This is a genomic window from Lacrimispora xylanisolvens (assembly GCF_002934545.1).
In the GTDB taxonomy this organism is placed as follows: Bacteria; Bacillota; Clostridia; order Lachnospirales; family Lachnospiraceae; genus Lacrimispora; species Lacrimispora xylanisolvens.
The window spans coordinates 173,015-228,643 of record NZ_PTJA01000010.1; the positions used below are offsets into that span (position 1 = coordinate 173,015).

Annotated in this window: 50 protein-coding genes; 9 read left to right on the top strand and 41 right to left on the bottom strand. The window is 42.6% G+C overall.

Annotation, left to right across the window (positions count from 1 at the left end):
• Positions 1-498: 498 nt before the first annotated feature.
• From BXY41_RS18275 to BXY41_RS18325, 11 genes are all read right to left on the bottom strand, one after another.
• On the bottom strand, positions 499-993 hold the full coding sequence (locus BXY41_RS18275) for a YfcE family phosphodiesterase (protein ID WP_104438300.1): 495 nt from the start codon (positions 991-993) through the stop codon (positions 499-501).
• A complete protein-coding gene (rdgB, locus tag BXY41_RS18280) occupies positions 971-1,603 on the bottom strand; it encodes an RdgB/HAM1 family non-canonical purine NTP pyrophosphatase (protein ID WP_104438301.1) in 633 nt (210 codons plus the stop codon). The genes BXY41_RS18275 and rdgB overlap by 23 nt, the downstream gene beginning before the upstream one ends.
• Positions 1,604-1,627: 24 nt before the next feature.
• Complete coding sequence (locus tag BXY41_RS18285; protein ID WP_242980243.1) at positions 1,628-2,884, bottom strand: lectin like domain-containing protein; 1,257 nt, start codon at positions 2,882-2,884, stop codon at positions 1,628-1,630.
• 46 nt (positions 2,885-2,930) lie between these two features.
• The gene (locus BXY41_RS18290) at positions 2,931-4,100 is read right to left on the bottom strand and encodes a THUMP domain-containing class I SAM-dependent RNA methyltransferase (protein ID WP_432765523.1); all 1,170 of its coding nucleotides are present in this window, start codon (positions 4,098-4,100) and stop codon (positions 2,931-2,933) included.
• Position 4,101: 1 nt separating this feature from the next.
• A complete protein-coding gene (gene yfcE, locus BXY41_RS18295) occupies positions 4,102-4,650 on the bottom strand; it encodes a phosphodiesterase (RefSeq protein WP_104438303.1) in 549 nt (182 codons plus the stop codon).
• A 69-nt stretch (positions 4,651-4,719) separates the two neighbouring features.
• The gene (locus tag BXY41_RS18300; protein WP_104438304.1) at positions 4,720-5,028 is read right to left on the bottom strand and encodes a rhodanese-like domain-containing protein; all 309 of its coding nucleotides are present in this window, start codon (positions 5,026-5,028) and stop codon (positions 4,720-4,722) included.
• Positions 5,029-5,149: 121 nt separating this feature from the next.
• Entirely contained in the window at positions 5,150-5,383 is a 234-nt protein-coding gene (locus BXY41_RS18305; RefSeq protein WP_104438305.1) for a hypothetical protein, read from the bottom strand.
• 444 nt (positions 5,384-5,827) lie between these two features.
• Positions 5,828-6,559, bottom strand: a complete 732-nt coding sequence (locus BXY41_RS18310; RefSeq protein WP_104438306.1) for a C40 family peptidase — start codon at positions 6,557-6,559, stop codon at positions 5,828-5,830.
• Between the two features lie 132 nt (positions 6,560-6,691).
• A complete protein-coding gene (locus tag BXY41_RS18315; RefSeq protein WP_104438307.1) occupies positions 6,692-7,384 on the bottom strand; it encodes a C40 family peptidase in 693 nt (230 codons plus the stop codon).
• 195 nt (positions 7,385-7,579) lie between these two features.
• Positions 7,580-8,053, bottom strand: a complete 474-nt coding sequence (locus tag BXY41_RS18320) for a DUF1700 domain-containing protein (protein ID WP_104438308.1) — start codon at positions 8,051-8,053, stop codon at positions 7,580-7,582.
• Positions 8,054-8,163: 110 nt separating this feature from the next.
• Positions 8,164-10,101, bottom strand: coding sequence for a fructose-1,6-bisphosphatase (locus BXY41_RS18325; protein WP_104438309.1), 1,938 nt, complete (start codon positions 10,099-10,101; stop codon positions 8,164-8,166).
• A gap of 149 nt (positions 10,102-10,250) precedes the next feature.
• Between BXY41_RS18325 and BXY41_RS18330 the strand changes: the two genes are divergently transcribed.
• Both BXY41_RS18330 and BXY41_RS18335 read left to right on the top strand, forming a co-directional pair.
• A complete protein-coding gene (locus BXY41_RS18330; RefSeq protein WP_185140373.1) occupies positions 10,251-11,063 on the top strand; it encodes an MBL fold metallo-hydrolase in 813 nt (270 codons plus the stop codon).
• A 69-nt stretch (positions 11,064-11,132) separates the two neighbouring features.
• A complete protein-coding gene (locus BXY41_RS18335; protein ID WP_104438311.1) occupies positions 11,133-11,426 on the top strand; it encodes a hypothetical protein in 294 nt (97 codons plus the stop codon).
• 55 nt (positions 11,427-11,481) lie between these two features.
• Here the strand turns inward: BXY41_RS18335 and BXY41_RS18340 are convergent, their stop codons facing one another.
• Positions 11,482-12,669, bottom strand: a complete 1,188-nt coding sequence (locus BXY41_RS18340; RefSeq protein WP_104438312.1) for an iron-containing alcohol dehydrogenase — start codon at positions 12,667-12,669, stop codon at positions 11,482-11,484.
• A gap of 198 nt (positions 12,670-12,867) precedes the next feature.
• Here BXY41_RS18340 and BXY41_RS18345 point away from each other — a divergent pair, with 198 nt between their 5' ends.
• Both BXY41_RS18345 and BXY41_RS18355 read left to right on the top strand, forming a co-directional pair.
• Entirely contained in the window at positions 12,868-14,037 is a 1,170-nt protein-coding gene (locus BXY41_RS18345; protein ID WP_104438313.1) for a M23 family metallopeptidase, read from the top strand.
• 130 nt (positions 14,038-14,167) lie between these two features.
• On the top strand, positions 14,168-15,700 hold the full coding sequence (locus BXY41_RS18355) for a GH39 family glycosyl hydrolase (RefSeq protein ID WP_104438315.1): 1,533 nt from the start codon (positions 14,168-14,170) through the stop codon (positions 15,698-15,700).
• A gap of 3 nt (positions 15,701-15,703) precedes the next feature.
• Here BXY41_RS18355 and BXY41_RS18360 read toward each other — a convergent pair whose 3' ends face one another.
• From BXY41_RS18360 to arcC, 9 genes are all read right to left on the bottom strand, one after another.
• Complete coding sequence (locus BXY41_RS18360; protein WP_242980244.1) at positions 15,704-16,594, bottom strand: carbohydrate ABC transporter permease; 891 nt, start codon at positions 16,592-16,594, stop codon at positions 15,704-15,706.
• A gap of 27 nt (positions 16,595-16,621) precedes the next feature.
• Entirely contained in the window at positions 16,622-17,557 is a 936-nt protein-coding gene (locus tag BXY41_RS18365; protein WP_104438317.1) for an ABC transporter permease, read from the bottom strand.
• Positions 17,558-17,626: 69 nt separating this feature from the next.
• The gene (locus tag BXY41_RS18370) at positions 17,627-19,318 is read right to left on the bottom strand and encodes a type 2 periplasmic-binding domain-containing protein (protein WP_104438318.1); all 1,692 of its coding nucleotides are present in this window, start codon (positions 19,316-19,318) and stop codon (positions 17,627-17,629) included.
• A 119-nt stretch (positions 19,319-19,437) separates the two neighbouring features.
• The gene (locus BXY41_RS18375; protein ID WP_104438319.1) at positions 19,438-21,036 is read right to left on the bottom strand and encodes a response regulator transcription factor; all 1,599 of its coding nucleotides are present in this window, start codon (positions 21,034-21,036) and stop codon (positions 19,438-19,440) included.
• Entirely contained in the window at positions 21,033-22,817 is a 1,785-nt protein-coding gene (locus BXY41_RS18380; protein ID WP_104438320.1) for a sensor histidine kinase, read from the bottom strand. The genes BXY41_RS18375 and BXY41_RS18380 overlap by 4 nt, the downstream gene beginning before the upstream one ends.
• A 192-nt stretch (positions 22,818-23,009) precedes the next feature.
• Positions 23,010-24,110, bottom strand: coding sequence for an agmatine deiminase (gene aguA / locus BXY41_RS18385; protein ID WP_104438321.1), 1,101 nt, complete (start codon positions 24,108-24,110; stop codon positions 23,010-23,012).
• Positions 24,111-24,127: 17 nt separating this feature from the next.
• Positions 24,128-25,489, bottom strand: a complete 1,362-nt coding sequence (locus tag BXY41_RS18390) for an APC family permease (protein WP_104438322.1) — start codon at positions 25,487-25,489, stop codon at positions 24,128-24,130.
• Positions 25,490-25,501: 12 nt separating this feature from the next.
• Entirely contained in the window at positions 25,502-26,530 is a 1,029-nt protein-coding gene (gene ptcA, locus BXY41_RS18395) for a putrescine carbamoyltransferase (protein ID WP_104438323.1), read from the bottom strand.
• A 22-nt stretch (positions 26,531-26,552) separates the two neighbouring features.
• Entirely contained in the window at positions 26,553-27,497 is a 945-nt protein-coding gene (arcC, locus tag BXY41_RS18400; RefSeq protein ID WP_104438324.1) for a carbamate kinase, read from the bottom strand.
• A gap of 272 nt (positions 27,498-27,769) precedes the next feature.
• Between arcC and BXY41_RS18405 the strand changes: the two genes are divergently transcribed.
• Complete coding sequence (locus tag BXY41_RS18405; RefSeq protein WP_104438325.1) at positions 27,770-28,786, top strand: LuxR C-terminal-related transcriptional regulator; 1,017 nt, start codon at positions 27,770-27,772, stop codon at positions 28,784-28,786.
• A 26-nt stretch (positions 28,787-28,812) separates the two neighbouring features.
• Here BXY41_RS18405 and BXY41_RS18410 read toward each other — a convergent pair whose 3' ends face one another.
• The 14 genes from BXY41_RS18410 to BXY41_RS18475 form a co-directional block, all read right to left on the bottom strand.
• Positions 28,813-30,051: a DUF1015 domain-containing protein gene (locus BXY41_RS18410; RefSeq protein WP_104438326.1), complete on the bottom strand. Its 1,239-nt coding sequence runs from the start codon at positions 30,049-30,051 to the stop codon at positions 28,813-28,815.
• A gap of 10 nt (positions 30,052-30,061) precedes the next feature.
• On the bottom strand, positions 30,062-31,225 hold the full coding sequence (locus BXY41_RS18415; RefSeq protein ID WP_104438327.1) for a phosphoglycerate dehydrogenase: 1,164 nt from the start codon (positions 31,223-31,225) through the stop codon (positions 30,062-30,064).
• A 15-nt stretch (positions 31,226-31,240) separates the two neighbouring features.
• On the bottom strand, positions 31,241-32,335 hold the full coding sequence (serC, locus tag BXY41_RS18420; protein WP_104438328.1) for a 3-phosphoserine/phosphohydroxythreonine transaminase: 1,095 nt from the start codon (positions 32,333-32,335) through the stop codon (positions 31,241-31,243).
• Between the two features lie 48 nt (positions 32,336-32,383).
• Positions 32,384-34,063, bottom strand: a complete 1,680-nt coding sequence (ilvB, locus tag BXY41_RS18425) for a biosynthetic-type acetolactate synthase large subunit (RefSeq protein ID WP_104438329.1) — start codon at positions 34,061-34,063, stop codon at positions 32,384-32,386.
• Positions 34,064-34,079: 16 nt separating this feature from the next.
• Positions 34,080-35,741: a dihydroxy-acid dehydratase gene (ilvD, locus tag BXY41_RS18430; protein WP_104438330.1), complete on the bottom strand. Its 1,662-nt coding sequence runs from the start codon at positions 35,739-35,741 to the stop codon at positions 34,080-34,082.
• Positions 35,742-35,867: 126 nt separating this feature from the next.
• Positions 35,868-36,953, bottom strand: coding sequence for a 3-isopropylmalate dehydrogenase (gene leuB / locus BXY41_RS18435; protein WP_104438331.1), 1,086 nt, complete (start codon positions 36,951-36,953; stop codon positions 35,868-35,870).
• A 213-nt stretch (positions 36,954-37,166) separates the two neighbouring features.
• Positions 37,167-38,501 carry a CapA family protein gene (locus BXY41_RS18440; RefSeq protein WP_104438332.1) on the bottom strand — a complete coding sequence of 445 codons (1,335 nt, stop codon included), beginning with the start codon at positions 38,499-38,501 and terminating at the stop codon, positions 37,167-37,169.
• Positions 38,502-38,516: 15 nt separating this feature from the next.
• Positions 38,517-39,362 (bottom strand): transporter substrate-binding domain-containing protein, encoded by an 846-nt coding sequence (locus BXY41_RS18445; protein ID WP_104438333.1) that lies wholly within the window; start codon positions 39,360-39,362, stop codon positions 38,517-38,519.
• 188 nt (positions 39,363-39,550) lie between these two features.
• Positions 39,551-40,534: a DUF4340 domain-containing protein gene (locus BXY41_RS18450; protein ID WP_104438334.1), complete on the bottom strand. Its 984-nt coding sequence runs from the start codon at positions 40,532-40,534 to the stop codon at positions 39,551-39,553.
• A gap of 15 nt (positions 40,535-40,549) precedes the next feature.
• Complete coding sequence (locus BXY41_RS18455; RefSeq protein ID WP_104438335.1) at positions 40,550-41,920, bottom strand: Gldg family protein; 1,371 nt, start codon at positions 41,918-41,920, stop codon at positions 40,550-40,552.
• A gap of 10 nt (positions 41,921-41,930) precedes the next feature.
• Entirely contained in the window at positions 41,931-42,797 is an 867-nt protein-coding gene (locus tag BXY41_RS18460) for an ABC transporter permease subunit (RefSeq protein ID WP_104438336.1), read from the bottom strand.
• Positions 42,797-43,864 (bottom strand): ABC transporter ATP-binding protein, encoded by a 1,068-nt coding sequence (locus tag BXY41_RS18465; protein ID WP_104438337.1) that lies wholly within the window; start codon positions 43,862-43,864, stop codon positions 42,797-42,799. Before BXY41_RS18465 ends, BXY41_RS18460 begins: the two co-directional genes overlap by 1 nt.
• Before the next feature lie 181 nt (positions 43,865-44,045).
• Positions 44,046-44,936 (bottom strand): DNA-3-methyladenine glycosylase family protein, encoded by an 891-nt coding sequence (locus tag BXY41_RS18470; RefSeq protein WP_242980239.1) that lies wholly within the window; start codon positions 44,934-44,936, stop codon positions 44,046-44,048.
• Positions 44,893-45,303: a MerR family transcriptional regulator gene (locus tag BXY41_RS18475; protein ID WP_104438339.1), complete on the bottom strand. Its 411-nt coding sequence runs from the start codon at positions 45,301-45,303 to the stop codon at positions 44,893-44,895. The genes BXY41_RS18470 and BXY41_RS18475 overlap by 44 nt, the downstream gene beginning before the upstream one ends.
• 125 nt (positions 45,304-45,428) lie before the next feature.
• Here BXY41_RS18475 and BXY41_RS18480 point away from each other — a divergent pair, with 125 nt between their 5' ends.
• Together BXY41_RS18480 and BXY41_RS18485 are read left to right on the top strand one after the other, a co-directional pair.
• On the top strand, positions 45,429-46,280 hold the full coding sequence (locus BXY41_RS18480) for an aldo/keto reductase (RefSeq protein WP_104438340.1): 852 nt from the start codon (positions 45,429-45,431) through the stop codon (positions 46,278-46,280).
• A 28-nt stretch (positions 46,281-46,308) separates the two neighbouring features.
• On the top strand, positions 46,309-47,493 hold the full coding sequence (locus BXY41_RS18485) for an iron-containing alcohol dehydrogenase (protein WP_104438341.1): 1,185 nt from the start codon (positions 46,309-46,311) through the stop codon (positions 47,491-47,493).
• A gap of 81 nt (positions 47,494-47,574) precedes the next feature.
• Here BXY41_RS18485 and BXY41_RS18490 read toward each other — a convergent pair whose 3' ends face one another.
• The 6 genes from BXY41_RS18490 to BXY41_RS18515 form a co-directional block, all read right to left on the bottom strand.
• A complete protein-coding gene (locus BXY41_RS18490; protein ID WP_104438360.1) occupies positions 47,575-48,297 on the bottom strand; it encodes a hypothetical protein in 723 nt (240 codons plus the stop codon).
• Positions 48,298-48,627: 330 nt separating this feature from the next.
• Complete coding sequence (locus tag BXY41_RS18495; protein WP_104438342.1) at positions 48,628-49,239, bottom strand: HAD family hydrolase; 612 nt, start codon at positions 49,237-49,239, stop codon at positions 48,628-48,630.
• Positions 49,236-50,579, bottom strand: coding sequence for an MATE family efflux transporter (locus tag BXY41_RS18500; protein WP_242980240.1), 1,344 nt, complete (start codon positions 50,577-50,579; stop codon positions 49,236-49,238). The genes BXY41_RS18495 and BXY41_RS18500 overlap by 4 nt, the downstream gene beginning before the upstream one ends.
• Positions 50,580-50,602: 23 nt before the next feature.
• Positions 50,603-51,106, bottom strand: a complete 504-nt coding sequence (greA, locus tag BXY41_RS18505) for a transcription elongation factor GreA (RefSeq protein ID WP_104438343.1) — start codon at positions 51,104-51,106, stop codon at positions 50,603-50,605.
• Between the two features lie 28 nt (positions 51,107-51,134).
• Positions 51,135-52,454 carry a 4Fe-4S dicluster domain-containing protein gene (locus BXY41_RS18510; RefSeq protein WP_104438344.1) on the bottom strand — a complete coding sequence of 440 codons (1,320 nt, stop codon included), beginning with the start codon at positions 52,452-52,454 and terminating at the stop codon, positions 51,135-51,137.
• A 17-nt stretch (positions 52,455-52,471) separates the two neighbouring features.
• Complete coding sequence (locus BXY41_RS18515) at positions 52,472-53,446, bottom strand: hypothetical protein (RefSeq protein ID WP_104438345.1); 975 nt, start codon at positions 53,444-53,446, stop codon at positions 52,472-52,474.
• 168 nt (positions 53,447-53,614) lie between these two features.
• On the opposite strand from BXY41_RS18515, the gene BXY41_RS18520 reads away from it, so the two are divergent.
• A complete protein-coding gene (locus BXY41_RS18520) occupies positions 53,615-54,496 on the top strand; it encodes a LysR family transcriptional regulator (protein ID WP_104438346.1) in 882 nt (293 codons plus the stop codon).
• Positions 54,497-54,590: 94 nt separating this feature from the next.
• On the top strand, positions 54,591-55,532 hold the full coding sequence (locus BXY41_RS18525) for an NAD(P)H-binding protein (protein ID WP_104438347.1): 942 nt from the start codon (positions 54,591-54,593) through the stop codon (positions 55,530-55,532).
• Positions 55,533-55,629 lie beyond the last annotated feature (97 nt).

The following is a 55,629-nucleotide window of genomic DNA, read 5'->3' on the forward strand; positions in this document are numbered from 1 at the left end:
CTTATGTGGCATTCGCAAGAAAAAAATTCGACTTATCCGTCAGAAATACAATATTTAACCATAGCAAAACAAGGCATACAGCAACACTGAATGCCCATAACAAAATAAGTAGTACAATAACCTGTAAATACTCTGTTTTCCATAGTTAAATTCTCCTTTCCTGCGTAATACCTCTTTACATACTAGATTTATATGTATTATATGTATCAATATTCCTCTTGTCAATTCATAATAAAACAGTTTTATTTTTTTCGTGTTTATCGCCAAATAATTAATGAATTACATGGTCTTTTGTTGGTTATTATTACACGTATTTCATATATTCAATATATTTTCTAGAAATAACCACTGTTCTATTAAAAAGTCAGAATAAATCCAGTTCAAGATCAGCTGCATACACGCTCCATTTTAAGTACAAAAATAAGGGCACACTTTATTTAAAAAAGTGTACCCTTATCCATTATAATCTGACTATCTATAAAGGTTCGATGCTCAGGTTTATTCTTTATCCAGGAAATTCAGTGTAAAATGGGCTTCTCCCTGCTCATCCAGTTCCATAATCATATAAGAGGGTCTTCTGCCTTCCTGGCGTGGATAGGACATACTACCGGGATTTAAAATTATGATCCCGTTATGTACCTCATAAAATGGTCTGTGGGTATGCCCGAACATGGCGATCTGAATATTACGCTCCATGGCTTCCGCTTCCAGCCGCTCCACTCCAAGAGATACATTATAATAATGTCCATGAGTCAGAAGTATCCGGTAACTGCCCAGCTTGATTTCTTCCTCCCGTTCCAGATCAGAGAAAAAATCATTGTTACCAAGAACCATATGCAGTTCACAGCCCTCATCCAGCCAGCTCTCAATCTTCTTTTCACTTCCTTCGGAATCTCCCAGATGAATCAGCATGTCAAAAGGTTTATTCTCTTGGATCACCCGTAAGAGATTCTCATCCCTGCGGTGAGTATCACTGACAATCAGTACTTTCATGACGCTCCTCTCCCAACTGCTCTTTCAGCTTATCTTTCATGGCTTCCAGCGCCTTTCCCCTGTGACTGATCCTGTTTTTCTGATCCATGGTAAGCTCTGCTGCAGTCATATGAAATTCCGGTATATAAAGAATGGGATCATAACCAAATCCTTCCCCGCCAGCCGGCTTGTCCGCAACCAGACCTTCCATGGCTGCCTCCGTATGAAGGACCCTGCCGTCAGGAAGAATCGCAGCAATGTTGCAAACAAAGCGTGCACTTCTATCCTCTCCCTCAAAGAGAGCAGCACGGTTTAATATGGTCTGATTTTTAATCTCGTAGGAAGTCTCCTCCCCCATGTAACGGGCAGAGTAAATTCCAGGCTCTCCGCCCAGGCAGTCTACTACCAGTCCGGAATCATCAGCAAGAACGATTCCTCCAGACTTTTTCCACACTGACATGGCTTTTATCTCAGCGTTTTCCCCAAATGTAGTTCCGTTTTCCTCAATATCAAGGCAAATGCCAGCCTCTTTCATGGAGCAGACTTCCATTCCAAGATCCTTTAATATTTCACGGATTTCCCGCATTTTTCCTTCGTTCCCGGTTGCAAAAATTATTCTGTTCTCCCTCATCTGTTCTCTCCTTCAAACCTTTTTCTATTGGGCAGCTGTATATGCCTTCAGACACAAATTGCAGTTCTGCTTTTCTTCCACCCGCTCCCACACTTTGCCGTCAGCACTGATATAACCCTCCCCGTCAGATAAATCTACAAAGGTTCTTCCGTCCCCTGCATCATATTCAATGGCTGCAGGGTGAACTGTATCGGGAGTGGTAATTTTCACAATTACTGCAAACCGCTCTCCCTTTTTTAATTTCAGTTCCTTTTTTGTTTTTTTATCAAATGATACGGTATAATAACCGGCATTTTCAAACGCCCCGTCTGTCAGGAAAATCTTCCGGTCGAACTCATTCCCCTCTGTAATATCAGATTCTTTTCCTGTCTGACGTACTGCGTAAATCTCATAAGAAGTACCAGGAGCTGTAGCATAAAATCCTACCGCCTTTAAATACTGGGATTCTTCTGCTTCATAGACATTGGAAAACCATGCGGTATCATTCCCATAGCCCAGCTGGCCAACCCAGCCCCGTAAATCCGACTGATAGATTCTGTCATATCTGCCCGGATCTTCTACTTCAGAGTATACAATGTTATTCATACCGATATTGGAATCATAATAGGATACATAAAAAAAGCCCTGGTCCCCGAATCCGTCTCCCCAGCTGTTCATGCAGATAAATGCACCATCACCATTTACCGGGACATTAAAATTCTCTCTGGAAAATCCATCATCCCAGCCAATAATTACGGAATCGTGATTGGGCGGTTCCGAGCCTATGTAGCAATAAGCGGACGCAGACTCATTATAACTGGCTGACTTACTCCTGTCTCCATTCATGGCGGTATAGAGGGAGCTCTGGACTCCTCCGTAACGAAGAACCGCCCGCTTAATCTTCTCGTAATCTTTCCCCGGTATCATCTGGATTTCCTGAACATGCTTTACCGCTTTAAGACCTTTGGGAGATGTTCCATCACCATAAGGATCCTCTGACTCCAGTACCGGTCCCTGCCAGGAAAGAAGGTATGCCATGGACATGGTATATTCTCCTCCTTCTTCCTGTGGAATACAAAACCCATTATTTAAGGACATATGGTCCTCGGACAAATCAAGTGATTCCTCTGGTAACAATCTGGCCTCCAATGCCTGTAACGATGCAAACGCCCAGCAGGTACCAAGGGAACCCTGATTTTTCACTGCCGGAGCGCGGCCATTTTTCCTTCCGTCATAGACAGCCGGAAGCTGCCCTGTATCTGGATTATCTGCCTGTAATGGTACAAAATAGTCCGCCGCCAGGACGGCTGCTGTGCACAACACAGCAAGAAAAAGGGCAAACCGGGTTTTATTTTTCAAACTCATCTCCTGCTTTTCTTTTCGGTGGCCTTGGCCCCATAAACTGATAGAAATAGGTCTTCATCATTCCATTATATATCTTACGGTTCTTATCTGCTTTTCTTCCGATATATCGTTCCGCATCCTCATATGCAGTAATCATGTACAACGACCACGCATCAAGAGCAGCATATCGCTCTCCAATCTGGCGGTAAAGCTTTGGAAGATTTTCCTTTTCCTCAAGACGCTCTCCATATGGAGGATTGGTAATAATAAAACCATATTTTTTCGGATGGCTTAACGCCTCCACGGAGCGCTGCTGAAAATGGATGAGGTGGTCCACACCGGCAGATTCAGCATTGGTTCTGGCTGCTTTTACTATCTCAGGATCGATATCATATCCCTGTATATCAACCTTTACGTCATTATCTACCAGATCATTGGCTTCATCCATGGTATCATACCAGCATTTTCTTGGGATAATGTTCTTCCAGTCTTCTGATAGGAAGGACCGGTTCATACCCGGAGCTATATTAGCTGCCATCATGGCTGCTTCTATTACGAATGTACCACTTCCGCAAAACGGATCCACCAGAATCCTGTCTTTGTTCCATGGTGTCAGCATGATCAGTGCTGCAGCCAGGGTCTCCGTAATGGGAGCCTTGCTGGTAAGGGTACGGTAACCTCTTTTATGGAGAGAATCTCCCGTGGTATCGATTCCTACGGTAACCTGATCTTTATACAGAAAAACACGAAGAGGATAGCTTGCACCATTCTCTTCAAACCATTCTACTTTATATGCACCCTTCATTCGCTCCACCATGGCTTTTTTCATAATGGACTGAATATCAGATGGGCTGAACAGCTTACTCTTGATGGAAGATGCTTTTGCCACCCAGAATTTTCCATCCGCAGGAATATACTCTTCCCAGGGTATTTTCTTAGTCGCCTGAAAAAGCTCTTCAAAGGAATCCGCATGAAAACTTCCTGCCTTTAAAAGCACTCGTTCTGCAGTTCTTAAAAATACATTGGCACGGCAGATAGCTTCGTCATCACCAAGAAACGTCACTCTTCCGTCTTCCACTAAGGTTATATCGTATCCAAGATCTGTTATTTCTTTCTTTAATACCGCCTCCATACCAAAATGGCAGGGAGCAATGAGTTCGTAAGTTTTTTTCACATTATTCTCCTAAGTTCATTTCTTTTACAATGTTACCATCAAAGTCCATAATCCTGAAGATCCGGTCTTCCAGCAGTGCATAGGTAGGAGGATTTCCTCCTTTTGGAATGGAAACAGAACCTGGGTTAAGTATGGTAATGTCTCCAAAGGTTTCAGCAGTCAGGATATGGGTATGACCGTGAAGCAGAATATCTCCCTTTTGCATTGGCAGAAGATTTTCTTTGTTGTAGATATGTCCATGAGTGGCATAAATAGTCAGGCCATTAATTGCAAACAACGCATAATCAGAAAGAACCGGGAATTCCAGTACCATCTGATCTACTTCCGCATCACAGTTTCCCCGGACATTATAAATCTGATCTTTATAACTGTTAAGCATGGAGATGACCTCTTTGGGTGCATATTCTTTGGGAAGATCATTTCTTGGTCCATGGTAAAGAATATCCCCAAGGAGGATCAGTCTCTCAGCTCCTGATTTTTTATATACATCTAACAGCTCCCTGCAATAATAAGCAGAGCCGTGAATGTCGGAAGCAATCATATATTTCATACGTATTTTCTCCTTTACTGTTTATCAGGTATATTTTAAGACCTGGAAGGTATATCTGTCAATGAATACCTATCCACGTACCATATATTTTCCCCTGTAATAGGAGATTCCATTAGCCAGATTGATGACATGATAACCCATTGACTCCAAATGTCTGCAAACATTCATGCTTTGTCCGCCCCTGGCACAATAAAAGATCAGTGTTTTATCTCTGGGCAGCTGGTTTCTCCAATAATCATACTCCTCATAAGGAAGATTGACTGCCCCCTTTAAATGTCCTTTTTGATAAGAAGATGAACTCCGAAGATCTATAATCATAATATTACTATTATATTCTATATATTGATCGACTTCCCATACCGGTATTGTCGTGAACATACTATCACCTGTCCTTTCTAGTAATAATATATTCCGAATTTTCCAGGATGCGAAAGGACAAAAAAAACGCGGGAAAGGACACGATGTCTCTTTCCCACGCCTTTTTTAATTTTGTCTGTTATTAAAATTTGTTCTGGCTGCTGTTACGGCTGGAATCACGGCTGGAATCACGGCTGGAGTCACGGCTGCAGTCACGGCTGGAATTACGGCTATCCTGCATCTTGTCCTGCATTTTATCCTGCATCTTATTCTGGCTGTTTGTACTCTTGTTCTTATTGTTGTTCTGGCTTGATGTGTAATTCTTAGAAGAATTATCCATATCGTTGTAGCTGTCATTATAATTATTCTTAGACATTTTCATACCTCCTGTGGGCGTTTTTTGTTACATGGTGTAGTATGGCGAATATCCGACAGAATATACTTGATTTTTTGTATTGGATAATTCTGAATTTTTTAGAATTGTTTTTAAAATAACTTTGCATTTTTACATAGCCTATATTATAATTTACTTGAGGAATATTATTCCTCATCCTTATTAATTATTTATACTCCCCTCAGAAGCAGCCGAATAGCTCCCCTATTCAGGCTGTTTCTCTTTGATGAGAAATCTGTGTATTTTATGCAATGCATTATTGATAAGTTTATTACGATTGTTCCATGCCATTATGGTAACATATCCCATTCAATGTGCAATTACTTTTGCTAACCCATCCATCGCCCGGCAAATACAAAAGACCTCCGGCAATCCCATGCCGAAGGTCCTATATCCCTTTCCAAAATCCGGTAATCCGCTATTCCATTAATCGCCAAGCACGTTGACAATCTTTACAGGTGTCCGATAGTTCCACGGAGATGTCTTAATACCTGTACTATAAGTTGAGGAATGTACTACTTCTCCATTCCCGATATACATGGCAACATGATTGATGGAGCTTCCGCTTCCGTAGAAAATCAGGTCGCCTGGGCGCATCTGATCTGCGCTCACGGATCTTCCCTGTGAAGCCTGTCCACCTGATGAACGGCTGATGGAAAGTCCTGCTGCATGCTGCATTACATATCTTGTAAATCCGGAGCAATCCACTCCTGTATGAGGATCACTGCCACCGTAGGAATAACGACCGCCTACGAACTGCAGTGCATAAGTAACAATGCTTTGTCTGAAATTAACGGTTGACTGAGCCTGAGCCTTCTCTTCCAGTGCTTTTAAAGTTTCTTCATCGGTTGCAGTTACAGTGGCACTTCCTTCTGCCGGTAAATAGCCATATGTATCGTTCACCTTAACTTTTAAAAATCCATCCCCCATATCTTCCACAACTTCAAAGGCGGATCCTTTGGAAGCGTTCATTAAGGGTTCTGTACCTTCTTCATCTTTACTGATTGTAACCTGATCTGTATTAACGGTTACCATGTAATTTCCAAAACTTAATCCTGGGCCGGATACCTCATCTGCTCTTACATCTGAAGGAACTGCAATGATCATTGTTCCACAAAAAGCCATAAGTCCTAACGTTTTCCATACTTTGTTTATCATCGGGAAATTTGCTCCTATTTTTACTTTTTGAGTTTCAAATGTTACGTAATTATTAATTTCATTACGGTTATTATACATTTATTTTATCTTTTCGTCAAGTATTATTTAAAACTGCACGAATTTAAAATTATATTAGTTTAAAACACTGACAAATTTCACAGGTTTGCGATACATGACGTTTGTTACGATAATTCCTGTTTTTTCGGTGGATGCATGGATTACTTTCCCATCTCCCATATACAAAGCGACATGATTAATGGATCCGTTTTTTCCATAAAATACCAGATCACCTGGACGGGCCTGATCATAACTTACGATTTTTCCTTCCCCTGACTGGGACCTTGCGCTGTGATCCAGCTCCACATCTGCGGTCTTTTTAAGGACATATCTGGTAAATCCGGAACAATCCACTCCAGTGCTGGGATTTACACCACCATATACGTAACGTCCACCAACGAACTGAAGAGCATAGTCCACAACTTCTTTCCGCTCCAGTGCAGACTCGTCCACTTTTTCCTGAGTTTTTTCGATCAATGTTGCAGAATCACTCCGTATGTAACCGTCGCCTTCCGGAACTTTCACCTTCAGCCAGCCATCCTTGGCAGGCTCAATCACCTCACAGGTCTGGCCTTCCAAAGCAGAAGTCACAACTGATCCGCCATCCTCCGCAGTGGTTCTGACTGATACAGGCTTGTCCAGTCTTGCATAAAGAGTTGTACTGGTTTCTACTGTGATTTCATCCGCTTTCGCCTCTGTCTGATAGTTTAAACTTAAGGTTGTTAAAAGTCCTAAAAGTCCCATGACCTTCCACATTCTGATTTTCATAACGAATCTCCTGTCTGCGTATGATAGCTGTTACCGCAAATATTTGACTTAAATATTACATAATTGTTACATTTTGAATTATATCCTCTGTTGCAGCTTTTGTCAAGCAAAAACGGCATTTATGACCACTCACAGTCATAAATGCCGTTATACTTTTGTAATATATTCCATTTATATTGTTACATATTAGTGACGTTATCGTTTCAATCCTCTTACAAACCAGTATATCAGGCCAATTAAAAGCAGTGGTCCCATCAAAGGTGCCAAAAGGCTGAAAATACCAGTAACGATGGTTCCCACAAGGAGGAAAAAAAAGACAATGGCGACTACTCCAAGAAGCTTCCAATACCATTTACTTAAATCATAATAATGCATCCCCCGTCTTTCCTGCCTGGGTTCCTCATATACATTCTGATCCTGTCCGGTAAAAGAACTATAAAAACCGCCGGTGCTGCTGCTTTCTTTTGCATTCTCACTGGCCTCTATAATCGTCTTGGCAATCAGTCTCGGGTCTCCAATTGCTTCGGTGACAGCTTCTTCCGAAGAGCCCTTTAAAACTTCTCCACGGATATATTCTTCGTAATATCTGATATTTTCTTCCACCACGCTTCCGGGAACCTCTCCTGTAAGGGTATCCCTTAAACGCTGTAAAAATTCCTGTCTGCTCATCTGAGCCTCCTTCAATAAAGTAAGTAACTTCCGACTATTTTACCATTTGACAGGGGTTCCGTAAAGAAATCTTATCTGAAAAAAATCTTAATTTTTCATAATGTGCCAGACTACTCAATACGTTCTTTTATGATTCCCTCCCGGTATGCTGCCACAAGCTCCTTTAGATCCTCAATTCTTCCTGTCAGTTCCGCCCCTTTATCCGTATCGGCAACCATCACCCGGCGTTTCATATTCTCAACAACCGAAACCTTTGGCGTGCTCTCCTTTTCCGGATCAAAAGGTTTGTGCTCTGCCAGAGCCAGGTGGTTGGAATTATAAATCAGTGTATATCCTGCAATTCCAGTCTTTGACTGATACGCCTTTGACAGCCCTCCGTCTATGAGAAACAGTCTGCCTCCAGCTTTCACCGGTGATTCTCCCTCTTTAATTTTTACCGGGACGTGACCATTTATAATATGGGCACTTTCTCCGGAAAGCCCGAATTCACTTAATATTTTCTCGCAGTATTCTTCCTTTATGCTTAAACGGTAATATGGATTCATGGGTTCCATATGGGTCTGATGATCTTCAATAAAGTAATGTTCAAAGGTGGTCATCTTACCTTTTCCATATACCGGGGACTTGGCTCCGCACCATAAATACCACATGAAATCTCTGGCATCTCTGCTTTCCTGGGTGTGTTCCGGAAGAAAGTAAGCATTCTGAATCTTATTATCAACATAATCCATGAGAGCTTTTCCTGAATAGGACGAGCCTTCCATACAGATTTCTTCAAATGTACCATCTTCCCGCATGGGAATGCACCCATGATAGAGGAGATTGGAATTATAGCATTTGTACATGCTTCCATGGGAATAGAGGAAACGCACGTGACGGTGAAGCAGTTCATTATGGAGAAATGAAAGCTGCAGCGTACGCAAAAGTTCCTCTTCCTCTTCGTTTAGTGTCAGCGGACTTGCCGGATCAATGGTGGGAAACGATGCATCAAGTAGAGGATATTCCTTTCCCTCTATGGTTACAGTTCCCTTATTGTAATCGATGGCATTGAGCAAAATTCTGTCATTCATTTCATATTCCGGGTGACGCTTTATAATCTGCCCTTCCACTTTAAACTGAATTATGGCAATTGCCTTATGCATCTTGGCTGCCAGTCCCGGGTCCACCGCATCGTAAATATTTTCATCAAGAATCTGGGGTGAAAAACGCTCACAGGGGTCGTTGCGGTATACTCTGGCAGCAAACATGGAAAGCGGTCTTAAATTAATTCCATAACCATCCTCCAGAACATCGAAGCTGTTGTAGCTGATGGCAATTCTTAGAACGTTGCAGATACAGGCCAGATTCCCTGTTGCTGCTCCCATCCATGAAATATCATGGTTTCCCCACTGAATGTCCACATCGTGAAATTGTAAAAGCTCATTCATAATCATATCTGCTCTCGGACCGCGGTCAAAAATATCTCCGATGATATGAAGACAGTCAATGGTTAAATTCTGAATCAGTTCACAAAGAGCTATGATAAATTTATCTCCAATCCGAATATCAATAATGGATCTGATGATTTCGCTGTAGTATACCCGTTTGTTGTCATCGTTATAATCAACATGAAGAAGTTCGTCTATGATGTAAGCAAATTCCGGTGGCATCTTTTTTCTGACCTTGGATCTGGTGTATTTTGAAGATACAACCTTGCAGATCTGCACCAGACGGTAAATTGTCACCCTCAGCCAGTCATCATCTGCCTGCCCGCTAAGCTCCAGCTGATTCATAATGCGGTCGGGATAATAAATCAGGTTTGCTAATTCCACTTCCTCTTTTTCGGGTAAGATATGACTGAACGTTTCAGAAATCTTTTCCCGAATCACACCGGAAGCGCTCCTTAACAAATGGATAAAGGCCTCGTGTTCCCCGTGCAAATCACTGAAAAAATACTCAGTCCCCTTGGGAAGTCCCTGAATTGCAGTCAGATTAATAATCTCACTGGAAGCCGCCCGGATGGTGGGATATTCCCTTGCCATAAGCTTTAAATAAGCCAAATCTTTCATAAATACGTTCTCCCTTTTTTGACACAGTTGCATTGCTTTGAATTTTATAGTATCATAAAAAACGTCAATTTTAAACCCCTTTCGCCCGACGGCCGTCCATGGCCGGCCAGGCTATGAACGTAAAACCGGGAACACCCCAGAAAAAGGAGATACAGATGGAACAATTATATGTTTTCGGAACTGGCAATGCCGCTGCCACCAAATGCTATAATACCTGCTTTGCCTTAAAAGATGACGAGGAATATTTTATGATTGACGCCGGAGGCGGCAACGGAATCCTCTCTATATTAGATGACTTGAATGTGGATCTGTCTCACATTCACCATATATTTGCAACTCATGAACACACCGATCATATTCTTGGTATTATCTGGGTGGTGCGTTTTATCGGAGCCAGAATCAAATCGGAGAACTACGATGGGGATCTAAATATTTACAGTCATAAAAATCTGGTATCCGTAATTGATACTCTCTGCCGCCTCACTTTGCAGAAAAAATTTTATGATCTCATTGGAACCAGGATTCATTTAATTCCGGTGGAAGACGGAGAAACCAGATCCATACTTGGATATGACATCACTTTTTTTGATATTCATTCCACAAAAGCAGAGCAGTATGGATTTACCACAACTCTGCATAACGGAAAGCGCCTGTCCTTTTGCGGTGATGAGCCTTATAACCCCAAATGCCATGAATTTGTTAAAGGAACCAGCTGGCTGCTCCATGAAACTTTTTGCCTTTATAAGGACCGGGAAGTATTTAAGCCCTACGAAAAGCATCATAGTACAGTCACCGATGCCTGTAAACTTGCAGAGGAATTAAAGGCAGAGCATTTGATTTTATGGCACACTGAGGATAAGAACTTAAAAAACAGAAAAGAGCTCTATACCAGTGAGGGAAGTCCTTTCTTTTCCGGTGAACTTCTGATTCCGGAAGACAAAGAAATTATTAAACTTTCCTGATAAAAAAATCACGCTCGTCCCCGGCACTGCATATCATATAACAATAGAAAAAGCAAAGGAGTTTCTCATATGTTGTGCCCGGGCGGCTTTACCCCTTACCGTGACGTCGACTGCAGAGACCTGGCTATTTTCTATGAGGCCACCAGGGATTTACGCGGCACTACCTACAAGCCCTATCTGGTGGCAACACAGGAAGCCAGGGGAGTCAACTTCCGATTTATCTGCAACTCCACGATTATGACCAGACCTCCTCAGAATGCAATCACCATGGTTTGCATTTTTAAACCCTTTTGCAAAGAACATGATAAGGCCAGGGCGGTTGTGACGAGTATCTGTAAAATGGGATGCTACAATTGTTATTAAATATAAATCGGAACGGTTTTCGCACCGTCCCGATTTTTTAATTGTACCAATTTTTTTAGTATGCCATACGGTAAATCTCTATCATATCTTCTCTTCCAAGCTCGTGGATTCCTGTCAGGGTTTTTTCTCCCTTTGAAGAGCATTTATCAGCCATAAGTAAGAAATCCTCCTGGGTAATGCCGGAATTTAATTCCCGTAAAGAAACCGGCATATCAAGACTTTTAAAATATTCTTCCAGCCGGTCGATTCCCTTTAATGCTGTATAAACCGGATTTTCAAAATCCATCTCCTGGTTAAATACCCTTACAGCCAGCTGGGCAAATCTCATTGGTGCATCCTTACATACGTATCTGGCCCAGGAACAAAACAGGGCAGATAAACCGGCACCGTGGGCGATATCAGGATATAACCCTGAAAGTTCGTGTTCCAGCTGATGCACCTGCATGAGATAATCTCTTCCAAGACCGGTCAATCCGTCATGAGAAAGGCTTCCGGCCCACATAAGGGTTGCGCGCGCCTCATAGTCTTCCGGATTTTTATCCGCCTTCTCTCCTGCTTCCATTACAGAGGTCAATAGACCTTCGGCAATCCGGTCTGTGAGAGGAGTATCTTTCGTAGGTCCTCCCAGATACCGTTCCAGTGTATGCATCATAATATCCACCGTTCCGCAGCCAGTCTGAAACTTATTCACAGTAAAGGTCAGCTCAGGATTCAGCACAGCAAACAGTGGCCGGTGTGTGGGGCTGTTAAATCCTCTTTTTAAGCCTTCCTCTTCTTTGGTTATGACGCAGGACAAGCTGGTTTCGCTTCCGGAAGCAGACAGTGTCAGAATATTTCCGTGAGGAAGTGCCTTGTCAGGTACGGCTTTTTTCATAAAATAATCCCATGGATCAACATCCGGATTTAATACCCCGTCAGCCATGCATTTCGCAGAATCAATCACACTGCCTCCCCCCACAGCAAGAATAAACTCAATGTTTTCCTTTCTGCACAGGTTAATTCCTTCCAATGCCAGTCCAAGACCAGGATTAGGCCTTACTCCCCCAAGCAGTACATATTCAATTCCATGACTCTTTAAGGAATCTTCAACCTGATCTAAAAGACCGCTTTCCTTTACACTACCTCCGCCAAATTGAACCAGAATCTTTTTAAATCCATATCCGGCAATTAATTCTCCAATATTTTTATGGGTGTCACGGCCAAAAATCACCCTTGTTGGTACGCAATATTCAAAATTATTCATTTAGAAACCTCTCTTTCTCCATCAAATCCATTCTTAGCTGAAATTATAACATGAACCCTCCTTTTTTCCAAGACTGACTCTCTTTCCACCTTTTCCGTCATAAATTCTGTCCTTTTTGCATATCTTATATGGGAAAGCCAAAGAAAGCTGCTTTCCCTTTTCACATGCATCTAACATGGAACGACAAGGAGAATTCTTATGAACCCATTCAAAAAGAGTTTTACATCTTTCCCAGTGGCAAGGCATCATCTGATCATATACATTGAAGTAGTCATTCTTACGTTTCTTTTAGTCTCCCTTTTTTTTATTTCTCCCGGTGGCAGATTCTCTTTTCCAGTTGTAAACCAGGAGGGGAAGGCCAGCTCTTCGGAAGCAAAAAAATACATTAAATGGGTGGATTTTAATGTAACTGCAAGAGCCATGCAGGAAGCCTTCCGTTATGATGTCAATACCTGCCAGTCCCAGGTTCATTTAAACTGGGTGGATTTGCTTGCCTATCTGGGGGCCAGATACGGAGGAGACTTCTCCAGATATTCCAGCAAAGATTTAGATTCACTTGCCGAACAGCTTCTCTCCGGAAAAACCATGGAAGAGCTGACAGGCAAAATGAAATACTATTCGTATTACCGGGAGGCCTATGGAGCCGTGTTAGACGGTCTGGTTGGGCAATATGAAATTCAGATTCCTTCCGCCAATGCACCGCTTTACGCTACGCCGGACTTATTACCGGACGGTTCGGTCAATCCGGATAAAGTCTGGGTGACAAAATACGGTTTGAAAGGATTTTCTCCCATTGCCAAAGGATTTCCCTACAACGATTTTGACGATTTCGGGACTGCAAGATCCTACGGATTCAAACGCCAGCATCTGGGTCATGATATGATGGGTCAGGTTGGAACCCCGGTTATTGCAGTGGAAAGCGGCTATGTGGAGGCGATCGGCTGGAATCAGTACGGTGGCTGGAGACTTGGTATTCGAAGCTTTGATGGAAAACGCTACTATTATTACGCCCATTTAAGAAAAAATTATCCCTATCATAAATCATTAAAACAGGGCGGTATCGTAAACGCCGGAGACGTCATCGGATATATGGGACGGACGGGATACAGCCGGACAGAAAACACCAATAACATTAACCAGCCCCACCTTCATTTCGGACTTCAGCTGATCTTTGATGAGTCCCAGAAAGAAGGAAACAACGAGATCTGGGTAGATTGCTATGAACTGACCAAATTTTTGTCTATGAACCGGTCTGAAACAGTAAAAAATCAGGAAACCAAGGAATACAGCCGGGTTTATAATATGAAAGATCCTGGCATTCCAGAGAATTTCATCGCACCGCCGCCCCCTCTTGAAGAGGAACAGTAAAAATGAAAGCAGCTTATTTACGGGTTCTAGAAATCATTCCCGTAAACAGGCTGCTTTTTATGGCAGATACATTTATTTCCAGGTTAAAAAATGGTATAATTAAGGACAAATTATGGGGAAGGGGATTCATATGGAAAAGCAAATCAGCTATGAAATTCAAAATGAAACAGGGTACACTTTTAAGAATCATGCAGATTTTTGTGTAGGAACCGGAAGAATGGGATTAACTCTGCAGCAGCAGTATCAGGAACAGTTAAAACTGGTGCAGGAGCAGATTGGTTTTCGCCATATCAGAGGACACGGAATCTTTTGTGATGATATGGCAATTTATCAGGAGTATACGGATGAATCAGGTAACATCAGGGCAGAATATAACTTTACCTACTTGGATATGGTCATGGATGCCTATCAGGCTCTTGGGATTAAACCTTTTTTAGAGCTTGGATTTATGCCTCAGAAAATGGCTTCCGGCGATCAGACCGTGTTCTACTGGAAAGGAAATGTCACACCCCCGAAAAGCTATGAGGCGTGGTCAGATCTGGTACAGGCAGTTCTTTTGCACCTTTTTGACCGCTACGGGAAAGAAGAGGTGGTGACCTGGCCGGTAGAGGTATGGAATGAGCCAAATCTTCCAGGATTCTGGAAAGGGGCTGACAAAGAGGAATATTTTACTTTATTTCAGAAGACCTATTATGCTGTTAAAAAAACTGACAGCCGATTTTTAGTTGGAGGCCCGGCAATCTGCGGGGTTGACGACGTTCTCTGGCTGAAGAAGTTCCTGGAATTTTGCAGTGCACAGGGGTTAAAACCGGATTTCATCACACGCCACCATTACATGTGGGATAAACCGGAGCAATGCGGTCATTACAGCTACGGTTCCTTAAGAGATCCCCAAACCGCCATGGAGGAGCTTAAGGTTTCCCGGGAAATTATAGACAGCTTTGAAGGATTTCAGGGGCTTCCCATGCATATAACAGAATTCAACACTTCCTACAGCCCTGACAGCCCGATTCACGACACCACAGTCAATGCAGCTTATGTGGCATGGCTTTTATCAAAGCTGGGTGATCTGTGTGAATCCTATTCTTACTGGACCTTTGGGGATATTTTTGAGGAAAAGGGGGTTCCATTTACTCCATTTCACGGTGGATTTGGACTGGTGGCAAACGGAACAATTCCCAAACCTACATTCTGGACTTTTGCATTCTTTAAAAAGCTTCAGGGCAAATGCATCCACCGTTCTGACGAACTGATTGTAATGGAAAAAGAGGACGGAAGCTACTGCGCAGCCGCCTGGAATCTATGCCTTGGGCAACGGGAATGCCTGCGCCTTTCTTTAACATTACCGGTAAACGAAGACGGAGAATATTGCCTGCTTACAAAGACAGTTGATGAAACTCATGGAAATCCGAGAAAAATCTGGCATGATATGGGAGAACCTTCCTGGCTCTCAAAAGAAGAAACAGAGATACTAAAAGTTAGTGCACAGCCGTTGATTCATACAGAATTAATAAGTGCTTCCGCTTTGGCTATTTCCTTTTCTATTTCACTGCAGCCATGGGCAGTTATGTGGTTTCAGCTAAAGAAAATAAAACGAAACGGGGACCGGGGTTATGATTACTGCCGCGGAGAAACCCCCGCGGCATGTGCAAAAAATCAATAAATTTTATCCCTTAACGCCTCCGATTGTAAGACCCGTGACAAAATACCGTTGTAAGAACGGATAAAGACAGACGATAGGCAGCATGGTAAGTATGGTGGCAGCAGAGCGGACCGAAGTGGGCGTTACAGCTGCCACCGCATTCTTCATGGATTCTACAGAATTACTTTGATTACTTACAGATGACAATAACTTCATCAGTTCATACTGCAATGTGGTCAGATTGGCATTCATCCGATTATAGAGCATGGCATCAAACCAGGAATTCCAATGTCCTACTGCACAGAATAATGCAATGGTTGCATATACCGGTTTGCATAAAGGTGAGATAATTTTTGTAAATATAACCAGATCTCCTGCTCCGTCTAACTGAGCCGATTCTTCCAGGCTATCAGGAAGCCCTGCCATATATGTCCGGATTACCATCATATTAAAGGCTCCCACCATTCCAGGAATTACATAGACCAGAAAGCTGTTGGTAAGGCCTAAGCCCTTATATAAAAGAAAGACAGGAATCATTCCACCGTTTACGTACATGGTAATAACCCAGAATAAGGAGAGCTGTCTCTTAAAAAGAAAGCGTTTCCGGCTTACGATATAAGCAAGAAGGGCATTGGCTGCCAGTGCAGTAAGGGTGCCGATCACCGTCCTTGCAACAGTTACATAAGCTCCCACAAGAAGATTTTTTTTATGAAGTACTGTAATATAATTCTGAAGTGTCCATTTTCTGGGCCATAAATACAGCCCACCTCTCAGAGCATCGGTCCCGTCATTAAAGGCCAGGACCATTGTGTTCCAAACCGGATAAAGGGTAATAATCACAAACAGAACCATGAATATTGTATTAAGGAAAACAAATACCTTATTACCCAGTGAATTTTTCCTTCTATGTAACATTCTATGATTAATCATATCCGCCCCCCCTTAGAATAAGCGTTCTTCGCCGGCCCGCTTTGCCATCTCATTTGCAATTAATATAATGGAAATACTTACCACACTTTTAAATATTCCAGCTGCAGTGCCCAGAGAATAATCTCCCTGACTGATACCCCATTTCAAAACGTATATATCAATGGTCTGTGATACACTCTGAACCAGTCCGTTTCCTAACAGATACTGAACTTCGAAACCGGCATTTAAAACATTTCCTGCATTCATTAAAAGAAGAATAATAATCGTAGGCTTTATTCCAGGCAGCGTGATGTATTTAATTCTGGCCCACCTTCCCGCTCCGTCTATGGCCGCCGCTTCATAGAGAGATGTGTCTATGGCTGTGATGGATGCCAGATAGATAATGGCATTCCAGCCGGTTTCCTTCCAGACATTGGCAAAGGCAACAATCCACCAGAAATATTTCGGATATGCAAAAAAATTCAGAGGTTCCTTTAGCAGATGAAAACGAAGCAGAAGATCATTGACGATCCCCGTCCCAGAAAGAGCATCGTGCAAAATGCCGGTAACAATAATCCAGGATAAAAAATGTGGAAGATATGATATTGTCTGCACAACCTTTTTACCGCCCTGTGATTTTACTTCGTTTAAGAGAATTGCAAACACAATAGCTGCAACCATGGTAGTGACTAAATTAATGACTCCCATAGCCAGCGTATTTCTGATGACATGGATAAATCCATCATCCAGAAACAGCTGCCGGAATTTTGCAAGCCCTATAAATTTTGAGTGGAAAAAACCTTCCTTCGGCTTATAGTTCTCAAATGCCATGAGCCAGCCGGCAAGAGGCAGATAACAGAATATAAATCCGTAAATCACATAGCCTGCAGACAACAGCAGGAGCACTTTCTGTTTTTTTACTTCTTTCCAATTGATACGTTCTTTTTTAACCTTTCCAATGGATGCCATAGTATCACTCCTTTGCTAAAAAACAGGCTGGTGCAGATATCTATGAATGCACCGCCTGTTTTCTACTATTTAATTTGCTGCCGCTTCTTCTGCAATTTTAATTCTCCTGTCTACCTCCGGCTGTACTTCATCAAGAAATGCCTGTGGATTGCAGGTCTCATAAGCAGTTAAATATTCTTCCCAGCCAGCTTCAAAATCAGGCGCCATGACAACCTTTGGTAAATACTCATGTTTTAATTCTCTCATCTTAATCCATGCGGTTCCGCCAGGTGTTGCGGTAGTCATGGTTCCAACAAACGTGTAAATCGGATACCAGGGTCCAGGAATTTCATTTTCTCCTACCATATCTACATAGGTTTTGCAGCCATATGCCTGAAGGCATTCCTGTACATTCTTTGGAAGACCATCCAGGAACTCGTTGGGCTGCAGCTCCGGTTTTGCTGCATTGATCCCATCCTGGCTCATTCCGCCCCAGACCGGGAAATAGGAATAAGGACATAAATGAGAGGCTTTGTATGCAGTATTGGTAACTTTCATACGAATTTCAGGTGTCCGGTAGAATAACCCATCCTGATCCACCATGTAATCCACATCCTTTTCTCCCCAGTTTCTGAGAGTGATCACTTTTTCACTTAACAGATCATCTACGAATTTCAAGGCTCCTCTGACATCTTTACAGCTTACAGTAATGGACAGACCAGAACCTACATTTAACGTATCCCCGGAGGTATGCCATCTGTTTTTTATTCCTTTGTCAATGGTAATCGGAAGGGGTACATAATTACAGCCCTGGTCTTCCAGCCCCTGCTGCTTGATTGCATCATTAACGTGCCCATAAAAATCCCACCACTGGTCAATCATTCCAAGTACACGGCCTGTGGAAAGCTTTGCAATATATTCATCATAGATCTGAGTAAAGGATTCCGGATCAACGATTCCCTTTTTAAATTCTTCATTCAGCTTCTGGAAATAACGTTTTGCCGTAGGTGTCGTATTGTAATCAATTACTTTCTTTGTCTCAGGATCTACAATACAGCTTCCATCATTGGGATATCCGTCCAGGAACAACGGAGCATTCTCAAGGCAGAAATATCTCCAGTCATCACATAATATCGTGTATGGAATGTTCTTTGTTCCATCCTCCATGGTGGGATTGGCTTCCTGATAACGCTCGATTAAGTCAAAATATTCATCCATGGTGGTGATCTTCGGATATCCGGCCCATTTTAGCACACGGGTCTGAATCCAGAAGGCCTCATCGTTGTGAGTGGTCTGCATATCCTTTTCATAGCTGTTGTTGAACTGAGGGATCCAGTAGATATGGCCATCAGACTGACGCAGCTGTTCCCATTCCAGCTTGGTAAAGAAATTCTTGATATTGGGATAATCATCAATATAATCATCAAGTGCGACCAGTGCTCCTGCATCATAAAGCTGGCTGGTTCCGTCACTGCCGCATATAAAATCGGGATATTCTCCTCCTGCTATTAAGGTTCCCACAGCTTCTTCTGCTGTCTGTCCCGTCAGCCAGGTTTCCTTTACTTTAGCTCCTGTAATCTCTGCAATTTGCTGTTGAATCTCATTGTCATCATTGATTTCGTCTCCCGGTACAGCAAAGAAAGCGGTAAATTCTTTGATCCCCCCGTTCGCCTCTTTGGCTGTACTGCTGCCGGTAGCTGCTGTCCCCTTAGAGCAGCCAGTCAGAGTTTGCAACACCATGGCACCGATCACAAGCAGAGCTGTAAACTGTTTTTTTCTCAACGTCATATCCTCCCTTTTTTATTTTATATTAATAGTTTACTTCAAAGCTTTGTTTTCACAACTGGAGAAAGCTAATAAAAACACAGGGGTAATTATAGAAACAGTTTCCATAAACTGCCCTATTTCACTCTATTTTCCCCTCCCTTTCTAAACTTTGACGGTGTACAACCCTTAACGGAAATAAAACGGTTCACAAAGTAGTCCAGGTCCCGGTACCCGACCTCCTCCGCAATCTGGTATATTTTAAGATCGGTTCTTAACAGCCTGACTGCCGCCTGCTCAATACGGCAGTTATTTAAATAATCCTTAAAGGACATTCCATACTTTTTCCGGAACAGCTGACCTAAATAGGCGCTGTTTAAATAATATTTATTGCTGTATTCTCTCAGTGAGAGATTTTTTGCGTAATTTTTTCTGATATCCTTCTCCACCTCATGGAGTATATCCTTTGATACATGCTTTCGCAGCTGTTCCAAGTAAGCCGCATACTCACAGGATAACCGGATTAAATGCTCTTTTCCGCCTCTGAGCATATCTCCTTCAAAGACATTTTCACTGATATAAAGCATGATTTCTTCCTGGTTTACATATCCGTCCTGCTCGGATGCCAGATGGATCAGCTGGAATAAAAGATAGTTAATATTCAAATTAACCGTGTCCATGGCAAATCTTAAATGATTCATTTCTTCATAAAGCCGCTCTACGCTTTCTTCAATTCTCCCCCGTTCATTCTGCTCTACTGCAAACAGCAGATCATCCAGATACTGTTTACATAAAACGATCCCATTGTTATTAACCTGTACCTCTTTTTCATAATAATAGATGGGCTGCTTTTTTCGAAAGGCCTGAAAAGAGCGGAGAATTCTGGCTGCCCCATAGGAATTTGAGATTTTTGAAATATCATTTACCTTTTTTCCTACCAGCATGACAACCGGCAGGCTCATGGCATCCTTTAAGTACTTTCTAAACCGCTCCAGATACGCTTTCTGAGTCTCCCCTGCATTTTTTGCCATATAATCACAATATATAAAACCAATATCATAGGTTTTTTCATGACTTGAAACATCAAAAATACAATGATCCCCATCTTCTTTTAAAAACGCAAGGCAGGCACGGTAAAGTTCTCTCTGCTGGTTTCGCTTTTCCTCATCCATCAGTTCTTCCATCTGCTCAATATTGTCAATTTCAATGTCCACGTAACTGATTCCTTCCGACCATTGCATCTGTTCTCTGATATAATCCAGATTAATCTGGTCGTATTTCCCAAAGATAAGAGATATCATGTTTCTGGCAAGATATGCCTTCTCCATCTTGATTTTGTTAAGCTGCTGCTTTTTACTGCCCTGTCTCTGATAATTCAGCCGGTGCAGCACCCGGATCAGTTCTTCTTTCACAACCGGCTTTAAAATATAATCAAAGCATTCAAATCGAATTGCCTGCTGGGCATAGGAAAAATCGCTGAAACCGCTTAATATGATAAAATCTGCACGGGAAACCTTATCTTTTCTCAATATCTCCAGCAGCTCCATTCCTGACATGACAGGCATTTTAATATCTGCAATGATTAAATCCACCTGATTATTTTTCAGGTATTCAAGTGCCTCCATACCATTTGCAGCCGTTTTGACAATCTCATAGCCTTCTTGCTCCCAGTCAATCAGTACCTTTAATCCCTGAACAATAAATGGTTCATCATCCACTAATAAGACACGTATCATAGTTCCCCCCCATTATTTCCAATGTTTAATACCGGAATTTTTATTGTTACCATGGTTGAAATTCCCGCTTCACTTTCTAACTCAAAGCTTACCGTATTATCCGTTGCCATTTTAAGCCGCAGGCAGGCATTTAATATACCAACTCCTTTCTTTCCTTTTAGCATATCAATGCTGGCATGGTTCATCTTGTTTCTTAATTCATTCAAAAATGACTCTTCCATTCCGTCCCCGGTATCTTCGATTTCAATATAAAACATTTGATCTTCTAAATATACATGGACAAAAATCCAGCCATCTGCTGTTTTACTCTCAATGCCATGAATACAGGCATTTTCAACAAATGTAACAATGGTCAGCTTTGGAATCCGGTAATCCATACATTCTTCCATAATATCAAGCCGGTAAGACAGCCGGTCTCCAAAACGGTACTTCTGCAGCTGCAAATATGCCTCTACAAATGAAATCTCTTCCCTTACTGTGATAAAATCCGTACCCCAGTCAAAGTTCTGGCGCTCCATGATTGCCAGCCGTTCCACCATGCTGGCGGTTTCTGTTTCATTTTTAAGCAGACTGTGCATACGGATGCTCTCCAATGCGTTAAACAGGAAATGGGGATTTATCTGGCTGTGAAGCGCTAAAAGTTCCGCTTTCTGCCGTTCGATATCCATCTCCTGTTCTTTTAAACGGTTAATATAAACAGTCTGGATTAACTCATTAATAGTAGCCACCATGCGATTATAATTGCGCATTACAATTCCAATTTCATCTTCTCCCCTGATGTTGTCAATCTTCATAAGCTTTTCATCATCAATGCGCTTAAAGGCCTGACTCAGCTCCTTCAGCCGTTCGGTAAAGGATTGGTTGATCGCTATCATAAATCCCAATGGAAGCAGGATGTTTATAAAAACCAGCAGGATGAACAGGGGAATATTCTTTAACATCTGCCTTACGATTACTGTCTGGGGCTTTAGAACATAAATTGTCAGCTCTGCCCCGTAGGAAGCAAAGTTCATTTGATAGCCCACTTTTTCCTGCAGATCAAAGGTCTCAAAATCCTTCCATTGTCCGTAATTACCCTGATTGGACAAAATGATTTTATCATTCCAGCATACATAAACCGGGGCCTCGTAATTCATTTTTACAAAGCTCCGTGCCATGGTGCTATAGTCTATATCCATTTTTACAAGTTTTTCACAGCCATCTCTTTTGTAAAAATTCAATCTCCTGATAAAGGATATTTTCCGTTTGGAATCTACAGTGGGAATTCTGCTCTCATCATAATACATATAAAGCACTCCATCCCTGCTGGAGCCCTTTAAATACTGGTACCACTCCTGTTCTTTTACTGTGGAAAGCTGTTTAAATTCCCCTCCGCTTACAATGGTGGGATTGTCCGCATACATGGTAATGGAAGACGCTGTCGTTCCGATGCTGCTTTCAAACAACGAATCTTTCATAAAAGCCTGATAACTTAAAAAATAGTCCAGCTCCGACTCAAACTGTTTATCCATGAACTGGTTCACATATTTGTTCATATATATTTTTTTTGTTGTACCGGCTGCTTCTTCTATATCATAGAAAAAATTGTATTTTACCGCATTTGCGATATTCTCCATGCCCTTTTTCATGGATGCACTTTCTGATGCGATAAATATGGCAACAATCACACTATCTGTTATAAAAATTGGTAGAAGAACACTGTATATGTAAAGTATCCTAAGCTTTTTCTTCAATTTAAAATCATCTAATCTGCTGCTGATCCATTTTAAAATATGCCTCATCCCTGGTCCCCCTGTTAACTCTTGTACAATCCTATTATACCTCTTTCTATTAATTATACGGGATAAACTTTTTCTATCCTCCTGACAAACTATATAAACTATCCAGACAAAGTTCGATTCTGTGGAGGAAATACAAAAAAGCGTATCAGACGGTACAAAATAAGTCTGATACGCTTTCCATATTTTATCTGATTATTTTACTTTTGGCTGCTGCTGAGTAATACAGTGAATATTTCCGCCTCCAAATGCTACCTCTTCGGTACGTACTCCCACTACCTTCCGCTCTGGGAACATTTCCTGAATCTGCTCTAACGCTAATGCATCATTTTCATCACCATACTGGGGAACAATAACACCGCCGTTTACAATGAGGAAGTTCATATAGGAAGCGATGGAGATTTCCCCATCTTCTCTTGGAAGAGTTCCTTCTACCATATCAATGGAGTCCGCACCGTTTAACCGTACTGGCTCTTTTGTAAGGCAAAGCTTGTGAACCTTCAGCCTGCGTCCCTTTGCATCAACTGCTTCTGAAAGAGTTTTGTAAGCAGCCTGTGCTTCTGCATAGAACGGATTTTCTTCATCCTCTGTCCAGATGCAGGCAACCTCACCTGGTCTTACATACTGGGCAACGTCATCGATATGGCCGTTGGTTTCATTTGGATCAATTCCGTCTTTAATCCAGATCACTTTTTCACAGTTTAAGTACTGACAGAGCATTTCCTCTATCTCTTCTTTTGTCATAAGAGGGTTGCGGCCCTCACTTAACAGGCACATCTCAGTTGTAATTACAGTTCCCTCACCGTCTACATGGAAGGATCCCCCCTCCAGTACAAATCCTTCTGTCCGGTAGGAATCAATTCCTTCCAGATCACATACTTTCTGCGCTACCAGATCATCCTGATCCCATGGGAAGTACAGTCCGTCAACAAGTCCGCCCCAGGCATTAAAGGTCCAGTCACATCCTCTGATTCCGCCTTTGTCATTGATTACAAAGGTTGGTCCGCAGTCACGAATCCAGGCGTCGTTGCTGGTTACTTCTACCACACGAATGTCAGATGGCAGATGTGCACGGCAGTTCTGAAACTGGGCTGGTGACGCACATACGGTAACCGGCTCAAACTGACGGATTGCTTTTGCAACCTGGGCAAATACGGTCTGTGCAGGCTTTGCACCGTTTCTCCAGTTATCCGGTCTTTCCGGCCAAAGCATCCAGACTCTTTCCTGTTCTTCAAATTCTGCAGGCATACGGTAGCCGTCCTGCTTCGGGGTTGTATTTTCAATTCTCTTTGCCATAATAAATACCTTCTCTCTTATTTATCTCTTTTTCTGTTAACAATTACTTCACCGATTATAATGAATATTACCGCACCTATGGTGATTGGGAGTTTCGATGACAGAGTCTCTGCATCAAAGCTTAATGGAATTGCTGTAAAGATCAGTGCAATCACAATCAGTATCATAGGCAGACTTGCTAATATCTTTAAAAATAACGGACTGCCTGGAACTTTAAACGGCCGTTCTGTATCTGCATCTGTCTTTCTCAGCTTAATAAATGCAGGAAATACAGGCAGGTAAGAAAGCAGAAACATAACCAGGTTCAGTGCGAAGAAACTCCAGAATAAATCCTCATTTGGCATAAACGGAGCAATAATAAGAACCAGGCTGGCAACCAGGCCGTTCATAACTGCTGAACCGATTGGCATATTTGTTTTTTTGCTGCGTATTTTAAATACTCCGGGCATATCTCCATTTTCCGCGGAATAAGCGGCCACATTGTTTACTCCCAGTGACCAGGAAATCATATTTCCAAAAAGCGTAAGCAAAAATCCAATTGCTACAGCAATTACAATCACGCCTCTGGTTGAACCGGTTAAAATCTGAACACTTGCAACAAGTCCCGTACTGGTGCTGATCTGATCGGAAGGAATTGCAACTCCGATTCCAAATGCCATAAAGATGTAAATAGCTGCTATTACCAGACCTCCTGCAATGATTGACTGGGGAATCTGCTTTTTCGGATTTTCCATATCTCCCGCAAAGGTACAGACTACTTCAAATCCAAGGCAGTTAAACAAAATTACGGATATATAGGATAAACTGTTTAAATCAAATTTGGGAAGCATGGAGGATAAGGTGTATTCATTTGCTACACCATGGGTTACGGCTCCGTAAATACCAAGTATTCCTAACGTAACGGCAATTAAAATTTTAATTGCAGCTGCTCCATTTAAAATCCACGCACTGTCACAAATTGAATTAAAACTGATTAATACGATGATCCATACAAAAGCCAGCTCGATCAGTAAAGATGGAACAAGTCCCATTTCGGTTCCTGTCAGCAAACTGATAACATTAGGGAACATCAGCGCCAAAGAAGCCATCCAGAGAGGAAAATTAATCCAGTAATACCACGATACTCTTCCTCCCCACTTATTTCCAAAAGCCTTTGATACCCAGTCATACATTCCACCGTCCCCTTCATAGGTTGTACCAAGTTCTGATGAAATCAGGCCATATGGCAGCAAGAATGTAATAAGCAGAAAGATCCACCAGAAATACTGGGAATTACCGATTGCTGCTACCGGTGCTGCTGCTTCTGCCACAAATACCACACAGATTACGGTCATTATGGCATCGATTAAACGAAATTTTTTCTTTGGCGCTTCTGACATGGTGACTCCCCCTTATCTGATATGTCTCTCATCCATGAATTTTTCTAACTGCTCTTTTGCTGCTGCGATCTGCAGTTCGCTTGCTGCCTGCTCTCTCTGATACTGAGTAAAATAAACCAGCAGACCTCTCATTGCAGTCAGACGGTTACCTGCCTCTAAGAATGCAATGGAACTTTCGCTGTCAAGTACCTCATCGGTCACGTCTTCTCCTCTTGTAGCAGGGAGACAGTGCATGAATTTGCATCCGATATTTCCAAGAGACATTAAATCTCTGTTTACCTGGTAATCTTTAAATGTAGCAACGCGCTCTTCCTTTGGAGTCTCATTCTCATAAAGGCCATACCATACATCGGTATAAATGAAGTCTGCACCTCTTACGCTTTCACGGTTATCGGTTACTTCCCATGTGCCGCCTGATATCTTGCAGTTTTCTTCCATGATTTTTTTGTGTTCTTCCAAAAGCTGGTTCTTTTTGGGGCCATAATGTACAAAGTGCATGCCAAGCTTTGTTGTGATGAATCCAAGGGAAGCACATACCTGAGTGCCGTCTCCTACGAATACCACCTTGCAGTCTTCCAGTTTCTTACCTCTTGGAAGATGCTCTACGATTGTACACAGATCGCCGATTTCCTGTGTCGGATGGTTATAGTCACTCATTGCATTTAATACTGGAATTGAACTTGCACTTGCCAGTTCCACTACGCTCTTATGCTCGATGACACGTGCCATAACCACATCGATCATCTGGGATAAAACTCTTCCTGTATCGCCGATGGTCTCATGACCGCCAAGCTGAATCATGCCAGGTCCTAAGTACTGGGCATGTCCACCAAGCTGCTCCATTGCTGTTTCAAAGGATACACGGGTTCTTGTAGAAGACTGCTGAAAGATCATTCCAAGTGTCTTTCCCTTCATAAGGGGTGGATTGTAGCCTGCCTTAATGCTTTTTTTGATCTCTAAGGAAAGATGAATGATGTCTAACAGTTCCTCCTTTGTAAAATCATTGGTGTCAATAAAATGACGAATTCCGTTTGCTCTCATGGTGAATCCTCCTGTTTTTTATTTAATTAAAAGTGAATACAGTTCCGGTTTTCCCGTCCAAAGCTTCAATTGCCTTATCCAGAGAAGTGATAATTGCTTTCTTGGAGGGATTGGATCTTACAAACTTCATGGCTGCCTGCACCTTTGGAAGCATACTTCCGGGAGCAAACTGTCCCTCTTCGCAATATTTATTTGCTTCATAGATACTTAAGTGATCCAGATCCTTCTGATCCGGTTTATTGTAATTAACTGCAACCTTCTCTACTTCAGTCAGAATCATAAGGATGTCTGCTTCTACCTGTTCAGCCAGAAGCTCTGCTGCAAAGTCCTTATCAATTACTGCTGCAGTTCCGCAAAGACAACCAGCCGGATGTTCAATAACCGGAATTCCGCCGCCTCCGCAGGTAATTACGATTGCTTTTGGCCAAAGCTCTTTGACTGCATCAATTTCCACAATTTTCTGCGGAAGGGGTGATGCAACAACTCTTCTGTATCCCCGGCCTGCATCTTCCTTCATTACGTATCCTTTTAATGCTGTCAGCTCATCGGCTTCTTCTTTTGAATAAAAAGGACCAATTGGTTTGGTTGGATTCTGGAATGCAGGATCTTTCTCATTTACTACAACCTGAGTCGCAATGGTGACTACGGGGAAATTCTGATTTCTCTTATTCAGTGCATACTTCAGCGCCTGCTGCAGATGATATCCGATATATCCCTGTGACATGGCTCCGCACACATCAAACGGCATTGGCGGTGTTACATCCTTTGCTGCTTCGGATGCCATAAGAATTCTTCCGACCTGGGGTCCATTTCCATGTACAATGGCCATTTCATACCCGCGTTCGTTCATTTCTGCAATATACTCACAAGTCTTATGAACGACTGAAAGCTGAGCCTGCGCTGTTGCTTCTCCTTTTCCTGACTGAAGGGCATTACCGCCTAAGGCAAGAACTATTTTTACAGCCACTGGTGAAACCTCCTTTATTTTGTTTTTGCTGTGATTGCCGATGTGAATCGCTCTCACAAGACGAAAATAGCAGTTTTCGGACCGGTTGAGAATGTAGCTAATGGGTAGAATTTTATAACACTTTTTACCATTTTACACATAAACTTTTCTAAACTTTTGTGCATTTTGCACTAATGTTTTGTCGTTTTTTGTAATTTCGCAGTTGAAAAAAGTTTTTATTTTGTTATACTGATAATAACTTACAAAAAGCGGCTTACGAACTGGAGGCACATATGGAAAAGGGTGTTAGCTTTCTCTACAATTTGTTTATAATCATTGTCTATTCCGGCATTATGTGGATGTCATTTTTTCTGTTTCTAAATGGAAAAGATAAAATTCTGCTTTGGATCGGGATTATTTACTCGGCAATTATAATAGATGATATTGTGACTTTCGCATCAGAACAGTTTCAGAGTTTTGCAGAAAACTATAATCGGATTTTTATGATCGTACCAACTCATAAGACATTAATTTATTTAACAATGTCACTTGGTTACCTGATCATATTTAAGAACCTGATCAATAAAAAAATAACCTGGTATGACTTCAGTATTCTTGGCATCTATGTAACTTTCATGTTTTTCATCCCTGTTTTGGATAACAGTGCATGGAAGATCTTTCTCTACTACCTGCCAAGCCAGCTTTACAATGCCTATGTAGGTGCAGAGGTTTTATGGACAATAAAAAAGAACCCTGAATTTTATCAGGGCTCCTTCTATCAATGGTGCAGATTGCTTTTTTGCTTCACTATTATTATGAACCTGTGTATTATCGCGGAAGATTCCATTGTAATTTTTCATTTTGATGTGTATTCCAAATACTATATCAATATGAATAACAGAAGTATCACCTCCGATATTATGTATCTGACCCACGCTGCATTCTCCGCTTGTTATTTAATGTATTATCTAAAAACTTCACTGCGGAACAATACAATTGTGAATTCTGTAAACAGCCATACTCACTCCAGCCTGCCTTCTGATATTGAAGAAAGCATTCTGCATCGTTTCTGTGAGACCTACCATTTAACAATCAGAGAACGTGAAATTTTAAAAGTACTGCTCTTAGATAAAACCAATCAGGAGATCAGCGATGATTTATTCATCTCTCTTGGAACAGCGAAAACCCACGTCCATAACATCTTTCAGAAAATAGGCGTAGTAAAACGCCCCCAGCTTCTGAATATATACGACACCTTCCGGAAAGACCAGCTGAATGCAAAGCCGGAAAATGAAACACCGTCCCCGTAGCCTGCTGGCTTCGGGAACGGTGTTTTTTATTTCAGCATATGAATAAACAGCCCACTTCTTAACTTTGGTTCAAACCAGGTAGATTTTGGCGGCATTAACAGTCCTGCATCCGCAACGGAGAACAGTTCTCCAATTGAGGTGGGATACATGGAAAACGCCACTGTCATATCTTCTGCACAGCGTTTTTCCAGTTCCTTTAATCCACGGATTCCTCCGATAAAATCAACCCGCTTATCCGTTCTCGGATCTCCGATTCCCAAAATGGGACCTAAGAGATTGTCCTGTAAAATAGATACGTCAAGGCCTTTTACCGGATCCTCGCTCATTAACACTGGCTTTGCCTTTAAGCAATACCAGGTATTATTGAGATACATTCCGAAGGTTCCTTTTTCAGTTGGACCATAAGCCTCTTCTCCCACAGAAGTTACGGTAAATCCATTGGAGAGTTCCGCAAGGAATGCTTCCTGGGATAATCCGTTTAAATCCTTTACCACACGGTTATAAGGAAGAATCATCAGCTGGTCATCGGGAAAAAGTACGGACAGGAAGAAATTAAATTCTTCCTCTCCCGTATATCCGCTGGTCTCTTCCCGTCTCTTTAAACCTACTTTTACAGCAGACGCAGCACGGTGATGTCCGTCGGCGATATAGGTAGCTGGAATGTGCAGAAAGCTTTCTTCTATCATCCCCACGGTTTCGGGATCTGCGATTTTCCATACTTTATGACTGATTCCGTCATCTGCGGTAAAATCATAGAGCGGTTCTGTCTTCTTTTTTTCTTCCACCAGCCGGTTAATATCCTCAACGGAACGGTAGGCCAGGAAGATGGGACCAGTCTGGGCATCTGTGGTATCCACGTGGCGGATTCTGTCCAGTTCCTTTTCCTCCCTGGTATTTTCGTGCTTTTTAATCACACCATTTACATAGTCATCAATGGATGAACAGGCCACAATTCCGGTCTGGCTTCTTCCTTCCATAATCAGCTCATAAATGTAATACGCCTTTGTCCCGTCCAGCTCAAAGGTTCCATCTTTCATCCAGTCCTTCAGCAGGGCTGCCGCCTTTTCATAAACGCGGTCATCGTATATATCGATATCCTGTGAAAACTGTGTTTCCGGGCGGTCAATATTTAAAAATGATTTTGGATTCTCAGCCGTTATCTCACAGGCTTCCTTCCGGTTATATACGTCGTAAGGAAGGGCCGCCACCAGGCTGGCCTCTTCCTTATTGGGTCTAACACATTGAAATGGTTTTACGATTGCCATGATTTCTCCCCTATTTGATTACTCTGACCCGTATTACGCCTTTAATGGCATTCAGTTTCTGAATGCTTACGGCATCCGGTACATTCTCCAGATCAAGGAGAGTATATGCATATTTTTCACGGCTCTTATTGGTCATGTCGGAGATATTCACATTACCGGCTGCCAGTGTTCCTGTAATCTGTCCGATCATGTTGGGGATATTTAAATGCAGGACTGCAATACGGCTTGCAGCGTTGCAGATTCCCATATCACAGGCAGGAAAATTTACGGAATTACGGATATTGCCATTGTCAATATAATCCATGATCTCTTCCACTGCCATCTTCGCACAGTTATCTTCTGATTCCTCTGTAGAAGCTCCAAGATGAGGAATGACGATGGCGCCTTCCATATGCACTGAAGTTGGATTTGGGAAATCTGTTACATATTTTTTAATCTTACCGGACTTTAAGGCTTCCGCCATATCCGCCTCATTCACCAGAATGTCTCTGGCAAAGTTGAGAACCACTGCACCATATTTCATATTATCGAAGGCTGCTTTATTGATCATTCCCTTTGTTGCATCCACTAACGGCACATGAAGGGTAATGTAATCACACTCTTTATAAATCGTTTCCACAGCAGTAATATGTTTTACATTTCTTGAAAGTCTCCAGGCAGCGTTAACTGAGATGAAGGGGTCGTATCCGTACACATCCATTCCAAGGGAAGAGCAGGCATTGGCAACCTCTGCACCGATGGCGCCAAGACCAATCACTCCAAGCTTCTTGCCTCTGATTTCGCATCCGGCAAATGCACTTTTGGCTTTTTCCGCAGATTTTGAGATGTTTTCATCTTCCTGATTTTCCTTACACCAGCGGATTCCGCCTTCAATATCACGGGAAGCTAACATCAGTCCTGCGATTACCAGCTCCTTTACTCCGTTTGCATTGGCTCCTGGTGTATTAAATACCACGATTCCCTCTGCAGCACATGCCTCTAAAGGAATGTTATTGACACCTGCTCCAGCTCTTGCAATTGCAAGAAGCCCGTCGGGGAGTGCCATCTCATGCATGGAAGCACTTCTGACAAGGACGCCATCTGCACCTTCCATCTGATTTGTAAGCTCATACTCTTCTGTTAATAATGCGGTTCCATATGTAGAAATCGCATTAAGGCAATGAATTTTTTTCATGGCTGTGATCTCCTTTCAGTCTGCCTGTACTGTATGTTTTTCTTCAAAGTCTCTCATAAAGGAAACCAGCTTTTCCACTCCTTCTAAAGGCATGGCGTTATAAATGCTGGCACGCATACCGCCTACGGATCTGTGACCTTTTAAGTTCTCAAATCCCGCAGCTTTTGACTCTTTCACAAATAAAGCATCCAGTTCTTCATTGCCGGTAACAAAAGGTACATTCATAAGAGAACGATCCTTTTCAACCACAGTGCCGTGAAACATCTTACTCTGATCCAGAAAATCATAAAGAATTGCTGCTTTCTTTTCATTAATCTTTTTCATTGCTTCCAGGCCGCCTAAGTTCTTTAACCACTTAAATACCTTGCCGCAGATATAGATTCCATAGGCAGGCGGTGTATTATAAAGGGATTTTGCATCTGCATGAGTCTTATAACGCAGCATGGTAGGTGTCTCTTTTAAAACGTCCTCCCGGATTAAATCTTCCCGGATAATGACAATTACTACACCGGCCGGTCCCACATTTTTCTGAGCTCCGGCGAAAATAAGTCCATACTTACTCACATCGACAGGTTCCGATAAGAAGCAGGAGGAGAGGTCTGCTACCAGTATTTTACCTTTCGTGTCAGGCAGTGTTTTAAATTTGGTTCCGTAAATGGTGTTATTTTCACAGATATATACGTAATCCGCATCTTCTGAGATAGGAAGATCGGAAACATCCGGTATATAACTGAATGTTTTATCAGCACTGGAAGCTACTGCATTGGCTGTACCATAAAGTTTTGCCTCCTGGTACGCTTTCTTTGCCCACTGTCCGGTGATGATATAATCTCCAACCCCATTCTGAAATAAATTCATGGGAACCATGGCAAACTGCTGGGACGCTCCGCCCTGTAAAAACAGCACCTTGTAATTATCCGGAATTGACAATAAGTCTCTTAAATCAGCTTCGGCTTCATTGATGATGGTTTCATAAGCCTTAGATCGGTGACTCATTTCCATAACCGACATTCCGGTTCCCTTATAATCCATCATCTCATCTGCTGCTTCTTTTAAGACTTCTTCCGGCAGGACTGCAGGTCCTGCAGAAAAATTGTACACTCTGCTCATATCTCTTCCTCCTCAAATTCGGGACTCTTATCCCTTACCTTACTGATATTAGATCTTTAAATCTTCTTCGTCAAATGCATCCTCGATGGGGGCTCCCGGAGAAACCATGGGGAATACCTTATCATCGCAATGAATCTGACAATCTATAACAACAGGAACATTAAGGGCAATGGCTTCTTTTAAGACTTCTTCAAACTCTTCTTTTCCGGTAACCCGGTAAGCCTTTGCTCCCATTCCTTCTGCTATCTTAACAAAATCAACCTGGTCATTAAGAACTGTATGTGAATACCTCTTTCCATAGAACAGGGTCTGCCACTGACGCACCATACCCAGTACATGATTGTTTAATACAACCTGGATAATGGGGATGTTATAACGGGTTGCAGTAGCAATCTCGTTTAAATTCATACGGAAACACCCGTCTCCTGCCACATTGATGACTGTTTTGTCCTTACAGCCCATCTTCGCACCAAGGGAAGCACCAAGACCATATCCCATGGTACCGAGCCCTCCTGAAGTGATAAAGCTTCTGGGCTTTTTATACTGATAGTACTGTGCCGCCCACATCTGGTGCTGACCTACCTCTGTGGTGATAATGGCATCTCCTTTTGTTACCTCATAGATCTTTTCTATAATATAGGGACCGGTCAGAATACTCTTCTCATAGCGCATGGGATACATATCCTTCAGGCGGTCAATATGAGCAACCCATTCCTCATGATTAATGGGATCCAGCCTCGCATTTAATTTTCTTAAAATGGATTTCACATCACCAATTACACTGGCATAAGCCTTTACATTTTTATTGATCTCAGCCGGGTCCACATCAAAATGCAGAATCTTTGCATTTCTGGCAAAGCGGGATGCGTTGCCGGTTACCCGGTCACTGAATCTGGCTCCGATTACGATTAAAAGATCGCATTCGGTAATACCAAAATTAGATGTCTTGGTTCCGTGCATGCCAACCATTCCGGTATAGAGCTCATCCGTTCCGTCAAAAGCACCTTTGCCCATCAGACTGTCTGCAACCGGTGCCTGAATTTTATGAGCAAAAGAAGCAAGTTCATCCGAAGCATTGGCAATGACTGCGCCTCCGCCTACAAAAATGTAGGGCTTTTGTGATTTGCGGATTAACTGCAGCGCCTGCTCTAAATCCTCTTCCAATATGGTATCTTCCTGACGGATGATTGGCTCCGGTTCCTTCTCTTCATACTCGTAAGAACTGGCAGTCACATCCTTTGTTATATCAATTAACACAGGGCCTGGTCTGCCGGTCTGGGCAATCTTAAATGCCCTGCGGATGGTATCTGCCAGTTTACTGATGTCTTTAACAATGAAATTATATTTTGTGATAGGCATGGTAACGCCGGCAATGTCAATCTCCTGAAAGGAGTCTCTGCCAAGGAGACCCACCGCTACGTTGCAGGTGATGGCTACCATGGGAACGGAATCCATAAATGCAGTCGCGATTCCAGTTACCAGGTTGGTTGCCCCGGGTCCTGAGGTCGCCAGACATACTCCTACTCTTCCGGTTGCTCTCGCATAACCGTCCGCTGCATGGGCCGCTCCCTGTTCATGAGAGGTAAGTATATGGGTGATCTCATCCTGATGCTTATAAAGAGCATCATATATATTTAAAATGGTGCCGCCCGGATATCCGAAAACGGTATCCACGCCTTGTTCCTTCAAGCACTCGATTACGATCTCTGCTCCAGTTATTGTCTTCATAAGCTGCTCCTTTTCTTTATATTTCCAGGATTGCCCCACGGCTTGCCGGGGCTGCCATAGCCGCATATCTTGCCAGATATCCGGAAGTAACTAAAGGCTTCCTTGGCTGCCATTTTTCCTTTCTGGCTGCCATCTCTTCTTCAGATACTTTTACATCCAGTCTGTGGTTGTCAATATCAATGGATATGATGTCGCCTTCCTCCACCAGTGCGATGGGGCCGCCCACAGCTGCCTCTGGACAGGTATGGCCGATGGAAGCTCCTCTGGAAGCTCCGCTGAACCGTCCGTCTGTAATAAGCGCTACAGTGGAGCCAAGTCCCATACCAGCAATGGCTGAGGTTGGGTTTAACATTTCTCTCATTCCAGGGCCGCCTTTTGGACCTTCATAACGGATTACTACCACGTCTCCTGCAACGATCTTTCCACCCTTGATTGCTTCAATGGCATCCTCTTCACAGTCAAAGACTCTTGCAGGACCTTCGTGTTTTAACATTTCAGGAGCAACGGCAGAACGTTTTACAACTGCACTGTCCGGTGCTAAATTACCTTTTAATATGGCAATACCGCCGGTGCTGCTATAGGGATTCTCCACCGGGCGAATCACTTCGGGATCTTTATTTACACATCCCTTAATGTTCTCTCCCACTGTTTTTCCAGTTGCCGTAATACAGTCCAGTTCTAAAAGTCCCAGCTTGCTGATCTCATTCATGACTGCGTAAATCCCGCCTGCCTCGTTTAAATCTTCTATATAAGTAGGGCCAGCCGGAGCAAGGTGGCAAAGGTTAGGAGTTTTGGCACTGATCTCATTGGCAAGCTCCAGATTTAAGTCCACGCCTGCTTCATGTGCGATAGCCGGAAGATGAAGCATACTGTTGGTGCTGCATCCAAGAGCCATATCCATGGTAAGCGCATTTCTAAATGCCTTTTCACTCATAATGTCACGAGGGCATATATTTTTCTTTAACAGCTCCATAACCGCCATACCTGCATGTTTTGCAAGCTTTAAACGCTCGGAGTAAACGGCCGGAATAGTTCCATTGCCCTTTAAGCCCATACCCAGAACCTCTGTTAAACAATTCATACTGTTAGCCGTATACATACCGGAACAGGAACCACAGGTCGGACATGCCTTCTGCTCATATTCCTTTACATCCTCTTCCGTCATCTTACCCGCAGTATAAGCTCCTACTGCTTCAAACATGCTGGAAAGGCTGGTCTTATGACCCTGCACACGTCCAGCCAACATTGGTCCGCCACTGACGAACACTGTAGGTATGTTAATGCGTGCTGCTGCCATTAAAAGTCCGGGAACATTTTTATCACAATTGGGTACCATAACCAGAGCATCAAAGGCATGGGCTCTTGCAAGACATTCCGTGGAGTCTGCAACCAAATCCCTGGTGACCAGTGAATACTTCATACCAATATGACCCATGGCAATTCCGTCACAGACTGCAATGGCAGGAACCATGACCGGTGTTCCGCCCGCCATGGCAACTCCCATTTTGACGGCATCGACTATTTTATCCAGATTCATATGGCCTGGTACGATTTCATTATAGGAACTGACAATACCAATTAAAGGCCTTTCCATCTCTTCCTCTGTCATTCCCAGCGCATTAAAAAGGGAACGATGAGGTGCCTGCTGCATACCTTTTTTAACTGAATCACTTTTCATCTGCTGCACACTCCTTTTCTTTTTTCATAACTTTCTGATTATATGGAAATCCGGGAGCGTATAAAATCAGATGTTTTATCCGCTTCCGGCAATTTTTAACTATTAAATTGTTGGGTGCCAGATGAGCTAAATAATCCGCTCTGCGATTAAATCACCCATTTCTGTTGTAGACACCTTTTTAAACCCATCAGAGTAAATGTCTCCGGTCCGGTATCCTTCTTTCAAAACCTGCTCCACGGCTGCTTCCACAGCATCTGCTTCCCTGTCTAAATCAAAGGAATACCGAAGCATCATGGCTGCAGAGAGAATGGTTGCGATTGGATTTGCAATGTTTTTTCCTGCGATATCAGGTGCAGAACCGTGACTAGGTTCATACATGCCAAATTTGCTTTCATTCATACTGGCTGAGGAGAGCATTCCGATGGATCCTGTAATCATACTGGCTTCATCGGATAATATATCTCCGAACATGTTCTCCGTGAGAATCACATCAAACTGTCCCGGATTCATCACCAGCTGCATGGCACAGTTGTCTACCAGCATATGATTCAGTGTCACTTCCGGATAATCCTGTGCCACCTCTTCCACCACTTTTCTCCAAAGTCTGGAGGAATCCAGTACATTGGCCTTATCTACGCTGATGACCTGCTTTTTCCGCTTCATGGCAATATCAAACGCCTTCACTGCTATTCTGCGGATCTCATTCTCATTATAGGTAAGAGTATCCACTGCAGTCATCACGCCGTCCACCTCTTTGGTGTAACGATCTCCGAAGTAGAGTCCCCCGGTGAGTTCTCTCATGATGACCATATCAAAACCGTCTCCGATAATCTCTTTTTTTAAAGGACAGGCATCAGCCAGCTCTTTATAAAGATAGGCGGGTCGGATATTTGCAAATAAATTAAGACCTTTACGGATGGCTAGCAGCCCCGCTTCAGGTCTCAGATTCGGTGCCACATCGTACCATTTTGAATTTCCCACATTCCCCCCGACTGCACCAAGGAGAACGGAGTCGCTTTTTTTTGCTGTTTCCAATGCTTCGTCCGTTAATGGGACGCCGTAGGTATCAATGGATATCCCTCCCATTAAGACTTCTGTATAATCAAACAGGTGGTGATAAACTGCCCCAACCTTATCTAATATCTTTCTCGCCTCTCCAATGATTTCAGGCCCTATCCCGTCGCCAGGGATTACTGCAATGTTATAGTTCATTTGTACTCTCCCTCTGTGTCACTGTAATCTGCTGATATATTTCTTCTCATAATAGAACATTTGTCAGGATTTTTCAACTAAAATAAAATATTTTTACTGGAAAACATATATGAGAAAGGAATTGATACTATAATTGAAGGTTATAAAAGAAAAAATTCCACCTGCCCCAACCTCAGATAAAGCAGGTATGAGGTTGGGACAGATGGAATGAAATCAGGAACGGATTTTCAATTTCAAACGGTTATCTTCTAATATGATTTCAGTATTATAGCGCCCGTTGCTGATTTGATTTAAACGGTGCGCAAGTGATACTTTTTCTTCCTCTCCTGCAAGTACAGGCAGCCCCCTTTTTGTTACTAACGGACTGTTTAGCTGTAAATCAATGGGTATGAGTTCAAAGTCAAACTGTTTTTCATCACGATTTAGATGAAATAAAACCATAAAGTTCTGCGAGAACTTTTTATCACTGTAAAACCCCTGCCAGTTACCATCTTTGTCCTTTACTCTGTTCTTATGTAAAGTGGAGGGAGATTCATCTGCCCCATACCCGTAGGCAGCAAACATTTCCGGTGAGATAATGGACTCTCCCGCTTCAAACTCCATAAAAAGGCTTCCCAGGTTATAGAAAACCGGTTTTCCAAGATAAAGCTCCGCCCCCCTGGTAAAATGAGCTCCATGCCCAAAAACACAGTCGGCACCTGCTTCTACTGCATTGTGTGCGAACGTTTCTATAAACGTTGCCGGATAATCCGAGTACCAGTTCTCATTCTCCCCTTCATGGGTATGCAGATTTACAAACACAAAATCGCTTCGCTCTTTTGCATCACGGATCGATCGTAAAATCTCTTGCTGATCCTTTTCATTGGCGGTTGTTTTTACACCCGGATTTTCTCCTCTTTCAAATGTTAAATAACCTTCAAACAGAGATCCGAATTCGTAGAGGTGATCTGGTCCGGGTTTAAATGTTTCTATTTTCTTTCCTTCCCTCATGCTGTCATCGATACCGATTCTCTGACTGATTTTTTGTATGGTATCAAAGTCCTCCTTATCTACCACAAACGTACGGGACCAGCGAAGAGGATTTAGTCCCGGACGCCCCGGCACTCCGTTTCCCGGATCTGCTGCTGCAAAAACCTCACTTCTTGTTACTCCCACTGTAATGATTGCGATTCTCCCATCAGGAGTATCAAGAAATACCGGTCTTCTGGCATCGGAGAGACTTCTTCCCACGCCCAGTGGCGTAAGCTCTAACCGCTCTGCTTCCTGAATGGTGTCAAGCATTCCTTCTATTCCATAATCCCCTGTATGGTTATTGGCAAAACCTACATTCCGAATGTTCAGCTTTTTAAATTCCTTTAATGCTTTTGGTCTGACGCTGGTCTGATACCCTCTTCCTGCCGCAGGTGCCGTATTCTTTTCCGGGGTCACAAATTCCGCATTGGTAAACACTTCATCTGCATCTGTCAGAATCTTTAACACACCCGGATCAATTGTTTTATGGAGATTACTGCTGGAAAACAGCGAATCCCCTGTAATGAGAAGCTTCATCTTTTACTTCCTTTCTTATTTTTCTATCAATTCCTTTTGGGGAGTGTAATCTCCTAACAGCTGTTCCTGGCTGATCTTTAATAAGGTTCCATCCTCATACAATTCTTTAATCCGCCGGTTAACTGCCTCAACTAACTTACTGTCTCCAGTCTTGGAAAAGAGAATGTAAGATCCTGGATCGCTGTTCTCACTTGCAAACGGTACAATTTTTAAATTGTTATATCCATGCTCTCTTATGCCCTTTTCTGCTGAAATACGGGAAATAATGCGCACATCATAGCGGCCGGATTCAATTCCCTCAAACTGCTTTATAAAGTTCTCATCGGTATAGACAATTTCTGCCTGCGCACCTGGATTTTCCTTGTTGTAATTTTCAAGGAGTGTTGCTCCAGAATTTCCAACTTCTGTTACCGCTTTATAGCCGGCTAAATCCTTTAATGATTTCAGCTTGTCATCATCTTTTCTTACCACAAATACATTGGCATTTTCGATTACAGGTAAAGAGAACACATATTTTTCCCGACGTTCTGCATTGGAGCTGAAATTGTTTACTCCGATCTGGAATCGTCCGCTGTCAAGCCCATTGAGTATGCTTTCGAATTCCACCAATTGAATATCCAGTTTATATTCCGGCAGTCCTTCAAAAATCTGTCGCAGCACTTCTACATCATATCCGGTTAATTTGCCGTCTTTCTGATAACTGAATGGATTGCTCACCCCACTGGTTGCTGCCACAACGGTGATTTTGTTTTCTCCGCTTTCTTTTGCTGTGCTCTCATCTGCTTTTTTACCAGTCTGGCATCCGGTAACTGCCGCTGCCATTAATATTGTTACGATTCCAAGTAATATTCTTTTCTTCATAATTACTGCCTCCATTGTTATGCGGTTTTCTTGTTGTCGTATTATCATATCATACCTGTATGTTAATATGTAATATATTTTATTTATATCAGGCAATTATATAATTTTATACCTGCAATATTGGAACAGCAAAAAAGCAGTCCCGGAAATTTAAACCGAAACTGCTCTTTTCTTGTTTTGTTATTCGTTTACTTACTGATTTCCTCATTGACAGTCAGACATTTATCAACCGATGCCTTATCTATTTCATTTACAAAGGGAGAATTATCTGTTCTTGTATAATAGCAGCTGGAATCCTCATTGAGATTTCCCACTGAAAGCTGGAATGTCTCATCCTTTCCATTTTTATTATAAGTATAAGCAATAACGGCTGAAGGATGATCAAGACCATAATCCTTTAACTGGGAATCCGTTACATTATAGTTTGGACAGCTCTTTACCTTCAGGCCTGCAAGGGAATCAGCCAGCACATTTAATGGAGAATTGTCATCCACCTTATTTTCCTCAGTGTCTGCTGAGTCCTTATACCATTCAATGGTCCCTTTCTCATCGTCCAGTTTTTTCTTTACGAACTGTTTCCTGCTGTCTGCCTTGGTCACAGTAATTCCTGTGATATCGGTTCCGGCAATTGCCGGGAATTCTTCCAGAGCCATAAAGTCATTCAGACTGCTGTCTGTCTCCGTATAAAGGGAAGAACCAATGAGATAAGGGGTATCCTCTCCCTGGATTGCAGCATAGTAATCTCCGTCTGGTGTAGCATTTCCAAGGAGAATCACTGACTTTTTATTGTCTGTACCAGTGACTGTAATGGTACGGATGGGCTGATCCAGTCCATATGCACCAAATCCATCTCCGTCTTCCAGTTTTCTCACTGCTTCCAGCTTAGAGACAGTGGAAGCAATCCCGTCCATTTTGGTCTGCATCACCGGGAATTTCTCATCCTGATCATAGACCCATTTGCCGTCCTTCTTTGTAAAGGAGATCTCATTGCCATCCCGGTCATAAGAAACTGACTGAATTTCAGAAAAGTCGGTCATATAAACTTTGGAGGCCTCTTTCTGATTTTCCGTTTTTTTCTGGGAGCGGTCCATGTACTGACCCACTCCCACATACACTGCACAGAGTACCACTAACGCGGCAGCTCCAAATATCAGTCCGTTTTTTTTCTTCATAAGTCCTGCCTCCTTCTACAGACGTCTGCGCTTCAACCAGATCATAAGTCCGCAGCCAAGGGATGCCGCAGGAATAATTAAGATAAACAGGATTCCCCACATACCGCCGTGTGTCACCGTATTATAGGTCACGTCAAGACTCTTGGAAGGGATGGAAACATTGGCTACGTCTTCAAAATTAGAAGTCACTGCGTTCATAAACAGAGTCAGGTTACTTAAGTTGGTAAAACTGGTATTTAAACTTTCATCAATCAGGGATGGGGTAGAAAATACAGTCAGGCGGGCTGAACCCGTATCCAGCTTCTTTTCTGAAACAGCGCCCAGAATGTAGGTTCCTTTCTTCTGGGAATCGGGAGTAACAAGCATTCCTGCTTCACTGGTCTGCATAAACGGAGTTACATTGACTCCCTCCGGCAGATTTTCAGCCTGAGTAAATGCACCTGACTGGAGAACCAGTGCTGCACTCTTTATATCCACACCGTTAGTCACCTCACTGCCAGACTCAATGGTGGGGAAAATGTAGTAAGGATTGTTCTGATAAAAGTTCTTGGTATCTGCAGCCATACCATTTTCCAGGTTCAGTCCATATGCGCTCATGACAGAGGTGAGGTTGGGACGCTCTTTTTCTGAATATCCGGCAATGATTAACACGTGACCGCCTTTGTCCAGATAATCGGAGATCATGGTCTTCTCATCATTGGCAAGATCGGAAGCAGGAGCATTCATAAGTAGAAGTTCGCAGTCCTCAGGAATCTTCCCGTCTTTTAAAAGATTAATGCTGTTAACCGTTAAATTGGATTTACCCAGCATATCAGTTACCGTAGCTCCAAATGCCGCCTCTCCATGTCCCTCTGTGACATAGATGGTTTTGGAAACATTGCTGGTCACATGGGAAATGGCTCCTGTCACCTGACCTTCTCCGTCAAATGCGGTCTCTTTGGCCTGCCCGTAATAGTAATAAGAGGACTCATCCATTTTAATGATATCGGTAAATGGAATGGACTGGGTTTTATTGGTAGATTCGCAGCTTACAAGAATCGTGCCATCTGTGGCATTCAGCTTTTTAACCTGTTCCGGGTGAAGTACAGAATCCACCGTTACCACCTTAACATGACCGGATAAATCCTCATAACGTTTTAAAAAGCTGGTAATCCGTTTATCCACACTTGCAGGATCGCCTACCACATAAATCGTTACATCCTTATCCAGTGCTTTGATTAAGTCACTGGTGGTTCCTCCCAGGGTATAGATCTGGCTGCTGCTCATATCCCATTGCCGCACCTTTTCGGGAAGACGTCCCACAATCAAATTGAGTATAATTACCGCAGCTATGACAATCACGGAAAGGATTGCAGTATAGCCGCCTTTTTTTAATTTTCTGGTCATTTCCATCCTCCTAACTCCATCTGCGTTTCTCTATGGACTGCACAGTCAGGAATACCAGCAGGAATATAATGCTGATATAGGTAACCAAACCGCCCAGATCAAAAATATAATGAGTAGCAAAGTTCTGGAATACACCGGTGATTGCAACCTTTTCCATCACATTTGTCAGTGCCCGGTCAAACAAACCTTTTTTGATTAAGTATAATCCAACCATAACTATAATCCCAGCTGCTTCTAAAATTACAGCAAGACCGGTATGGCTGGTGACCCGGTTGACAATCAGTACTGCCAGAGACCAGAGCAGGAAAAATCCAATCAGAGAACCCAGTGCAGTAGTCGGTAAAAATCCCACCAGATTGGGCCACAAAAGCAGGAGAAGAATGATACCAAAGGTTCCTACCGCAGCAATGATCTGGCTCTCTGTAAGGGAAGAAATAAACATTCCTATGGCAATATAAACACATCCCAGTAAGAAAAACGCCAGAATTGCCGCATAGTCAGCCTTCAAATGGGCAGTTCCGTTCATCTTAATAATCAGCGGGCAAAGGCAGGATAAAACAACCGGAACTGCAAATACGGTAACCATGGAAAGATATTTTCCCAGGACTATTTTTCCCACAGAGACCGGAGAAGTTAACAATAGCTGATCGGTCTTAGTCTTTCTGTCATCTGCGAAACTTCTCATGGTCAGAACCGGAATTCCGATCATTATGATTGTTACCATTCCTGATAAGGTATAAGAAAAATATGGATATCCGCTCATCATGTTGTACGCCATGAAGTAAATTCCGATAAACAGCACCATAAATGCTATAAATACATATCCGGTCATGGACTGGAAGTAAGATTTCAGCTCTCTTCTATAGACAGCAGCCATTATAATTCCTCCTCTCCATCACTCTTATTTTCTGTATCTGTGTTTTCTGATTCCATATCTGTATTCAGTTCTCCATCTTCCTGGATTTCGTTTTGAATTTCTTCCTGATCATCTTCAGATTCTGCATCTGCCGTCAGCTCTAAGAATACTTCTTCCAGCGAAGCTTTGTTTACATGCATGGAAAGAATGGGCAGTCGGTTATCGGCAAAAGCAAAGAAGATAATTTCCCGGATATCCACTCCTTCTTCCCCTGTACCGGCCAACCGGAACGTTACCTTTTTTACCGCCTCTTCTCCGCTTTCTTTCACGGTTACGTCAGCTGCCTGGGGAATGGTATCAAGAATATCACGGATTTTAGCTTCTTCTCCCTTTATCAGCAGTTCCATACCAGAAGCATCTGCCATCTGGCGCTCTAAGTTTTCCGGTGTGTCGCTGGCAATCAGCCGTCCCCGGTCTATAATCAGGACATGATCACAGACTGCGCTTACTTCGGAAAGAATATGGGAGCTTAAAATAACCGTATGTTTCTGACCCAGTTCTCTTATGGTATCCCGTATTTCAATAATCTGTTTTGGATCTAATCCTACAGTTGGCTCATCTAATATAATAACTGGAGGGAATCCAAGAACTGCCTGGGCAAGCCCTACCCTTTGTCTGTAGCCTTTGGAAAGGTTACGGATCAGGCGCCCGCTTACATCAGTAAGCTTTGCTAAGTTCATTACTTTAAGGACTTCCTCTTCTCTGTCTTTTTTCGGTATTTTCTTTAATTCAGCTGCAAAATCAAGCTGTTCCTTTACTGTCATATCGACGTAAAGAGGGGGTAGCTCCGGCAGATAACCAATGCACCTTTTTGCCTCCTCCGGATCCTCTAAAATGTTATGGCCATTAATCCACACATCACCCTCGGTCGCACCTATGTAACCGGTTATAATATTCATTGTAGTGGATTTTCCTGCTCCGTTGGGCCCCAGAAAACCATAGATCTTGCCATCCTGAATGGTAAAGTTTAAATGATCCACAGCCAGATGCCCGCCGTAATCTTTTACCAGGTTTTTGACTTCAATCAACTCTCTCTCCTCCTGTTCATTTTCATAATCGTGTCCTTACTTAGGGTAAAAGGGAATTGTGAAGATTGTGTGATTTAACTTTGTTTATTGTGTGATAAAAGTATGAATTATTTCGACAAAAGAAAAGACAAGAACAGCCTGTAGCATCCCATGCCCAGACTGTCCGTCATAAAGAGGTGATTTATTCAGCCGCCAACCGGTTGATTTTATGGTAGAACATATATTGCTGCAGGATTCCTGCATATCCCTCATACCGGTTAAGCGGGAAACCATTGGGATAATATGTGGTAATTATCTGCTTCACATGGGTATCTACAGGGAAAGCACCTACATGGTGAAGTCCGAACAGGCAGACACAATCTGCCACCTTCTTACCAATCCCATACTGTGTTAAAAGTGTTGCATGAGCATTCTCGTAATCTGCTTTCTTTAAATCGGACATCCACTTCTCACCATCCGGTCCGCTGCAGCACTGAGCCATATGCAGAATATACTTATCCCGGTATCCCAGCCCCAGATCAGACAGACCTGGAAGGCCGGCGGAGGCAATGGAGTCCGGCGCAGGAAACGTCTTAAAGCTTCTGGTAACCTCTTCCCACATTCCGGCAGAAGACATTTTAAGGCCTCTTCCCTTCTTTTCCTCTCCAAACCGGTTGCATAATTCCCTCACACTCCCCTTAATCCGTGGAATATTATTGTTCTGGGATATTAGAAATGTAACCAGCATCTCCCATAAATCCTGGCGAAGAATCCGCACTCCCCAGCCGCACCGGATGGCTTCCCGTAAATAAGAGTCCTCTTCCGGTACCTGTTTCTTATATCCGCAGTAATCCCCTTCCAGATCAAAATAATGAAACCATACCCTTTTAAACTCTTCCTCTTCACAGGAAAAAAGAAACTCTTCCCCTTCTTTCACTGCTTCTATGTATTGCGTTCCAGCCGTAACAGACCAGATCCCCTGCTCCAGTTCTTCCATGCGAAAGCACTGCCCTGATTTCGCAATCTGACCCAGATCCATATCATCTATTTTAATCCGAACCATGGCTGACTGCTCCAATCTCATTTTTTTCATCCAGATACTTCTCATACTGATCTGTGAAATACGTGATCTTATGATCCACCTTACATAAGTATTTCTTAAGTCCGGCAATCTGATCCTCTACTTCCTTTTTGTGGGCTATCAGCATGGAACACCGTTCTTTTAACGTCTCTTTTCCCTGTAAACTCAGCTCCACAAATTCCCTGATCTGTTTGATCGCCATTCCTGTATTTTTCAGACAGCAGATTAAAGACAGCCACTCTAAGTCCTCCTCGGAATAACGGCGGATTCCGCTTTCACTTCTGTCTACGAATGGAAGAAGCCCTTCCCGTTCATAATACCGGAGAACGTGTGGCTTTAAATGTGTCTTTTCTGATACCTGTTTTATGGTGTAATTCATTTTTATCCTTTTCCGGCAGATTTTCCAATCTGTCTCTTGACTTAAAGTTAACGTTAAGGTTTACAATACTTACTATACAATAGTTTGATCCGGTGATCAAGCGAAATCAATAAGGAGGTACCTGAATGAAATCTTTATCAGACAACTATATACTGGCTAATGGTGTGAAAATCCCCTGCATCGGCTTTGGCACCTGGAAGGCTCAAAATGGAGAAACTGCAGTCAATGCAGTAAAGCAGGCTCTTAAGACTGGCTATCGTCACATCGATACTGCTGCACTCTATTACAATGAGGAAAGCGTTGGAACCGGAATAAAGGAAAGCGGCATTCCAAGAGAAGAGATCTTTGTTACCAGTAAGCTTCAAAACCCGGAACATGGATATCAGGAAACACTGAATGCCTTTGAGGCGACCATGAAAAACTTAGATCTGGATTACTTAGACCTGTACTTAATTCACTGGCCCAATCCCATTAAAACCCGTGCCAACTGGCAGGAAGCCAATGCAGGCACATGGAAAGCATTTGAAGAACTGTATGAGGCGGGCCGCATCCGTTCCATCGGTGTCAGCAATTTCCGGATTCATCACTTAGAAGAACTTATGAAGACAGCAAAAATTGCCCCTATGGTGAACCAGATCAGACTTTGCCCGGGTGATACCCAGGATGAACTGGTTTCTTACTTAAAGGAACACAATATACTGGCAGAGGCTTACAGTCCTCTGGGATCCGGAAAAATATTTGAAGTTCCGGAAATGATTGCACTGTCAGAGAAATATGGGAAATCCATTGCACAGATATGTGTCAGATGGAGCTTACAGATGGGCTTTCTTCCTTTGCCCAAGTCCGTCACAAAAGAGCGGATTGAAGAAAATGCCCATGTATTTGATTTTGAGCTTACAGCCGAAGATGTATCCATCATAGCCGGCTTAAAGGGCTGCTGTGGATATTCCACCAACCCGGATACCACAGATTTTTAAATAATGTATAGAAAAGAGGGGTATTACCATGTTAAATTTTGATTTTCACATTCCTACCCGCATCTGCTTTGGAAAAGACTCCCATAAGGAAATCGGAAGCCTTCTTGCTCCTTATGCAAAAAAGGTACTTTTGCATTACAGCGGGGACAGAATCAAAAAGAACGGTCTGTATGATACCGTTGTCCAGTCTTTAAAAGAAAATGGAATTGAATTTGCTGAGCTTGGAGGAGTCGTACCGAATCCACGGCTGTCACTTGTTTATGAAGGCATCAGACTTTGCAAAGACCAGGATATAGATTTAATTCTGGCAGTTGGAGGCGGAAGCGTAATTGACTCTGCAAAGGCGATTGCCATCGGAGTCTGCTATGAGGGAGACGTCTGGGACGTATATGAACAGGGTAAAGCCATTACTGCTGCCCTTCCGGTTGCTACGATTTTAACGATTCCGGCTGCAGGAAGCGAATCCAGCAACAGTACAGTTATTACCAACGAAGAAAAGCAGATGAAACTGGGATATGGAAGCGATCTGGTCCGTCCTGTTTTAAGTGTAATGAATCCCGAGTTTTTCTTTACTCTACCGAAAAACCAGATCGCCAATGGTGTGGCTGATATGATGAGCCATATATTTGAGCGTTATTTTACCAATACCCTGAATACGGATCTGACAGATGGTCTCTGTGAAACCACGTTAAAATCAATTATGAGACATGCTCTTCTGGTTTCAGAAAATCCCAGGAACTACGACGCCTGGTGCCAGGTGGGACTGGGCGGAACCATTGCCCACAACGATTTACTTGGCCTGGGCCGCAGACAGGACTGGGCATGCCACGGTATGGAACATGAGCTGAGTGCAATATACGATGTGGCTCACGGCGCAGGACTGGCTGTCCTTACTCCTGCCTGGATGAAATATGTTTATAAAACAAATATCAACATGTTTGTCCAGTTTGCTGTTAACGTTATGGGGGTGGAAGGAAGCTTTCGGGATCCTGATTCCATCGTACTGGAAGGAATCAACCGCCTGTCTCAGTTCTTTGTGAAAATGGGTCTTCCCACAACCCTTGAGGAACTGGGTATTGACAGCACCAATTTAGAGCTGATGGCTAAAAAATCAACCGGAGAGGCTTACGGCGAGGAGCACCCGCTTGGCGGCTTGAAAAAGCTGTACTGGCAGGATGTTCTGGAAATTTATAAAATGGCTTCCAAATCATAAAACAGGAGCCTGGGAGAATAAAATTAATCTCCCAGGCTCCTGTTTTATGATTAAGCATATGTTATTAACTGTGCGGCTTACTTATTCCCAATAAACCACAACATTTTTTGCCGCATCATCAACATACGTCATATACCGTATGGATTTTTCAAACTGACTTCTTGGCATACTGATTAATACAGAAGTATCCCATGGATTTATCAACACTACAGTATTTTTATTTACGCTCTTAATGGAATAGGAATGACCGCCATCACCGATAATTCCTCTGCCTGGATCTGCTATATTAAAATCACAGGCTGCTGTAATCCCCTCTCCGTTCTGGCATTTTGCAGCCATTGCATTCATAATTTCAGTTTTATTGGAAGACCAATAGGTTCTCTGTCTGAATCCTGTCATTCTTGTAAAAACATCACAGGCAAAACAGCCATTATAAACATTCATGGCCTTTTGTAAACCAGCTTCAATTACTCTGGCATCATAATCACCTTCTATGTAAGCATTATCAACATCATCCTCAGTTACTATTTCTCTTCCACTCCCAAAATTGAGTGTATAGGTTCCATTATAATTATCTGTAATCATTTTTCTAAAAATTTTTCTTCCATATTTGCTGTTATCCAGTGCCTGTATGGCAGAAACTGCTCCGCAGTCATTGGCAGCACCCTGATAAAATGTGCTTAGCTTCCCATCCAGTTGTGTTGCAGGGTCACCAGCATAAGCTGTAATTGGTGTAAAGGTGGCTCCTGCTGCAATTCCCACTGCTAAGCAGAATGCTCCAAATTTTGTTTTAAATTTTCTCATATTAATATTCATTCTAATATCTATTCCTTTCGTTTCTCAAGTCTTAATTTGTAACGATGTCCGCAAGACTTTTTCATACTGTCCTTCTTCCACTCATAATGTCCCAAGTATTTAATTTTGATTGATTTTCCTAGCTGCTGTTCATTTCGATTCATCCCCTCTGTTTCTTCTTTGTCTTTTGGATTCGCTATCGGATTAATTATATACTATATTGTCACAAATTGTCGCATCATGTAAGAAATAGTGGTTTGCATGTAACTTTTAGTGTTTTTTTTATTACAGCAAAAAAAAATCAGGGAGTTTCTGCTCCCTGACACTTTGGCTTTTTTATTATTCATTCAATTTACTCAGACATTCTTTCAGTGCATCAATGTTTCTGTCAGCAAAGCAGTAACCGTCCATACCGCATTCCCTTGCTCCTTCCACATTCATAAGCAGGTCATCAATAAAAAAACATTCCTCTGGTTTTAGATGAAACCGTTGAAAGAGATGACCGTACATCTCCTTTTGAGGCTTCATACATTTTACCTCTGCAGAAAAGAGAACACCATCAAAATACTCGATTCCCGGTATAATAGTCGTATAAGTCAACAGTCGGAGAGATGCATTGGAACATAAATAGATCCCATACCCCTGTTCCTTTAACTCCCGCACAAGTTCTCCCATCTCTTTTACGGGATACATATTATATTCATGCCAGTGTTTCAGGCAGAGCTCTGCCATTTCCTTTGCGTGGTCTGTGGACAGACGGGACTGCATTCTCCTTAAAGCATCCTCCTCAGAAATCAGCCCCATATCAAGCAACAGCCATTCCTGGGAATCGAAAACCGATGTGCAGACTTCCTTTCGTTCCGCTTCATCCTCCATAAATACTGCGCCAACCTTATGTCCTTCATAATCAACCAGTACTTTTCCCATATCGAATACTATGTTCTTTATCATCTGTCACTCTCCTGTAGTAATTCATTTCTATTTTTAAACCAAAAATAATAAGGTACTTCTGCAAGAAGCATGCAGGCCCAGCCGATGAGGCTGGCATATGCAACTCCCTTCAGTCCCATCACAGGGACGAGAAGAGATACGAATACCACCCGAACAGAGATCTGGATCAGGGTTGAGATCAAGGTAATGGACATGTTCCCCATACCCCTGAAAAATCCCTGAATGCCATTGGTAAACGCAGGCATGAGGTAGAAAAATGCCATCAGTCCCAGATATTGTACCCCGATGCCAACCATTCCTGTATCATTCTCTGATACAAACAGCTTCATCACAGGCTCTTTTATGACAAGGATTAAGATGCAGATAAAAACCCAGTATCCTGCCTCAATCATAAGTCCGGTGCGAAACCCCTTCCTGATCCGGCTGCTGTTTTTTGCCCCTCTGTTCTGGGCTACAAAGGTCATGATTCCGCTGGAAATACTCTGCTCCGGCGTAAATGCAAAATCATCCACTCTGTTTACCGCATTGAATGCTGCAATGGTACTGACTCCAAGAGGATTGATCATCCCCTGAATCAGAAGCTTCCCGATGGGTTGGCAGGATTGCTGCAGCGCCGTAATTGCTCCCTGTTTTAACGTCAGGTTTAAAAGCTCCTTATCCAGCCGCATTTCCTTCCTGCCCACTCTGAGAAGTGGAACCTTTCTATATATGTAAAGAATGCAAAGCCCGGCAGATACTGCCTCTGCAATAACCGTAGCAACCGCTGCTCCGATCACCTCCATATGAAACCATGCTACAAACACCACATCTAACAGACCGTTTAACACGGCAGCAGCAGCCAGAAACCGAACCGGAGTTTTGGAATCTCCCACACTTCTTAGTGCAGATGCCACTGCATTATAAAAAAACGTGAAAGGCATTCCCAGAAATATAATCCGCAGATACATGGCAGCAGCTTCTAAAATCTGATCCGGAACCCGAAGCAGCCTTAAGATGCCCCTGGACGCAAAAAATCCCAGTACAGCAATCATAAGAGAAAAGAAACACCCGAAAATAAGTATGGTAGAAACCTCTTCTTTCAGCCTTTTTTCATCACCTGCTCCGAAGAATTCACTCATCAGCACCGATGCTCCGATACAGATTCCTGTAATTCCTAAAATTACAATGCTCATAACAGGGTTTGCAGTTCCCACTGCTGCAAGAGCATCTTCTCCCGCATAACGCCCGACTATAATGGAATCCACTGCATTGTAAGTCAGCTGAAATAAATTACCCAGAACCAGAGGAATGGAAAAACGAATCAGCTGGGAGGATATATTGCCTTTTGTCATATCTTTCATCTAGTAACCCTTCCTTTGACGGATTAGTAGCTTCTCAACTGATCGCTTCCATCATCCTTTGTTTTTTCCAGACGTCTCACCTCTACGTAGTAGCCTGTTTTATCATTTACCTTAACATAAATACGGTCTCCCACTTTATGTCCCAGAATAGCGCTGCCAAGGGGTGATTCAGAACTGATTAAACCCTTTATGGAATTTCCACGGACGGTGGTCACCAGTTTATAGGTCTCCACCTCATCATCGTCTTCAAAATACAAATCCACGGTATTGTAAAGTCCAATTTCATCTTCTTTGGAATTGTCAGTAATAATTTGAGCCGTCTTAATCATTTTTTCCAGATAACGGATTCTGCTTTCGTTCTGATTTTTATCCTTTTTGGCTGCATGATATTCAAAGTTTTCGCTTAAATCTCCATGAGCTCTTGCTTCCTTAACCGCTTCCAGGGCTTCCTTACGAACCACCAGTTTACGGTGTTCTATTTCCTGCTTCATTTTTTCAATATCATTTTCTGTTAATTTGTCAAACACGATACCACTTTCCCTTTCTTCCTGCTGGTTAAGAAAGGCTTTTACTCCCTTTTGGGCTTTCCTCCACCGGTTTCCTCTTATAGAGGGACAAAAGCCTGTCTAAATAGATTGATTTCAGCTGTTTGCTTGCCATTGCCTGCTTTAACGGAGAAAGCTTTAAAATCGTTCCAAAAAGCGCTGCCATAGCGCGGTGGCTGGCAAATGCCTGATTATCAAATATAAGATTCTGCAGAGTTCCCTTTTCAATGGCCTGGAGCACAAAGCGATGGGTGCTGTTCACCGGCGTAATAATCTGCTTTGGTCTTTTCTCCAGTTTTATCGCCTTTACACTGCAGTTTCTGGCGCATACCCCGCATCCAAGGCAGATTTCCTCATCCACTACAGCTTTTCTTTTTCCATGTTCATTGGTTTCCATGGAAATTGCCAGAATGGGACATACCTTCTCACATTTGCCGCATCCCACACAGGTTTCCCCGGATATATGGGGAATGTAATTGGTAGTCGCAACGGGCTGCATGGGACTGAATTTTCTGGCTGCCTGAAGTGCTTCGCAACAGCATCCGCAGCAGTTGCAGATGAATGCAGGGTGCTCCCGGACATTTTCCCCGATCTGCACCAGATTGCTTTCGTAGGACCGTTCCAGCGCATCCATGGCTTCCTCTTTGGAAATCAGCCTTGTATAATCCCCATGTTCTGCCAGAGAACGGGCAACATTGTCAAAGGTCAGGCATACATCCCAGGGAGCATTGATTTCACAGGGATGACCGGCATGGGACATCTTATGACGGCAGTAGCAGAGCCCCAGTCCGATGTAATCCGCCTCCTCAACGATGTGGGAAGCCCGTTCATAATCCAGAATATGGTTGGTTTTATCCGTCATCAGCACAGGTTCCTGTACATAGACTCTGCCCAGTTTTGTTTCCGTAGCAAAAAATAAGTCCTTTATAAAGTCCTCTTCTACATTCATGTATTGATAATAAAGCTCGCCTAAGTATTTCTGGTCAATATCTCCTCTCGTCCTCATCAGGGCAAATTCAATAAAACCAGCCATGGGGGGCGGCATAACAAACTTCCGGATTCCGTTATGATAAGAATCCACCAGAAGGGCTTTTTCACAGAGATGGTTTAATAATCGTTCTGCTTTCAGCTCAGTCGTCTCCCAGATTTTAGCTGCCTTTTTCACCGTAAACGGCCGTACCGGCAGCAGTGCCACCCATTTTGCTTCCTTCTCCGAATACAAAACCTGAAGAATTTTATAAAGCGTCTCCGACTCAGGCGCCCCTTGTGTAAACCAGTTAATGCGGTCACTTAAATTTAAGTACGCATCACGGGCTGTCAGATGACCCATTTTCATGCCTTCTTTCTTTATGCTTTTTTTGCAATGATCTCAATACGTCTTAAAGTGGTGCCTACACTCTTACTGGACTCAACAGTCAGACCAAACAGCCTTAACAGATTCTTAGTGCCCTCTTTGGTTAAATAAACCTCCGAAGCAGCCTGCCGCCAGAGAGTATTCCCCTTCTTTTGCAGAAGATCCATGGATTTATCCAGATCTGGTCCATCAAACCAGAGAATTCCTCCATCTGACAGGCTTTCAGTCGCTCTGTCGAGAATTGCATTCATGTCCCGGTTGTCCGTGAGATGTTCAATGATAACCACTGCATAGCTCCCCCTTATAACAGGGCTGACGGGCTCAGTTCCATTCAGAACATCCATCTCATAACCAGCACTGACCGCCTCTTTATATAATTGACTGTTTTGACTGCCGATAAACAACATGGTATTGCCAGAGGCAAGCCTTTCAATATCCGCCAGTATTCTTTTACATTTTGCCTGGGAGTGTCCTGTTTTCTTTTTCCTTTTTACAACCCAGGGCTCTTCTTTTGCCAGATAATAGTTTCCGCACTCTTCGCACTTCATAAAGATACGAACCGGACTTAACAGCTCTTTCCCCTCTTCATCTCCTTCGATATAAAGGGATGCTCCGTAATGTACCGTCCCTTTTCCTGCACAGACGGGGCAGATCTCAATCTCTGCAAACATTAAATTTCTCAGTTCTTTTAAAGCCTTAAAATACCAGCGGTACAAACGATCCCGGAATTCCCCGTCATAAACAAACAGCCAGTTTTTTATGACTTCTGCCAGCCATCTTGTTTCATGGATCACAGACTTGTCCGCCTGAAGTCCTTTTAAGTTTTCTTCCAGCGTGAGGAGTCCGGAAACAGCATCCTCTTTCAGCCGGTCATTTCCCTGAGAAGTAATCAGATGCTCGATCCCTTCCACTACACTGCTGCATAAATTGACCATCACTACCAGCTGATTCATTTTGCCTGTCGCCATACGTTGATCCTTTCCTGTCACTTGTTTCAGTTCCTTTGTACATATCCCCTGTTATTTTAGCACTTTTAAAAGGGGAAAGGCAAATACTTTCTTGTAGAGTACCTGCAATCAGTCTATAATAATATCATGAAATGCAGGGATCGAAAGTTGATAATCAGAGAGGTTAACATGAATTTTGATAAAATAAAATATTTTATTGACTTGGTAGAATGCAGGAACTTTACAGAAACTGCAAAGAAAAACTTTGTATCACAGACTACAATCAGTCTGCAGATTGCATCATTGGAAGAAGAAACCGATATTCAATTGATAGACAGAAAAAAAATCCCCATTGAACCCACTCCAGCCGGATGGTTATTTTATGATGAAGCCGTCACCCTTTGGAAGCAATACAATCATATGAAAACCACATTGAATAATTATAAAATGAATCATGATCTGACAATCCGCGTAGAATATGCCGCAGCGACAGATATTCAGAGCATGCTTCGCTTAATGCCTTCTTTTAAAGAAAAGAATCCTAATATAAAATTAGAATTGGATAAAGTGCTGCTAAAAGATGTATCAGAATATCTGCTAAAGGGATTGTACGATATTGCCATCGCCTTTGATTCGGAGTTTAAGGATAAACCTGACATCCTCACTTATCCGCTTTATAGCGGGCAGTATTGTGCGGTTGTCAGCCGCAGCCACCCTTTGTTTCACCATCAAGCGATTTCCAAAGACGAATTATACCAATATCCACTGATTATGCTGAATCCCCAATCCATTGGCAGTTCCTATGAACTGATGATACAGCATGCAGCCTTAGATGGATATCACCCCCAAATCGTCCGGTCCGCAGATGATATTGAGACTGAGCTGTTTTACATTGTCACAGAAAACCTGATCGGATTTTTTCCAGACAATTATAATCCTGCTTATTTAGAAAATGATATCCGAATGATCCCTTTAAATGATACAAATCATACATTCCGTATCGAAATTGCTTATTTAAAAGATAATAAAAATATTGCTTTAAAGCATTTTCTTAAGCATATAAAGAATTAGTTTTCTAAATGACCCATGTAATTATTTCATTGGACTTTGTTTAATTTTTAACATATTATAAAAATATAAACAACCAGAAGGAGGAACAATAATTATGGGCAAATTATTATTAACTGGAGCCGATGGTAATTTAGGTAAGCAGGCGGCTAAATATCTATTGGAGTTAGTTGACAAGGACAAACTCATTTTTTGCGGTTATAACCAGGAATCCTTAAAAGAATTTACAAAACAGGGCATTGAAACTCATGTGACCAACTTTAACGACAGGGAAGGACTTGCCGAAGCCTTTGCCAATGCAGACAAAATTGCTTTAATTTCCATGCCTTTTGTGGGAAAAAAGCGGCAGAACGCTCACAAGAATGCAGTCGATGCCGCTAAGAAAGCCAACGTCAGGCAGATTATCTATACCTCTCTTGTAAATGCGGCAGATGAATCAAATCCCAGTGTTGAAAAAATTGACCATGCCTTCACAGAGGATTACATCCGACAGACCGGTCTGGATTATATATTCCTCCGCAATTCCCAATATGCAGAAGCCATGATTACCAACTATTTTACCTTTGCCAAAATGGATGGTGTATTAAAAAACAGCCAGGGAAGCGGAAAAATGGCTTATATCTCCCGTAAAGACTGTGCCAAAGCAATTGCGTATTCTCTTGTATCCGAACAATATCATGAATCCATTCTAAATATTAACGGACCTCAGTTAATGACCATTTCTGAATTTATTGAATATGGAAATCAGGCTACTGGAAACCATGTAACTTATGAGGAATTAACGGACGAAGAAAACTATGCCATTTTTGACTCTATGGGAGTACCAAGAACCACTGACGGAAAATTTAAGGAGGATTCTGAAGCACCGTTTTCATCAGAGGGTATGGTAACATTTGCTCAGGCCATTCGGCTGGGTAAAATGGATATATTTACGGACGATTTTAAGAATCTAACCGGTCAGGAGCCACTGACAGTTCAATATATGTTTGAACATGCAGATGACTTCCAGATTGGTGAACGGCATTCAAAGGACAATTAATAAGTCAATACCACCGGCTTAGCCGGTGGCTTGCTCAACCCCTATAAGGGGTTTATTTCCTGCTTGCGCCCGGAAGGCGCTCCGAAAGTCTGCCTAC

Bases quoted from the DNA above. Each gene is read 5' to 3' on its own strand.
- BXY41_RS18275 (WP_104438300.1), bottom strand. From the start codon at position 993: ATGAAAGTACTGATTGTCAGTGATACTCACCGCAGGGATGAGAATCTC.
- rdgB (WP_104438301.1), bottom strand. From the start codon at position 1,603: ATGAGGGAGAACAGAATAATTTTTGCAACCGGGAACGAAGGAAAAATG.
- yfcE (WP_104438303.1), bottom strand. From the start codon at position 4,650: ATGAAATATATGATTGCTTCCGACATTCACGGCTCTGCTTATTATTGC.
- BXY41_RS18300 (WP_104438304.1), bottom strand. From the start codon at position 5,028: ATGTTCACGACAATACCGGTATGGGAAGTCGATCAATATATAGAATAT.
- BXY41_RS18305 (WP_104438305.1), bottom strand. From the start codon at position 5,383: ATGTCTAAGAATAATTATAATGACAGCTACAACGATATGGATAATTCT.
- BXY41_RS18310 (WP_104438306.1), bottom strand. From the start codon at position 6,559: ATGATAAACAAAGTATGGAAAACGTTAGGACTTATGGCTTTTTGTGGA.
- BXY41_RS18315 (WP_104438307.1), bottom strand. From the start codon at position 7,384: ATGAAAATCAGAATGTGGAAGGTCATGGGACTTTTAGGACTTTTAACA.
- BXY41_RS18320 (WP_104438308.1), bottom strand. From the start codon at position 8,053: ATGAGCAGACAGGAATTTTTACAGCGTTTAAGGGATACCCTTACAGGA.
- BXY41_RS18325 (WP_104438309.1), bottom strand. From the start codon at position 10,101: ATGAAAGATTTGGCTTATTTAAAGCTTATGGCAAGGGAATATCCCACC.
- BXY41_RS18335 (WP_104438311.1), top strand. From the start codon at position 11,133: ATGTTGTGCCCGGGCGGCTTTACCCCTTACCGTGACGTCGACTGCAGA.
- BXY41_RS18340 (WP_104438312.1), bottom strand. From the start codon at position 12,669: ATGAATAATTTTGAATATTGCGTACCAACAAGGGTGATTTTTGGCCGT.
- BXY41_RS18345 (WP_104438313.1), top strand. From the start codon at position 12,868: ATGAACCCATTCAAAAAGAGTTTTACATCTTTCCCAGTGGCAAGGCAT.
- BXY41_RS18355 (WP_104438315.1), top strand. From the start codon at position 14,168: ATGGAAAAGCAAATCAGCTATGAAATTCAAAATGAAACAGGGTACACT.
- BXY41_RS18360 (WP_242980244.1), bottom strand. From the start codon at position 16,594: ATGTTACATAGAAGGAAAAATTCACTGGGTAATAAGGTATTTGTTTTC.
- BXY41_RS18365 (WP_104438317.1), bottom strand. From the start codon at position 17,557: ATGGCATCCATTGGAAAGGTTAAAAAAGAACGTATCAATTGGAAAGAA.
- BXY41_RS18375 (WP_104438319.1), bottom strand. From the start codon at position 21,036: ATGATACGTGTCTTATTAGTGGATGATGAACCATTTATTGTTCAGGGA.
- BXY41_RS18380 (WP_104438320.1), bottom strand. From the start codon at position 22,817: ATGAGGCATATTTTAAAATGGATCAGCAGCAGATTAGATGATTTTAAA.
- aguA (WP_104438321.1), bottom strand. From the start codon at position 24,110: ATGGCAAAGAGAATTGAAAATACAACCCCGAAGCAGGACGGCTACCGT.
- BXY41_RS18390 (WP_104438322.1), bottom strand. From the start codon at position 25,489: ATGTCAGAAGCGCCAAAGAAAAAATTTCGTTTAATCGATGCCATAATG.
- ptcA (WP_104438323.1), bottom strand. From the start codon at position 26,530: ATGAGAGCAAACGGAATTCGTCATTTTATTGACACCAATGATTTTACA.
- BXY41_RS18405 (WP_104438325.1), top strand. From the start codon at position 27,770: ATGGAAAAGGGTGTTAGCTTTCTCTACAATTTGTTTATAATCATTGTC.
- BXY41_RS18410 (WP_104438326.1), bottom strand. From the start codon at position 30,051: ATGGCAATCGTAAAACCATTTCAATGTGTTAGACCCAATAAGGAAGAG.
- BXY41_RS18415 (WP_104438327.1), bottom strand. From the start codon at position 31,225: ATGAAAAAAATTCATTGCCTTAATGCGATTTCTACATATGGAACCGCA.
- serC (WP_104438328.1), bottom strand. From the start codon at position 32,335: ATGAGCAGAGTGTACAATTTTTCTGCAGGACCTGCAGTCCTGCCGGAA.
- ilvB (WP_104438329.1), bottom strand. From the start codon at position 34,063: ATGAAGACAATAACTGGAGCAGAGATCGTAATCGAGTGCTTGAAGGAA.
- ilvD (WP_104438330.1), bottom strand. From the start codon at position 35,741: ATGAAAAGTGATTCAGTTAAAAAAGGTATGCAGCAGGCACCTCATCGT.
- leuB (WP_104438331.1), bottom strand. From the start codon at position 36,953: ATGAACTATAACATTGCAGTAATCCCTGGCGACGGGATAGGGCCTGAA.
- BXY41_RS18440 (WP_104438332.1), bottom strand. From the start codon at position 38,501: ATGAAGCTTCTCATTACAGGGGATTCGCTGTTTTCCAGCAGTAATCTC.
- BXY41_RS18445 (WP_104438333.1), bottom strand. From the start codon at position 39,362: ATGAAGAAAAGAATATTACTTGGAATCGTAACAATATTAATGGCAGCG.
- BXY41_RS18450 (WP_104438334.1), bottom strand. From the start codon at position 40,534: ATGAAGAAAAAAAACGGACTGATATTTGGAGCTGCCGCGTTAGTGGTA.
- BXY41_RS18455 (WP_104438335.1), bottom strand. From the start codon at position 41,920: ATGACCAGAAAATTAAAAAAAGGCGGCTATACTGCAATCCTTTCCGTG.
- BXY41_RS18460 (WP_104438336.1), bottom strand. From the start codon at position 42,797: ATGGCTGCTGTCTATAGAAGAGAGCTGAAATCTTACTTCCAGTCCATG.
- BXY41_RS18470 (WP_242980239.1), bottom strand. From the start codon at position 44,936: ATGAAAAAAATGAGATTGGAGCAGTCAGCCATGGTTCGGATTAAAATA.
- BXY41_RS18475 (WP_104438339.1), bottom strand. From the start codon at position 45,303: ATGAATTACACCATAAAACAGGTATCAGAAAAGACACATTTAAAGCCA.
- BXY41_RS18480 (WP_104438340.1), top strand. From the start codon at position 45,429: ATGAAATCTTTATCAGACAACTATATACTGGCTAATGGTGTGAAAATC.
- BXY41_RS18485 (WP_104438341.1), top strand. From the start codon at position 46,309: ATGTTAAATTTTGATTTTCACATTCCTACCCGCATCTGCTTTGGAAAA.
- BXY41_RS18490 (WP_104438360.1), bottom strand. From the start codon at position 48,297: ATGAGAAAATTTAAAACAAAATTTGGAGCATTCTGCTTAGCAGTGGGA.
- BXY41_RS18495 (WP_104438342.1), bottom strand. From the start codon at position 49,239: ATGATAAAGAACATAGTATTCGATATGGGAAAAGTACTGGTTGATTAT.
- BXY41_RS18500 (WP_242980240.1), bottom strand. From the start codon at position 50,579: ATGAAAGATATGACAAAAGGCAATATATCCTCCCAGCTGATTCGTTTT.
- BXY41_RS18510 (WP_104438344.1), bottom strand. From the start codon at position 52,454: ATGGGTCATCTGACAGCCCGTGATGCGTACTTAAATTTAAGTGACCGC.
- BXY41_RS18515 (WP_104438345.1), bottom strand. From the start codon at position 53,446: ATGGCGACAGGCAAAATGAATCAGCTGGTAGTGATGGTCAATTTATGC.
- BXY41_RS18520 (WP_104438346.1), top strand. From the start codon at position 53,615: ATGAATTTTGATAAAATAAAATATTTTATTGACTTGGTAGAATGCAGG.
- BXY41_RS18525 (WP_104438347.1), top strand. From the start codon at position 54,591: ATGGGCAAATTATTATTAACTGGAGCCGATGGTAATTTAGGTAAGCAG.